This is a genomic window from Micromonospora echinospora, from assembly GCF_014203425.1.
Taxonomy (GTDB): Bacteria; Actinomycetota; Actinomycetes; order Mycobacteriales; family Micromonosporaceae; genus Micromonospora; species Micromonospora echinospora_A.
In genome coordinates, this window is sequence record NZ_JACHJC010000001.1 from 5,199,785 (window position 1) to 5,257,455 (window position 57,671).

4 protein-coding genes (2 of these 4 running past the window's edge) are annotated in these 57,671 nt (G+C 75.4%); all 4 read right to left on the reverse strand.

Features of this window, described 5'->3' with window-relative positions; genetic code table 11:
• On the reverse strand, positions 1-4,165 hold the beginning of the coding sequence (locus FHU28_RS23680) for a type I polyketide synthase (RefSeq protein WP_184686655.1). 5,933 nt of this gene lie to the left of the window's left edge; only the first 4,165 of its 10,098 coding nucleotides appear in the window; it begins with the start codon at positions 4,163-4,165; its stop codon lies beyond the left edge, outside the window.
• 349 nt (positions 4,166-4,514) lie between these two features.
• Complete coding sequence (locus FHU28_RS23685) at positions 4,515-34,352, reverse strand: type I polyketide synthase (protein WP_184686656.1); 29,838 nt, start codon at positions 34,350-34,352, stop codon at positions 4,515-4,517.
• Between the two features lie 26 nt (positions 34,353-34,378).
• Positions 34,379-56,944, reverse strand: coding sequence for a type I polyketide synthase (locus FHU28_RS23690; protein WP_184686657.1), 22,566 nt, complete (start codon positions 56,942-56,944; stop codon positions 34,379-34,381).
• A gap of 325 nt (positions 56,945-57,269) precedes the next feature.
• Positions 57,270-57,671, reverse strand: partial view of a metallophosphoesterase family protein gene (locus FHU28_RS23695; protein ID WP_184686658.1) — the end only. It continues 447 nt past the right edge of the window; 402 of the gene's 849 nt are visible here — the last part of the coding sequence; the start codon falls outside the window, past its right edge; the stop codon is at positions 57,270-57,272.

A 57,671-nucleotide genomic window follows, 5' to 3' on the forward strand; every position in this document is an offset into this window, starting at 1 on the left:
CGCCCCAGGCCGTCCAGGAGACGGCGGTGGCCGGCCGGCCCCGGTCGCGCCGGTTGACGGCCAGGGCGTCCAGCAGGGAGTTGCCGGCGCCGTACGCGCACTGCCCGGCGCTGCCCCACACGCCGGAGATGGAGGAGAACATGACGAACGCGGCGAGGTCGCGCTCGGCGAGGCAGGCGTCGAGGTGCAGGGCGCCGAGTACCTTGCCCGCGACGACGTGGGAGAACTCGTCGAGGGTGGTGTCGGTGATCGGGGTGAGCTGGTCGGTGCCGGCGGCGTGCACGACCGCCGTCAGGTCGGGCAGCGAGCCGACCAGGTCCGCCACGGACCGCCGGTCGGTGACGTCGCAGGTGGCGACGGTGACCCGCCCGTCGGCGCCGTACCGGTCGAGCAGGTCCGCCACGGCGAGGGCGGCGGCGCCCCGGCGGCTGGCCAGGACCACCCGCCCGGCGCCCCGGTCGAGCAGCCAGCGGGTGACGTGGCCGCCGAGGGCGCCGGTGCCGCCGGTGACCAGGACGGCGCCGGACCACCAGTCACCGGCCGGGTTCTCGTCGATCGGCGGCGGGGCCGGGGTGAGCCTCCGGGCCCAGGTGCCGCCGGGGCGCACGGCCACCTGGTCCTCGCCGCCGTGGCCGGCCAGCACGGCGGCGAGCCGCCGGGTGGTGGCGGCGTCGACGGTGGCCGGCACGTCGACCAGGCCGCCCCAGCGGTGCGGTTGCTCGACAGCCGCCGCGCGGCCGAGGCCCCAGACCTCGGTCTGCAGCGGGTGCGTGACCCGGTCGCCCGGGGCCGCCGCCACCGCGCCGCTGGTGACGCACCACAGCGGCGCCACCAGGTCCAGGTCGGTCATCGCCTGGACGAGGGCGAGGGTGCCGGCGGCGGCGAGGGTCACGCCGGGGTGCCCGGGCAGCAGCCGGTCCTGGCCGGCGACGACGGCGAGCACGCCGTCGACAGCGCGGCCGCCGGTCAGCACCCGGAGCCGGGCGGCGAGCGCCGCGCGGTCCAGGTCCGCGGCGCCGACGCGCAGCACCAGCGGCTCGGCGTCGCCGAAGAGCCCGGCCAGGCCGTCGGCCCACGCCGGCGCGTCCTCGGCGGGCAGCACGACCAGCCACCGGCCCGCCGGGGCGTCGCCGTCCCCGACCGGCACGGGCTGCCAGCTCACCTGGTACGACCAGCCGTCCACGAGGGAGCGTTCCCGTCGGGACCGGCGCCAGGAGGACAGCACGGGCAGGGCCGGCAGCAGCGCCCGCACCTGCTCGTCGTCGTCGCCCAGCTCGCCGCGCAGCGTGTCGACGTCCGCCTGCTCCAGGGCGGCCCAGAACTCCTCGTCGCCGTCGGCGGAGGCGGTGTCGGGGCCGGCGGGCGGCGGCTCGGGCCAGAAGCGCTGGCGGCGGAAGGCGTACCCGGGCAGCGGCACCCGCGCGGTCTCGGCGCCCGCGTACAGCCGCGTCCAGGCGACCTCCACCCCGCCGACGTGCAGCTCGGCGAGGGCGGTGAGCGCCGACGTGGGCTCAGGGCGGTCGCGGCGCAGCAGCGCCACGGCGGCGGTCTCGTCGTCGGCCAGGACGTCGCGGGCCAGCGCGGTGAGCACCCCGCTGGGGCCGACCTCCAGGAACGTACGCACGCCCAGGGCCCGCAGCTGCTCGACGCCGTCGGCGAAGCGGACCGCCTCCCGCACGTGCCGCACCCAGTACTCGGCGGTGCGGATCTCGTCGGCGTCGGCGACGGCGCCGGTCAGGTTCGACACGATCGGCAGCGCCGGCGGTTGCAGCTCCAGCCGGCGCACCACGGCGGCGAACTCGGCGAGCATCGGTTCCATCAGCGGGCTGTGGAAGGCGTGGCTGACCCGCAGCGGCCTGGTACGTACGCCCTGGTCGGCCCAGCGGCGTTCGAGTTCCTCGACGACGACTGCGGTGCCGGAGACGACGACGGCGGTGGGCCCGTTGACGGCGGCGACGGCGACGGCGTCCTCGACGCCGGCCAGCGCGGCTCGGACGGCGTCGGCGGGGAGCTGGACGGCCAGCATCGCGCCGCCGGCCGGCAGGGCCTGCATCAGCCGGCCCCTGGCAGCCACCAGCGTGGCGGCGTCGGGAAGCGACAGCACACCGGCCGCGTGCGCGGCGGAGAGCTCGCCGATCGAGTGGCCGAGCAGCATGTCCGGGACGATCCCCCAGCTCTCCAGGAGCCGGAACAGCGCGACCTCGACGGCGAACAGGCCGGCCTGGGTGTAGAGGGTCTGGTTGAGCAGCCCGCCGGCCTCGTCGCCTTCGGGCGCGAAGAGCACCGGGGCGAGCGGGCGGGGCAGGTGCCGGTCCAGCTCGGCGCAGACCTCGGCCAGCGCCCGGTCGAAGACGGGGAACGCGGCGGCCAGCTCGCGGCCCATGCCGCTGCGCTGCGCGCCCTGGCCGGAGAAGAGGAACGCGAGCTTGCCGCCGCGCGGGCCCGCACCGGTGACCAGGCCCGGGGCGTCGCCGCCCGCGGCCAGCGCGCGCAGGGCGGCGGTCAGGTCGGCGCGGTCGCCGGCGAGCAGCACGGCGCGGTGCTCGAGGCTGGCCCGGGTGCTCGCCGACGACCAGCCGACATCGGTCAGTCGCGGCTCGGGGCGCTCGTCGAGCCAGTCGGCCCAGCGGGTGGCCTGCGCGGTCAGGGACGCGGCGTCGCGGGCGGAGACCAGCACCGGCACCAGGCCGGCACCGTCGACCGGGGCGGTGACGGGCACGGTGACCGGATCGGTCGTGGCGGCGGGGCCGTCCGGGGCGTCCGCCGGGGCCGGGTCGGCGGCGGGCGCCTCCTCGATGATCACGTGGGCGTTGGTGCCGCTCATGCCGAAAGAGGAGATGCCCGCGCGGCGGGGCTGTTCCCCGGCGGGCCACGGCTGCGGCTCGGTCGCCAGCGACACCGCGCCGGCCGTCCAGTCCACGTTGGGCGTCGGCTCGTCGACGTGCAGGGTGGCGGGCACGGTGTCGTGCCGCAACGCCATCACCATCTTGATCACGCCGGCCACGCCGGCGGCGGCCTGGGTGTGGCCGATGTTCGACTTCACCGAGCCGAGCCAGAGCGGCCGGTCGGCCGGCCGGCCCTGCCCGTACGTCGACAGCAGCGCCTGCGCCTCGATCGGGTCGCCGAGGGTGGTGCCGGTGCCGTGCGCCTCCACCACGTCGACCTGCTCGGGCGCGAGCCGGGCGCTGGCCAGCGCCTGGAGCACGACCCGCTGCTGGGACGGGCCGTTGGGGGCGGTCAGACCGTTGCTCGCGCCGTCCTGGTTGACCGCGCTGCCGCGTACGACCGCGAGGACGGGGTGGCCGTTGCGGCGGGCGTCGGAGAGCCGCTCGACGAGCAAAAGGCCGGCCCCCTCGCCCCAGGCGGTGCCGTCGGCGGCGGCTGCGAACGACTTGACCCGGCCGTCCATGGCCAGGCCACGCTGGCGGCTGAAGCCGATGAAGGCGGACGGGGTGGACATGACGGTGGCCCCACCGGCCAGTGCCAGGGTGCACTCGCCCTGCCGCAGCGCCTGGCAGGCCAGGTGCAGCGCGACCAGCGACGACGAGCAGGCGGTGTCGACGGTGACGGCGGGGCCCTCGAGGCCGAGCGCGTACGAGATCCGGCCGGACACGACGCTGGCCGCGGTGCCGGTGAGGATGTAGCCCTCGGTGCCGGGCGGCGGCTGCTGGAGCAGCCCCACATAGTCCTGGCCGGTGGTGCTGGCGAACACCCCGACCTGGTGGCCGCGCAGCGTCGAGGGGTCGATGCCGGCGTGCTCGAACGCCTCCCACGACGTCTCCAGCAGCAGCCGCTGCTGGGGGTCCATGGCCAGCGCCTCGCGCGGCGAGATGCCGAAGAACGCGGCGTCGAACTCGGTGGCGGAGTCGACGAAGCCGCCCTCGGCCACGTACGACGTGCCGGGGTGGTCGGGGTCCGGGTGGAACAGCCGTGCCAGGTCCCAGCCGCGGTCGGCGGGGAACGCGGAGCAGGCGTCGCGGCGGGAGTCGACGAGCTCCCACAGTTCCTCGGGCGAGGCCACCCCGCCCGGGAAGCGGCAGGCCATGCCGACGATGGCGATCGGCTCGCGGTTGGCCGCCTCAAGCTCGCCGAGCTTCCTCCGGGTCTGGTGAAGGTCCGCCGTCACCCATTTCAGGTACTCCCGGAGCGTATCTTCAGTCGCCATTGACGCCACCTCTTCGGGTCGGAGAGAAACAGCGACCCAATACCGTCCACGGACGCCACAAGCCGCGAAGATCCAAACCCATTCAGCCGACCACGAATTGCCAGACAAAATGGCGTTTCAGCCCCCCACCAGGTCTTACGCGCCGGACGAAAGGTAATTGTCGCCGGACGGCGGTCACAACCCCTAGCGTGCCCCTACGGGTGCCCCTAGGTGGCGGGGGCGCAGGCTGGGCCGACCCGCCCCGCGAGCGGTGTGGCGCACCGCCCTCGCGGGGTGCGGCCGGGCGGGTGCGCGGACCCGCCCGGCCCAGCGTGTCACGACCGTCGACAACGGTCGTACGACACCATTCCTAGATCCCCGGAAAATTGCCGCCGGGGCCACCCAGCTCGCGGTGGATGAAATCGAAGATCTCGGCATCGGTGGCGTCGTCGAGGGTGTGCGTGGCCGATTTCTCCTCGACGGGACCACGGTCGTCGCCCCACCGGGCGACGAACGCCTGCAGCTGCACCAGCAGCTTCTGCCGGGTCAGCCGGTCCGGCGCGTCGGCCGCGAAGACACCGTCGAGCCGTTCCAGCTCGGCGAGCAGCGGGGCCGCCGCGGCGGCGCCGTCCTCCGCGAGCCGGTCGCGCAGGTGCCGGGCGAGGGCCGCCGGCGTGGGGTAGTCGAACACCACGGCGGCGGGCAGTTGGACGCCGGTGGCGGCGCGGAGCCGGTTGCGCAGCTCCACGGCCGTCATCGAGTCGAACCCGACCTCGCGGAACGCCCGGTCGGGCTCCAGCCCCGCGTCCCCGCCGTGGCCGAGCACGGTCGCCGCCAGGCCGCCCACGAGGTCGACGAGGACGCCTTCGCGTTCGGCGGGGCTCAGCGGCCGCAGCCGCTCCCGCAGCGCGGTCGCCGCCTCGTCGTCCGCCGGCTGGCGCTCGTCGTCGGCGGGCATCGCCGCGCCCGCCTCCGGGACCCCCGTCAGCAGCGGGCACGGCCGCATCGACGCGAACGTCGGCACGAACCGGTCCCAGCGCACGTCGGCGACGATCAGCCCCGTCTCCGCCCGCAGCGCCTGGCCGAACGCCTCGAGGGCCAGCTCCGGGGGCAGCCCCGGCAGGCCCCGCCGACGCAGCTGCGCCTGCTCGGGCGACTCGGGGTCGTCGCTCCACGGGCCCCACGCCACGGCGGTGGCCGCCAGTCCCCCGTGCCGCCGGTTCGCCGCGAGCGCGTGCAGCAGCGCATCGCCGGCGGACTGGCCGGCCCGGCCGCCCGCGCCCCACACCCCCGTGGTCGAGGTGCACAGCACGAACGCGTCGAGTGGGCGGTGTGCCAGCTCGTCGGCGTACCTGGGGACGTCGCCGACGGTGGCGGCCAGGTCGGCGGCCAGGCCGGCGAGGGTCAGCTCGGCGAGCGGCACCGAGCCGGTCTCGGCCGGGACGTGCACGAGCGCGGTCACCGACCGTTCCTCGGCGGCGAGCTGCTCCATCAGGTCGCCGAGCTTGGCCGTGGCTGGCTCGGCCAGCGGGAGCACCTCGGCGCCGTGGCGTCCCAGCCAGTCGGTGGTGTGCCGGGCGAGGGCGCCGGTCCCGCCGGTGAGCAGGACGGTTCCGTTCGGCCGGTAGCCGTCGCCCGCCGCCGGCAGCCCGGTGTCGCGGACCAGCCGCCGGGTGTGCACGCCGGCCTCCCGGACGGCGAGCTGGTCCTCACCGTCGACGTTGACCAGCGCCCCGACCAGGGCCGCGTACGCCGCCTCGGCCGGGCCCGCCGGTAGGTCGACGACTCCGCCGACGTGCCGGGGGTGCTCCAGCGCGGCGACGAGGCCGAGGCCCCACGTGGTGGCCTGCGCCGGGTGCGCGACCGCTTCCCCGTCGACGGCGACGGCGCCGGTGGTGGCCAGCCACAGCGGTACGGCCGGGCCGGAGCGGCCGGTGTGCGCCTGCACCAGCAGCAGGTTCGCCGCCAGGCCGGTCGGCAGTGCGGTCTGCTCCGGGTGCGGCGCCTCTTCCAACGCCAGCAGGGACAGCAGCGCCGTCGGCTGGTGCGCGGCGGCGAGCCGGTCGAGGTCGGCGGCCAGACCGTCGCGGGTGGCGGTGGCCGGGTCGACGGTCAGCAGGTGCACCGCCGCGGCACCGGCCGTGAGGGTGGCGAGCACCCGGTCGGTGACCTGGTGCGGCGGGGCCACCACCAGCCACGTGCCCGGGTCGGCGCCGGTCAGCGCCCGGCGTTCCCAGGTGACCCGGTACCGCCAGCCGGCCAGGGTGCCGTCGAGCTGCTGGCGACGCCGCCACGACTCCAGTTCCGGCAGCAGCTCGCGCATCGGCTGGTCCGGGTCGAGGCCGAGGCGGCCCAGGTCGCCGTCGGTGACGGCCCGCCAGAACGCGTCGTCGACCGGGTCGGCGGCCGGTGCCGGCAACGTGTCGAGGGTCGGCCAGTAGCGCTGCGGCCGGAACGCGTACGTCGGCAGCTCGGGCAGCAGGCGGGGATCCGGGCGGGGGCCGGCCAGCGCGGCGAGCACCGCCGCCCAGTCGACGTCCCGCCCGGTGCCGTCCACGACGGCCAGCGCGGCGAGCAGGGCGGCCGGCTCGTCGGCGCCGGCGCGCAGCGCCGCCACGGCAGTGCCGTCCTCGTCGCCGGGCAGCAGGCCGGCGGCCATCGCCGTCAGCACCGCCTGCGGTCCGAGCTCCAGGAAGGTGTCCACGCCCGCGTCGCGCAGCGCGGCGATCCCGTCGGCGTACCGGACGGCCTCGCGGACGTGGCGCACCCAGTAGTCGGGCGTACGGATCTCGTCGGGCTCGGCGAGCCGCCCGGTCAGGTTCGACACGATCGGCAGCAGCGGCGCGGCGAACGCCAGTCCGTCGAGGACGGCCCGGAACTCGGCCAGCATCGGCTCCATCAGCGGGCTGTGGAACGCGTGGCTGACCCGCAGCCGGCGGGTGCGCACCCCGCGTTCCCGCCAGAGCCGCTCCAGCCCGTCGAGGGAGTCGACGGCCCCGGCGAGCACCACGGCGGTGGGGCCGTTGACGGCGGCGACGCCGACCCGGTCACCCAGCCCGGCCAGGGACTCGACGACGGCCGCCTCCTCGGCGGCGACGGCGAGCATTCCGCCCCCGGCGGGCAGGGCCTGCATGAGCCTTCCCCGGGCGGCCACCAGCGTGGCGGCGTCGGCGAGGGACAGCACGCCGGCGACGTGCGCGGCGGTGATCTCGCCGATGGAGTGCCCGGCGACGTGCCCGGGCACCACCCCGAACGACTCGACCAGCCGGAACAGGGCCACCTCCAGCGCGAACAGCCCCGCCTGGGTGAAGACCGTCTCGTCGAGCAGCGCCGCCTCGGCGCTGCCTTCGGCCGCGAACAGCACCGGCTTCAGCGGCTGCGGCAGCTGGTGGTCCAGGGCCGCGCAGACCTCGTCGAGGGCCGCCGCGAAGACGGGGAACGTGTCGTACAGCTGGCGGCCGGCGCCGGGGCGCTGGGCGCCCTGGCCGGAGAACTGGACGGCGAGGCCGCCGGCGCGTCGCCGGGCGGTGACCACCGCTGGATGCTCCTCCCCGGCGGCCAGGGCGCGCAGCGCGGCCAGCCGGGTCTCCCGGTCGGCGGCGATCACGGTGGCCCGCCGGCCGAGGTGGGCGCGGCCGTCGGCGAGCGCCCAGGCGACCAGGCCGGCCGGGTCGTCGCCGATCGCGACGCGGTCAGCCAGCCTCCCGGCCTGCTCGCGCAGGGCGGGCAGATCGGCGGCGGAGAACGGCCACGGCAGGGCCACGGCGCGGTGGTCGCGTCGCGCTTCGCCGTGACCCGCGGTCACTTCGAACGCTGCGGTGTCGGCGGCGGCGACCGGCTCCGGGGCCTCCTCGATGATCACGTGGGCGTTGGTGCCGCTGATGCCGAACGAGGAGACGCCGGCCCGGCGGGGTCCGTCCGTGGCGGCCCACGGTCGTGCTTCGGTGAGCAGCGCCAGCGTGCCGGAGGACCAGTCGACGTGCGGGGTCGGCGCGTCGACGTGCAGGGTCTTCGGCAGCACCTCGTGTTGCAGGGCCAGCACCATCTTGATCAGGCTCGCCGCGCCCGCCGCGGCCTGGGTGTGGCCGATGTTCGACTTCACCGACCCGAGCCACAGCGGCCGCTCGGCGGTTCGGTCCCTGCCGTACGTGGCCAGCAGCGCCTGCGCCTCGATTGGGTCGCCGAGGGTGGTGCCGGTGCCGTGTGCCTCGACGACGTCCACGTCTGCGGGGGTGAGGCCGGCGTTGTCCAGCGCGTGCCGGATGACCCGCTGCTGGGCGGGCCCGTTCGGGGCGGTGAGGCCGTTGCTCGCGCCGTCGGAGTTGACGGCGCTGCCCCGTACGACGGCGAGGATCCGGTTGCCGTCGCGCTGGGCGTCGGAGAGCCGCTGGAGCAGCAGGACGCCGACGCCCTCGCCCCAGCCTGTGCCGTCGGCGGCCTCGGCGAACGCCTTGACCCGCCCGTCGGCCGCGAGGCCGCGCTGCCGGGAGAACTCCAGGAACGCGCCCGGGGTCGACATCACCGTCACGCCGCCGGCGAGGGCGAGGTCGCACTCGCCGCTGCGCAGCGCCTGCGCGGCCAGGTGCAGCGCCACCAGCGACGACGAGCAGGCCGTGTCGACGGTGACCGCCGGGCCGTGCAGCCCGAACGAGTACGCCAGGCGGCCCGAGACCACCGACGCGCCGTTGCCGGTCGCCTGGTAGCCCTCCACCTGCGAGCGGGCGCCCAGCAGCAGCGTGGCGTAGTCCTGCCCGTTGGTGCCCATGAAGACGCCGGTGGCGGAGCCGCGTACCCGGTGCGGGTCGATGCCGGCGCGTTCGAAGACCTCCCAGGTGGTGTGCAGCAGCAGCCGCTGCTGCGGGTCCATGGCGAGGGCCTCGCGCGGGTTGATCCCGAAGAACGCGGCGTCGAACCCGACGACGTCGTGCAGGAAGCCGCCGCTGCGGGTGTAGCTGGTGCCGACCCGCTCCGGGTCGCTGTCGAACAGGCCGTCGAGGTCCCAGCCCCGGTCGGTCGGCATCGGCGTGACCGCGTCCACCCCCTCGGCCAGCAGGCGCCACAGCTCCTGCGGCGACGACACGCCGCCCGGGAAGCGGCAGGCCATGGAGACGATCGCGATCGGCTCGTCGGCCGCCGGCCGGGCAGAGGCCACGCCGCCGGTGACCAGGCCGCCGTCCGCGCCGATGACGATTTCGGTACGCAGGAAGCGGGCCAGTTCCGCCGCCGACGGGTGGTCGAAGACCACTGTCGACGGCAGGGTCAGGCCGGTGACCCGGCCCAGCCGGTCCCGCAGTTGCACGGCGGCGAGGGAGTCGAAGCCCAACTCCCGGAACGCCCGGCCGGCGGGCACCTGGTCGGTGGTGGGGTGGCCGAGCACGACCGCCGCCTCCGCGCGGACGAGGTCGACCAGCAGCGCCTCCTGGCCGGTCGTCGGCAGCGTGGCGAGCCGGTTGCGCAGCCCGTCGGTGGCGGCGGCGCTCTCCGGCCGCTGCGGCTCCCCGGCGACGGCGGGGGCGACCCGGTCGAAGAGGTGGCTCGGCCGTGCGGCGGTGAACGCCGTGACGAACCGGGACCAGTCGACGTCCACGATCACCGGGGCCGCCTCGGGGGCGTTCACCCAGCGGCCGAGCGCCGCGACGGCGGCGTCGGGCGCGAGCGGGCTGAACCCGCGGCGGCGCAGGCCGTCGGCGGTCTCCCCGGCGGCCATGCCGTCCTCCGCCCACGGGCCGTACGCCAGCGCGGTGGCGGGCAGGCCCTTCGCCCGGCGGGCTGCGACGAGGGTGTCGAGCAGGGCGTTGCCGGCCGCGTAGCCGGCCTGCCCGCCGCCGCCCCAGACACCGGCGACCGAGGAGAACACCACGAACGCGTCGAGGTCGCGACCCCGGCAGGCGGCGTCGAGGTGCAGGGCGCCGAGCACCTTGCCGGCCAGGGTCTCCGACAGCTCACCGTCGGTCATCTCGTACGCCGGGGTGGTGCCGCCGGACGCCCCGGCGGCGTGCACGACGGCGGTCAGCTCCGGCAGCCCGGAGACCAGAGCCTCGACGGCGGCCCGGTCGGTGACGTCACACCCCACCACCCGCACCGCACCCAACTCGGCCACCAACTCCGCCACACCCGGCACCCCCGGACCCCGCCGCGAAGCCAGCACCACCTCACCGGCCCCGTTCGCCAGCAACCAGCGCGCCACATGCCGACCCAACGCACCCGTACCACCGGTCACCAGCACCGTCCCGGCAGGCCGCCAACCCACACCCACCGGCGGCACGGCCGGCACCAGCCGCCGGCCGAAGATGCCGCTGCGCCGGACGGCCACCTGGTCCAGGGTGCCGTCAGCGAGGACCGCGACGAGCCCGGCGCGGGCGCCGCGGTCGGCGCGGGCGGGCAGGTCGACCAGGCCGCCCCAGCGGTCCGGCTGTTCGAGGGCGACGACCCGGCCCAGGCCCCAGGCCAGGGCCGCCCAGACGTCGTCGACCCGTTCGCCGGCCGTGACGGGCATCGCGGTCCGACTGAGCGCCCACACCCGTCCGGCCAGGCCGGTGTCGGTGAGCGCCCGGACGAGGGTGAGCAGGGCGACCGTGCCAGCGGGCAACGCCGGCGTGTGCGCCGAGGGCCGGTCCTGGCGGGGCAGGACGCAGAGCACCCCGGCCCAGCCGTCCCCGCTGATCCGGCGCAGCCGCTCGCCCAGGTCGGCGCGGTCGAGGGTGGACGACACGGTGAGCGTGTCCACTCGGGCGCCGGCCTGGGTGAGGGTCTTCGCCACGCCCGCGTCGGCGCCGCTGTCGACGGTGACGATCAGCCACCGCCCGGACAGCCTGGTCTTCGGGTTCGGCCGGACCGGCTCCCACCCGATCCGGTACGACCACCCGTCCAGCGCGGTGTCCCGGGACCGGTGACGACGCCAGCGCGAGAGGACCGGCAGGGCCGGGCCGAGCGTGTCCAGGACGTCGGGGTCGTCGCCGAGTTCGGCGGCGAGGGCGGCCAGGTCGCCACGCTCGACGGCGGTCCAGAACTCGACGTCGCCGCCGTCCGGGGCGGCCCGCTTCTCGGCCGTGCCCTCGGGCCAGTAGCGCTGGTGCTGGAAGGCGTACGTCGGCAGGTCGACGCGGCGCGCGCCGGTGTCCGCGAACCACGACTGCCAGGTCACCGGCATCCCGTGCACGTACAGCTCCGCCACGGCGTGCAGCAGCGCGTGCGCCTCCGGACGGTCCCGGCGCTGCACCGCGACGGCCAGCACGGCGTCGTCGCCGGGCAGCACGTCGGCGGCCATCGCGGTCAGCACACTCTGTGGGCCGACCTCCAGGAACGTGTCCACCCCCGCCTCGCGCAGGGCGGTGATCCCGTCGGCGTACCGGACGGCCTCCCGCACGTGCCGCACCCAGTAGTCGGCCGTGCGGATCTCGTCGCCGGCCAGGGCCCCGGTCACGTTCGACACGACCGGCAGCAGCGGCGCGGAGAACGTCAACCCGTCCAGGACCGTGCGGAACTCGTCGAGCATCGCCTCCATCAGCGGACTGTGGAACGCGTGGCTCACCGTCAGCCGGCGCGTCCGCACACCCCGCTCCCGCCAGACCCGCTCCACCTCGTCGAGAGCCTCGACGGCACCGGACACCACCACTGCGGCCGGACCGTTGACCGCCGCGATACCCAGCCGATCGGTCATCCCGGCGAGAGACTCCGCCACCGCAGCCTCGTCGGCCGCCACGGCCAGCATGCCGCCGCCCAAGGGCAACGCCTGCATCAACCGACCCCGCGCGGCCACGAGGACGCACGCGTCGGCCAGGGACAACACCCCGGCCACGTACGCCGCCGTCACCTCACCGATCGAGTGACCAGCCAGCATGTCCGGCACGATCCCGAACGACTCCACCAGGCGGAACAGCGCCACCTCGACCGCGAACAACCCGGCCTGCGTGAACACCGTCTGATCCAGCAACTCCGCCTCGGCGGTGCCCGCCTCGGCGAACAGCACCTCCCGCAACGGGCGCAGCAGCAGCGGGTCGAGGTGTCCGCACACCTCGTCCAGCGCGGCGGCGAACACCGGGAACCCGGCGTACAACTCCCGGCCCATCCCGGCGCGCTGCGCGCCCTGGCCCGAGAAGAGCAGCGCGAGCTGGCCGCGTACGGCGGTGGAGCCGGTCACGACGGTCCCGGAGGGCTCGCCCGCATCGAGGGCCCGAAGCGCGCTGAGCAGGTCGTTGCCGTCGGCCACCACGGCGACGGCACGCTGTTCCAGCGCGGGCCGGGTGGTGACGGAGGACCAGGCCACGTCCAGCGGACGCGGGGCCTCCTCGACGCTCAGCCACCGCGCCCACCGGCCCGCCTGGCCGGCGAGTGCGGCGGCGTCGCGGGCCGACAGCAGCACCGGCACGACCGGCGGCACGTCGCCGGCGACGATCTCGCCCTCGATCGTCTCAGCCGGCGGCTGCTCGATGATCACATGCGCGTTCGTGCCGGAGATCCCGAACGACGACACCGCCGCCCGACGCGGCCGGTCCACCCGCGGCCACGGAGTCGCCTCCGTAGCCAGGGCCACCGCCCCCGCCGACCAGTCCACATGCGGCGACGCCTCGTCCACATGCAACGTCGCCGGCACCAGACCGTGCCGCATCGCCAACACCATCTTGATCACACCGGCCACACCGGCAGCCGCCTGCGTGTGCCCGATGTTCGACTTCACCGACCCGAGCCACAACGGCTCCCGCCCCTGCCGGTCCTGCCCGTACGTGGCCAGGACAGCCTGCGCCTCGATCGGATCACCCAGCGTCGTACCCGTGCCGTGCGCCTCCACCACGTCCACGTCGGACGGCGACAGCCGCGCCGACGCCAGCGCCTGCCGGATCACCCGCTGCTGCGACGGACCGTTCGGCGCCGTCAGACCGTTCGACGCACCGTCCTGATTCACCGCCGTGCCCCGCACCACGGCGTAGATCTTCCGGCCCTCGCGCTGGGCGTCGGAGAGCCGCTGCACCAGCAGCACGCCGACGCCCTCGGACCAGCCGGTGCCGTCGGCGGACGCCGCGAACGACTTGCACCGGCCGTCGGCCGACAGGCCGCGCTGACGGGAGAACTCGATGAACGTCCCCGGCGTCGCCATCACCGTCACACCACCGGCCAACGCCAGGTCGCACTCACCGGAACGCAACGCCTGCGCGGCGAGGTGCAGCGCCACCAGCGACGACGAGCACGCCGTGTCCACCGTGACCGCCGGCCCCTCCAACCCGAAGGTGTAGGCGACCCGACCGGACAGCACGCTGCCGGAGGTGCCGGTCCCGACGTAGCCCTCCACCTCGGTCGGCAGGTCCATGAGCCGGGAGGCGTAGTCGTGGTACATGACACCGGCGAAGACACCCGTCCGGCTGCCCCGCAACCGCTGCGGGTCCAGCCCAGCCGACTCGAACGACTCCCACGACGCCTCCAACAGCAACCGCTGCTGCGGATCCATCGCCAGGGCCTCACGCGGCGAGATCCCGAAGAAGCCCGGGTCGAACTCCGCCGCCTCGTACAGGAAACCACCATGGCGCGTGTACGACGTACCGCTGCGGTTTGGGTCCGGGTCAAACAACGACTCCAGGTCCCAGCCCCGGTCCGCCGGGAACTCGGAGATCCCGTCCCCACCGGCGGCCAGCAACGCCCACAGTTCGTCGGGGGATTCCACCCCGCCCGGGTAGCGGCAGGCCATGCCCACGATCGCGATGGGCTCGTCGGTGCCGACGACCGTGCCGGCGACCGGTGCGGTGGCCGACGCGCGAACGCCGGCCAGCTCCGACCACAGGTGCTCGGCGAGCACGGCCGGGGTCGGGTAGTCGAACACCAGCGTCGAGGCCAGCCGCAGCCCGGTGGCCGCGTTCAACCGGTTACGCAGGTCCACCGCCATGAGCGAGTCGAAGCCCAACTCCCGGAACGCCCGGTCCGCCGGCACCGACTCCGCACCACCGTGCCCCAACACCTGCGCAACGAGGCCCCGTACCAGCACGTCGATATGGGCGCGGCCCTCGTCCTCGGTGAGCCCGGCGAGCCGCTCGGCCCAGCCGCCACCGCCCTGCCCCACCTGGCGGCGGGTGCTGCTCACGCCGATCAGGGTGCGCAGCACGGCCGGCACGGTGCCGCCGGAGGTCGCCGCCCGCAGTGCGGGAACGTCGATCACGGCCGGTACGAGGGCCGGACGGTCGGCGCCCAGCGCGGCGTCGAACAGCTCCAGCCCGACCTCGGCGCTCATCGGCGTCAAGCCCGCCCGCGCGGACCGCGCCCGGTCCGCCTCGTCGATCGAGGCGGCCATGCCGGCGGTGTCCCACATCCCCCACGCCAGACTCACCGCAGGCAACCCGAGCTGCCGCCGGTGGACCGCAAGCCCGTCCAGGAACGCGTTGCCCGCCGCATACGCCGACTGACCCGGCGAACCCAACACACCCGCCACCGACGAGAACACCACGAACAAATCGAGACCAAGACCCGCCGTCGCCTCGTGCAACAGCCAACCCGCCGACACCTTCGGCGCCAACACCCCCGCCAACCGCTCCGCCGTCAGCCCCTCCACCACACCGTCATCCAACACACCAGCCGTGTGCACCACACCCGCCAGCCGACCCCCGGCAACGACCTCCGCCACCAGACCGAACACCTGGTCCCGGTCCGTCACGTCACAGGCCACCACCCGCACCGACGCACCCAACGCGGACAACCGCTCCGACAACTCACCCGCACCCGCAGCCTCCGGACCACGCCGCGACACCAACACCAGCGACCGCACACCATGCGCCGACACCAGATGCTCCGCCACCAACGCACCCAACGCACCCGTACCACCGGTCACCAGCACCGCACCGTCACCCACGACCGGCGTCTCCGCCGCCGTGACGCCGGCCCGGACCAGGCGCGGCGAGTACACCGCACCCCCTCGGACGGCCAACTGGCCGCCGGTCGCGGCCGGTTCCCGCAGGACGCCGTCCAGCAGGGCAACCAGCGCGGCGTCCAGGTCGCCGTCGACGTCCGCGAGGACCATACGGCCCGGGTGCTCCGACTGCGCCGAACGCAGCAGACCCCACACCGCCGCGCTCGCCAGGTCGGTCACCCGGTCGCCGTCGCCGATCGACACCGCGCCCCGGGTCACGACCACGAGCCGCGAGTCCGCCAGGGCATCCGCCGCGAGCCAGGACTGCACCGTCGCCAGCACGTCGGAGGTCACCGCCCGGACCGATTCCGGCGTCGCCGCGCCGGGCGCGGGGAACACCGGCAGCAGCAGCGTCCGGGGGACGGACTCCTCCCCCGCGGCCGTCGCCACGTCGGCGTACGTGGGCATTCCGACGGGTGCCGGCAGCTCCAGGCCGCCGGTCACCAGCGCCCATCCGGAAAGCTCCCCGGCGAGTGCGGCCTGCACGGCCGGCCATCGCAGCTCGAACAGCGACCGCGTGGCCACGCCCGGCGCGGCCACGCCGGTCAGCTCCCGCAGGGCAAGGGAGTCCACCGACACGACCGGCGCGCCCACCTCGTCGTACGCGGCCAGCCGCAGCCCGGAGCCGTCGCGGGTCAGGCGTACCCGCAGCGCCCCCGCTCCCGAGGCGTGCACCTGCACGCCCTCGAACGCGAACGGCACCCGTGGCCCGCCCGGCTCCTCGCCGCCCAGCAGCAGCCCGATCGGGTGCAGGGCGGCGTCCAGCAGCGCCGGGTGCACGCCGAACCCGGCGGCCTCCGTCGCGTCGTCCGGCAGGACCACCTCGGCGTACACCTCGTCGCCGCCGGTCCAGGCACGCCGGAGCCCCTGGAAGGCCGGCCCGTACGTCAGGCCGTGTTCCGCCAGCGTCGGGTACCAGTTCGCCAGGTCCACCTCCGCCGCGCCGGCGGGGGGCCAGGTGACCGGGTCCGGCTCGTCGGCGGTGGAAGGCTCCAGCACGCCCTCCGCGTGCCGGGTCCAGCCCGCCTCGGGATCGTCGTCGGGGCGGGAGTAGACGGCGACGGGACGCTGCGAGGACTCCGACGTGGACACCCGCACCTGGATCCGTACGCCTCCCGTTCCGGGGAGGGCCAGCGGGGCGGCCATGGTCAGCTCCCGCAGCCGGGAGAGGCCCACCTCGTCGCCGGCCCGCACCGCCAGCTCGACCAGGGCGGTGCCCGGCACCAGCGTCAGCCCGGAGACCGTGTGGTCGGCCAGCCACGGGTGCGTGGTCAGGGAGAGCCGGCCGGTCAGCACCATCTCGTCGTCGCCGGCCAGGTCCACCGTCGCGCCCAGCAGCGGGTGCCCGGTGCGGCCGAGCCCGGCCCCGGACACGTCGCCCGTACGCGCCCGGCCGGCGGTGGGCCAGTAGCGCTGGTGCTGGAAGGCGTACGTGGGCAGGTCGACGCGGCGCGCGCCGGTGTCGGTGAACCACTGCGTCCAGGTCACCGGCACGCCGTGTACGTGCAGCTCCGCCAGGGCGTACAGCAGCGCGTGCGCCTCCGGACGGTCCCGGCGCTGCACGGCCACCGCCAGCACGGCCTCGTCATCGGGCAGCACATCGCCGGCCATCGCGGTCAGGACGCTCTGCGGCCCGACCTCCAGGAACGTGTCGATACCGGCGGCCCTCAGGGCGGTGATCCCGTCGGCGAAGCGCACGGCGTCGCGGACGTGCCGCACCCAGTAGTCGGCCGTGCGGATCTCGTCGCCGGCCAGGGCCCCGGTCACGTTCGACACGACCGGCAGCAGCGGCGTGGCAAAGGTGAGGCCGTGCAGGATCGTGCGGAACTCGTCGAGCATCGGCTCCATCAGCGGACTGTGGAACGCGTGGCTCACCGTCAGGCGGCGAGTGCGCACGCCCCGGTCGCGCCAGTGCCGCTCCACCTCGTCGAGGGCCTCGACGGCACCGGACACCACCACTGCGGTGGGTCCGTTGACCGCAGCGACGCCCACCCGGTCGGTGAGCCCGGCGATCGACTCGACCACTGCGGCCTCGTCGGCCGCCACGGCCAGCATGCCGCCGCCCAAGGGCAACGCCTGCATCAACCGACCCCGCGCGGCCACGAGGACGCACGCGTCGGCCAGGGACAACACCCCGGCCACGTACGCCGCCGTCACCTCACCGATCGAGTGACCAGCCACCACGTCGGGCACGATCCCGAACGACTCCACCAGGCGGAACAGCGCCACCTCGACCGCGAACAACCCGGCCTGCGTGAACACCGTCTGATCCAGCAACTCCGCCTCGGCGGTGCCCGCCTCGGCGAACAGCACCTCCCGCAACGGACGCGGCAGCAACGGATCGAGGTGTCCGCACACCTCGTCCAGCGCGGCGGCGAACACCGGGAACCCGGCCGACAGCTCCCGGCCCATCCCGGCGCGCTGCGCGCCCTGGCCGGAGAAGAGCAGGGCGAGCTGGCCGCGCTGGCCGGTGGCGCCGGAGACGACCGTACCGGTGGGTTCGCCGTCGGCGAGGGCGGTCAACGCCGCGACCAGGTCGTCCCGGTCGGCGGCGGTGACGACCGCCCGGTGTTCCAGCGCGGGCCGGGTGGTGACTGAGGACCAGGCCACGTCCAGCGGACGCGGGGCCTCGTCGGCGGTCAGCCAGCGCGCCCACCGGCCCGCCTGGCCGGCCAGGGCCGCGTCGGAGCGCGCGGAGAGCAGCACCGGCACGACCGGCGGCACGTCGCCGGCGACGATCTCGCCCTCAACCACCTCAGCGGGCGGCTGCTCGATGATCACATGCGCGTTCGTGCCGGAGATCCCGAACGACGACACCGCCGCCCGACGCGGCCGGCCCACCCGCGGCCACGGAGTCGCCTCCGTAGCCAGGGCCACCGCCCCCGCCGACCAGTCGACGTGCGGCGACGCCTCGTCCACATGCAACGTCGCCGGCACCAGACCGTGCCGCATCGCCATGACCATCTTGATCACACCGGCCACACCGGCAGCCGCCTGCGTGTGCCCGATGTTCGACTTCACCGACCCCAATAGCAACGGCCGATCCTGCGGACGCTCCTGCCCGTACGTCGCCAACAACGCCTGCGCCTCAATCGGGTCACCCAGCGTCGTGCCCGTGCCGTGCGCCTCCACGGCATCCACGTCCGCCGGGGACAGGCGCGCGTTCGCCAGCGCCTGCCGGATCACCCGCTGCTGCGACGGACCGTTCGGCGCGGTCAGCCCGTTCGACGCGCCGTCCTGGTTCACGGCCGTGCCACGTACCACCGCCAGCACGCGGTGCCCGTTGCGCCGCGCGTCCGACAGCCGCTCCACGAGCAGCACGCCGACGCCCTCGGACCAGCCCGTGCCATCGGCGGACGCCGCGAACGACTTACACCGGCCGTCGGCCGACAGACCACGCTGCCGCGAGAACTCGATGAACGTCCCCGGCGTCGCCATCACCGTCACACCACCGGCCAACGCCAGGTCGCACTCGCCGGAACGCAACGCCTGCGCGGCGAGGTGCAGCGCGACGAGGCTGGAAGAACAAGCGGTGTCGACGGTGACCGCCGGGCCCTCGAGCCCGAAGGTGTAGGCGACCCGACCGGACAGCACGCTGCCCGACGTGCCCGTGCCGACGAAGCCCTCGGCGTCCGGCGGCAGGTCCATCAGGCGGGAGGCGTAGTCGTGGTACATGACGCCGGCGAAGACACCGGTCCGGCTGCCCCGCAGCCGCTGCGGGTCCAGCCCCGCCGACTCGAACGACTCCCACGACGCCTCCAGCAGCAACCGCTGCTGCGGATCCATCGCCAGGGCCTCGCGCGGCGAGATCCCGAAGAAGCCCGGGTCGAACTCGGCCGCCCCGTACAGGAAACCACCATGGCGCGTGTACGACGTACCGCTGTGCTCCGGGTCCGGGTCGAACAGGCTCTCCAGGTCCCAGCCGCGATCGGTGGGGAACTCCGAGATCCCGTCGCCGCCGCCGGCCAGCAACGCCCACAGCTGGTCCGGACTATCGACGCCACCGGGGTAGCGGCAGGCCATGCCCACGATCGCGATCGGCTCGTCGGTGCCGGCGGTGAGCACCGCCGTCTGGCGGGCGGTGATCTGCCCGGAGACCTGCTCGTGCAGGTGGTCGGCGAGCACGGCCGGGGTCGGGTAGTCGAACACCAGCGTCGAGGCCAGCCGCAGCCCGGTGGCCGCGTTCAACCGGTTACGCAGGTCCACCGCCGTCAGCGAGTCGAAGCCCAACTCCCGGAACGCCCGGTCCGCCGGCACCGACTCCGCACCACCGTGCCCCAACACCTGCGCGACCAGACCTCGCACCAGCACGTCGACCTGGGCGCGCGCCTCGTCGGGCGCCAGGCCCGCGAGCTGGTTGGCCCAGTCGCCGCTCCGCGCGGCCCGTCGCCGGGCCGCCGTCGACCCGATCAGGGTACGCAGCACGGCCGGCACCGGGCCGGCGCCGAGCGCTGCGCGCATCGCCGGCACGTCGATCACGGCCGGCACCAACGCCGGCCGCTCCGCCACCAGGGCGGCGTCGAACAGCTCCAACCCGATCTCGGCGCTCATCGGCGTCAGACCCGCCCGCGCGGACCGCGCCCGGTCCGCCTCGTCGATCGAGGCGGCCATGCCTGCCGTGTCCCACATCCCCCACGCCAGACTCACCGCAGGCAACCCGAGCTGCCGCCGGTAGACCGCAAGCCCGTCCAGGAACGCGTTGCCCGCCGCATACGCCGACTGACCCGGCGAACCCAACACACCCGCCACCGACGAGAACACCACGAACAGATCCAGATCAAGACCCGCCGTCGCCTCGTGCAACAGCCAACCCGCCGACACCTTCGGCGCCAACACCCCCGCCAACCGCTCCGCCGTCAGCCCCTCCACCACACCGTCATCCAACACACCAGCCGTGTGCACCACACCCGCCAGCCGACCCCCGGCAACGACCTCCGCCACCAGACCGAACACCTGGTCCCGGTCCGTCACATCACAGGCCACCACCCGCACCGACGCACCCAACGCCGACAACCGCTCCGACAACTCACCCGCACCCACAGCCTCCGGACCACGCCGCGACACCAACACCAGCGACCGCACACCATGCACCGACACCAGATGCTCCGCCACCAACGCACCCAACGCACCCGTACCACCGGTCACCAGCACCGCACCGTCACCCACGACCGGCGTCTCCACCGACACCGGGGCGACCGCGCGCACCAGACGCGGCACGAACACCGCACCCGCACGCACCGCGACCTGACCGCCGTGCGTCGACGGCTCGTCGGCCACCGTGGTCAGCACACCCAGCAGCCCGGCATCCACGTCACCGTCCACGTCCGCCAGCACGATGCGACCCGGGTGCTCCGACTGCGCCGACCGCAGCAGACCCCACACCGCCGTACCGGCCAGGTCCGACACCCGGTCGTCCGCCGCCACCGACACCGCGCCCCGCGTCACCACCACGAGCCGCGACTCCGCCAGCGCATCGGCTGCCAGCCAGGACCGGACGGTCGCCAGCACCTCCGAGGTCGCCGCGCGTACCGCGTCGGGGACGGCCGTCTCCGGCCCGTCGAGCGGCAGCAGCAGCGCCCTCGGTGCGACCGTCCGGCCGGCGTCGACCGCCGCGACGAGCGCCTCGACGTCGCCGTACGCCGGCAGGTCGGCGGTTGCCGGCGAGCCGACCAGCGCCCACCCGGAGAGGTCCCCGGTGGCGGCGATCTCCTCGGCCTGCCAGGTGAGTTCGAACATCGCGCGGGCCGCCGCGCCCGCCGCGGTCACGCCGGTCAGCTCGCGCAGGGCGAGGGAGTCGACCGAGACCACGGCCGCGCCCGACTCGTCGCACGCGACCAGACGCACCGCCGAGCCCGTACGCGACAGCCGCACCCGCAGCACCCGCGCGCCCGAGGCATACACCTGCACACCCTCGAACGCGAACGGCACCCGCGGCCCACCCGAACCCTCCGCACCCACCAGCAGCCCGATCGGATGCAGCGCCGCATCCAGCAGCGCCGGGTGCACACCGAAGCGCGCCGCCTCCGTCGCCACCTCATCCGGCAACGCCACCTCGGCGAACACCTCGTCGCCGCCCGTCCACACCCGGCGCAGCCCCCGGAACACCGGCCCGTACGCCAGGCCACGCTCCGCAAGCACCGGATACCAGCCCGCCACGTCCACCTCGGACGCACCGACCGGCGGCCACTCCCCCACGCCCGGCTCGTCGGCCGACACCGGCTCCAGCACACCCTCCGCATGCCGCACCCAGTCAGCCTCCGGATCACCCTCGGACTGCGAGTGCACCGCCACGACCCGGGTGCCGGTCTCGTCGGCCGCACCGACGCGCACCTGCACCCGCACCGCGCCGGACTCCGGCAGCACCAGCGGCGCGGCCACGGTCAGCTCCCGCACCCGCGACGCGCCCACCTCGTCGCCCGCCCGGACCGCCAACTCCACCAGAGCGGCACCGGGAACGACCACCACACCGGACACGACGTGGTCGGCGAGCCACACGTGGGTGGTGAGGGACAGCCGGCCTGTCAACACCACCATGTCCTCGCCCGCCACGGAGACCGCCGCGCCGAGCAGCGGGTGCCCGGCCACGCCGAGGCCCGCCCCGGACACGTCGGCGGTACGCGTCTGGCCCGCGCCGAGCCAGTACCGCTGGTGCTGGAAGGCGTACGTCGGCAGGTCGACCCGGGCGGCGCCGGCGTCGGTGAACCACTGCGTCCAGGTCACCGGGACGCCGTGGACGTGCAGGTCGGCGAGGGCGTGCAGGAGTGCCTGCGCGGCGGGCCGGTCCCGGCGCTGGACGGCCACCGCGAGCGCGTCCTCGGCGAGCAGGTCGGCGTTCATCGCGGTCAGGACGCTCTGCGGGCCGATCTCCAGGAAGGTGTCGACCCCGGTGGCCCGCAGGGCGGCGATGCCGTCGGCGTAGCGGACGGCCTCCCGCACGTGCCGCACCCAGTACTCGGCGCGGGTGATCTCCTGCGGGTCGGCGAGCGCGCCGGTCAGGTTCGACACCACCGGCAGCAGCGGCGCCCGGAACGTCAGCCCCGCCAGGACGGCGCGGAACTCGTCGAGCATCGGTGCCACCAGCGGGCTGTGGAACGCGTGGCTGACGGTGAGCCGGCGCGTACGCACACCCCGGTCCCGCCAGACCCGCTCCACCTCGTCCAGGGCCTCGACGGCACCGGACACCACCACTGCGGCCGGACCGTTGACCGCCGCGATACCCAGCCGATCGGTCATCCCGGCGAGAGACTCCGCCACCGCAGCCTCGTCGGCGGCCACGGCCAGCATGCCGCCGCCCGTAGGCAACGCCTGCATCAACCGACCCCGCGCGGCCACGAGGACGCACGCGTCGGCCAGGGACAACACCCCGGCCACGTACGCCGCCGTCACCTCACCGATCGAGTGACCAGCCACCACGTCGGGCACGACCCCGAACGACTCCACCAGACGGAACAGCGCCACCTCGACCGCGAACAACCCGGCCTGCGTGAACACCGTCTGATCCAGCAACTCCGCCTCGGCGGAACCCGACGACGCGAACAGCACCTCCCGCAACGGACGCGGCAGCAACGGATCGAGGTGTCCGCACACCTCGTCCAGCGCGGTCGCGAACACCGGGAACCCGGCCGACAGCTCCCGGCCCATCCCGGCGCGCTGCGCGCCCTGGCCGGAGAAGAGCACGGCCAGCTGCGTACGCGTCGCGCCCGTGCCGGTGACCAGGGTGGCGGCCGGCTCACCGTCGGCGAGGGCGCGCAGCCCGGCCAGCAGTTCGTCCCGGTCCGTCGCGGTGACCACCGCGCGGTGCTCCATGACGGCCCGGCTGACGGTCGACGACCAGCCGACGTCGAGGGGGCGCAGTTCCTCGTCGCCGGCGATCCAGCGGGCCCAGCGCTCCGCCTGGGCCGCGACGGCGGCCTCGGAGCGGGCCGACAGCAGCACCGGCGACGGCAGCTGCCCGGCGGTGGGCGTCGGCGCGCCCTCGCCCCGGGTCGGCTCCGCCTCGGCGGGCGGCTGCTCGATGATCACATGCGCGTTCGTGCCGCTGACGCCGAACGACGAGATCGCGGCGCGACGGGGGCGGCCCGCCGCGGGCCAGTCGCGGGCCTCGGTGAGCAGGGAGACCGCCCCGGCGCTCCACTCGATGTGCGGGGACGGCTCGTCGACGTGCAGCGTCGACGGCAGCTCGCCGTGCCGCATCGCCATGATCATCTTGATGATGCCGGCCGCCCCGGCGGCGGCCTGGGTGTGGCCGATGTTCGACTTGACCGAGCCCAGCCAGAGCGGCCGGTCGGCGGGCCGGTCCTGCCCGTACGTCGCCAGCAGGGCCTGCGCCTCGATCGGGTCGCCCAGGGTCGTGCCGGTGCCGTGCGCCTCGACGGCGTCCACGTCGGCGGTGGTGAGCCGGGCGTTCGCGAGGGCCTGCCGGATGACCCGCTGCTGCGACGGGCCGTTGGGGGCCGTCAGCCCGTTCGACGCGCCGTCCTGGTTCACGGCGCTGCCCCGTACCACCGCCAGGATCCGCCGGCCCTCCCGCTGCGCGTCGGAGAGTCGTTGCACGAGCAGCACGCCTACGCCCTCGGACCAGCCCGTGCCGTCCGCCGACGCCGCAAAGGACTTGCACCGGCCGTCGGCCGACAGGCCCCGCTGCCGGGAGAACTCGATGAACGTCCCCGGCGTCGCCATGACGGTCACGCCGCCGGCCAGGGCGAGGTCGCACTCGCCGCCGCGCAGTGCCTGCACCGCGAGGTGCAGCGCGACCAGCGACGACGAGCACGCCGTGTCGACAGTGACGGCCGGGCCTTCGAAGCCGAAGGTGTACGCCACCCGGCCGGACAGCACGCTGCCGGAGGTGCCGGTGCCGAGGTAGCCGCCCACGCCCTCGGGCAGGTCCTGCACGCCGGAGGCGTAGTCGTGGTACATCAGGCCGGCGAAGACGCCGGTCCGGCTGCCGCGCAGCCGCGACGGGTCGAGGCCGGCCGACTCGAACGTCTCCCAGGACGCCTCCAGCAGCAGCCGCTGCTGCGGGTCCATGGCGATCGCCTCGCGCGGCGAGATGCCGAAGAAGTCCGGGTCGAACTCGGCGGCCCCGTACAGGAAGCCACCGTGGCGGGTGTACGACGTCCCGGGGTTGTCCGGGTCGGGGTGGAAGAGCCGGTCGAGGTCCCAGCCCCGGTCGGTGGGGAACTCGCCGATGCCGTCGGCGCCGGCGGCGACCAGGTCCCACAGCTGCTGCGGGTTCGTCACGCCGCCCGGGTAGCGGCAGGCCATGCCCACGATGGCGATCGGCTCGTCGACGTTTGTCGCCCGCACGGCCTGCTGCTGCGCGGCGACCTGGCCGGACAGCTGCTCGTACAGGTGCTCCGACAGGGCAGCGGGGGTCGGGTAGTCGAAGACGAGCGTCGACGTGAGCCGCAGTCCGCTCGCGCTGTTGATCCGGTTGCGCAGCTCGACAGCGGTCAGCGAGTCGAAGCCCAGTTCCCGGAACGCCCGGTCCGCCGGCACCGCCTCGGCGCCGCCGTGGCCGAGGACCTGCGCGATCATTCCGCGCACCAGCAGCGCCACCTGCGTACGCGCCTCCTGCGGGTCGAGGCCGGCCAGCCGGTCGGCCCACGCGCCGGTGCCGGAGCGGCGGCGCTTCGCGGCCGGTCCCACCAGGCCCCGCAGCATCACCGGCACCCGGCCGGCGGCGGTCTGCGCCCGCATGGCGGGTAGGTCGACCACGGCCGGCACCAGCGCCGCGCCGCCGTGGGTCAGGGCGGCGTCCCACAGCCCGAGCCCGACGGGGGCGGTCATCGGGACCAGGCCGGCCCGGGTCACGCGGGCCCGGTCGGTGTCGTTGATCGACGCCGCCATGCCGTCGGTGTCCCACATGCCCCACGCGAGGCTGACGGCGGGCAGCCCGCGCTGCGCCCGCAGCACGGCGAGGGCGTCCAGGAAGGCGTTGCCGGCCGCGTACGCGGCCTGGCCGGGAGAGCCGAGCACCCCGGCGACGGAGGAGAAGAGCACGAACAGGTCGAGGTCCAGCTCGGCGGTCGCCTCGTGCAGCCACCAGCCCGCCGTGACCTTCGGGGCCAGCACGTCCGCCAGCCGGTCGGCGGTGATCCCGCTGACGATGCCGTCGTCGAGGACGCCGGCGGTGTGGACCACCCCGGCCAGGCGGTCGTCGGCGGTGATGGACCGGACCAGCTCGCCGACGCGCTCGCGGTCGGTCACGTCCGTGGCGACCACGCGGGCGGTCGCGCCCAGCGCGGCCAGCCGCCGCACCAGTTCGTCGGCGCCGGGGGCGGCCGGCCCCTGCCGGGACACCAGCACCAGCGAACGCACGCCGTACGCGGTGACGAGGTGTTCGGACACCAGGGCGCCCAGCGATCCGGTGCCGCCGGTCACCAGGACGGTTCCCCCGTCGAGGGTCGCCGGGGTCCGCGCGGCGCCCGTGGCGCGGACCAGCCGCGGCAGGTACGCCGTTCCCGAACGCACCGCGACCTGCCCGCCGAGGGCGGGGTCGTCGGCGGCTGCGGCGAGCAGGGCCAGCAGGTCGGCGTCCAGGTCGGCGCCGGGTTCCAGGTCGGCCAGCACGAGCCGGCCGGGGTGCTCCGACTGGGCCGAGCGCAGCAGGCCCCAGACCGCCGCCCCCGCCAGGTCGCTGACGCGGTCGTCGGCGCCGGTGGCCACGGCGCCGCGGGTCACGACGACCAGCCTCGAGTCCGCCAGCGGCTCGGCCGCCAGCCACGCCTGCACCGCGCCGAGGACGTCCGTCGTGACGGAGCGCACCGCGTCGGGCACGTCCGTCCCGGAGGTCGCCGGGGTGACGGGTAGCAGCAGCGCCGCCGGGGCGGTGCCGTCCGTCGCCGCCGTGGTCAGAGCGGCGACGTCGGCGTACGCCGGGAGCTGCGGCGCGCCGTCGAGCGGGCGGTCACCGAGCACGGCCCAGCCGTACGCGCCGTCGGGCGCGGCGATCTGCTCGGGCTGCCAGGAGACCTCGAACAGGGATCGGTACGCCTCGTCCGGCGCGGCCGCCAGGCCGGTCATCTCGCGCAGTGCCAGCGAGTCCACCGACACCACGGGCACGCCCGTCTCGTCGGCGGCGACCAGCCGCACCGAGTTGCCGGAGGCGGTGAGGCGGACCCGGAGCGTCCGGGCGCCGACGGCGTGGACCTGCACACCCTCGAACGCGAACGGCACCTGGGGCCCGCCGCCCGACTGGTCGGCGGGCAGCAGCCCGACGGGGTGCAGGGCGGCGTCCAGCAGCGCCGGGTGCACCCCGAAGCCCGCCGGGTCACCGGTGACCTCGTCGGGGAGGGCGACCTCGGCGAACACCTCGCCGTCGGCGGTCCACGCCCGGCGCAGGCCCCGGAAGACCGGCCCGTACGCGAGCCCGTGCTCGGCGACCGTCGCGTACCAGCCGGTGACGTCCACCTCGGACGCGCCGGGTGGCGGCCAGGCGCCCAGGGTGGGCTCGTCGGCAGTGGGGGCGCCGACGAGGCCGTCGGCGTGCCGGGTCCAGCCCGACTCGGAGTCGTCCTCGGGCTGGGAGTGCACGGTCACCGAGCGGCTGCCGGTCCCGTCGACGGGACCGACCCGGACCTGGACCCGTACCCCGCCGCCGGTGGCGGGCAGCACGAGCGGGGCGAGGACGGTCAGCTCACGGACACGGGAGGCACCGACCTCGTCGCCCGCCCGGACGACGAGGTCCACCAGGGCGGTGCCCGGCACGACCACGGCGCCGGAGACGACGTGGTCGGCGAGCCACGGGTGCGTCGACACCGACAGCCGGCCGGTCAGCACCACCATGTCCTCGCCGGCGACCGACACCGCCGCGCCGAGCAGCGGGTGCCGCGCCACGCCGAGGCCGGCCCCGGAGACGTCGGCGGACTGGCCGGTGGGCGGCAGCCAGTACCGCTCCCGCTGGAAGGCGTACGTGGGCAGGTCGACCCGCCGCGCGCCGGTCTCGGCGAACCACGACTGCCAGGTCACCGGCACGCCGTGCACGTGCAACTCGGCCAGGGCGTGCAGCAACGCCTGCGCCTCCGAACGGTCACGGCGCTGCACAGCCACCGCCAGCACGGCCTCGTCATCGGCGAGCAGGTCGGCGTTCATAGCGGTCAGCACGCTCTGCGGGCCGACCTCCAGGAAGGTGTCAACCCCGGCAGCCCGCAGGGCGGCGACCCCGTCGGCGTACCGCACAGCCTCGCGCACGTGCCGCACCCAATACTCCGGCGTGCAGATCTCATCGCCAGCCAGGGCACCGGTCACGTTCGACACGACCGGCAACAACGGCGCCGCAAACGCCAACCCACCCAGAACCGCACGGAACTCATCAAGCATCGGCGCCATCAACGGACTGTGGAACGCGTGGCTGACGGTGAGCCGGCGGGTACGCACCCCCCGATCCCGCCAAACCCGCTCCACCTCGTCCAACACCTCAACCGCACCCGACACCACCACGGCGGCAGGCCCGTTGACAGCGGCGATGCCGGCGCGGTCGGTCAGCCCCGCGATCGACTCCACCACCGCCGCCTCATCAGCGGCCACCGCCAGCATCCCGCCACCGGTCGGCAACGCCTGCATCAACCGACCCCGCGCCGCCACGAGGGCGCACGCATCCGCCAGGGACAGCACACCCGCGACATGCGCCGCCGTCACCTCACCGATCGAATGACCGGCCAGCATGTCGGGAACAATCCCGAACGACTCCACCAGGCGGAACAACGCCACCTCGACCGCGAACAACCCGGCCTGCGTGAACACCGTCTGATCCAGCAACCCCGCCTCAGCGGAACCCTCCGACGCGAACAGCACCTCCTTGAGCGGACGCGGCAACAACGGATCCAACTGCCCACACACCTCGTCCAACGCGGCGGCAAACACCGGGAACAGGGCGGACAACTCCCGGCCCATCCCGGCACGCTGCGCACCCTGACCCGAGAACAGCAGCGCCAGCTGGCCGCGCTGGCCGCCCGGGCCGGTGAGCACGCCGGCCGAGAGCTCGCCCGCCGACACGGCTTCGAGGCCCGCCAGCAGTTCGTCCCGGCTCGCCCCGGACACGACGGCCCGGTGCTCCAGTACGGAGCGCGACGCCACCGACGACCACGCCACGTCGAGCGGGCGCGGGGCCCCGGTGCCGCCGAGCCACTGCGCCCAGCGGCCGGCCTGCGCCGACAGCCCGGCCGCGTCGCGGGCCGACAGCAGCAGCGGCAGCACCGCCGGCACGCGGGACGGCTCGTCACCGGTGACCGGCTCGTCGCCGTCGGCCGGCTCGTCCGCGTCGGTCGGCGTGGGCGGCTGCTCCAGGATCAGGTGCACGTTCGTACCGCTGATGCCGAACGACGACACGGCGGCCCGGCGCGGCCGGTCCACCGCCGGCCAGGGGCGCGCCTCGGTGAGCAGGGAGACCGCGCCGGCGGACCAGTCCACGTGGGGGGTCGGCTCGTCGAGGTGCAGGGTCCGTGGGAGCAGGCCGTACCGCATCGCCTGCACCATTTTGATCATGCCGGCGACGCCGGCGGCGGCCTGGCTGTGGCCGATGTTCGACTTGATCGAGCCGAGCAGCAGCGGCCGGTCGGCGGGGCGGCCCTGACCGTACGTGGCCAGCAGGGCCTGCGCCTCGATCGGGTCGCCGAGCGTCGTTCCCGTGCCGTGCGCCTCGACCGCGTCCACGTCGGCCGTGGTCAACCGGGCGTTCGCGAGGGCCTGCCGGATCACCCGCTGCTGGGCGGGGCCGTTGGGGGCGGTGAGGCCGTTGGACGCGCCGTCCTGGTTGACGGCGCTGCCGGCGAGCACGGCGAGCACCTGGCGGCCCTGCCGCCGGGCGTCGGAGAGCCGCTGGACCAGCAGCACGCCGACGCCCTCCGACCAGCCGGTGCCGTCGGCGTCGGCGGCGAAGGACTTGCAGCGCCCGTCCGGGGCGAGGCCGCCCTGGCGGGAGAACTCGACGAAGGCACCGGGGGTCACCATGACGGTGACGCCGCCGGCCAGCGCCATGTCGCACTCGCCGCCGCGCAGCGCCTGAGCGGCCAGGTGCACCGCCACGAGGGAGGACGAGCAGGCGGTGTCGACCGTCACCGCCGGGCCCTCCAGCCCGAAGGTGTACGACACGCGGCCGGAGATGACGCTGTGCGCGCCGCCGGTGAGCTGGTAGCCGGCCAGCTCGGCCGGTGTGTCGGTGGTGCCGTAGCCCGACGGGGAGGCGCCGACGAAGACGCCGGTACGGCTGCCGCGCAGCTCCTCCGGGTCGATGCCGGCCTGCTCCATGGCCTCCCAGGACGCCTCCAGCAGCAGCCGCTGCTGCGGGTCCATGGCGACGGCCTCGCGCGGCGAGATGCCGAAGAAGCCCGGGTCGAACGTAGTGGCGCCGTCGACGAAGCCGCCCTCGCGGGTGTGTGAGACGGGTTGCCCGTCGGCGTCGACGGCCAGCAGCCGGCCCATGTCCCAGTGGCGGTCGTCGGGGAAGCCGCTGATGCCGTCGCGCCCGGTGGCGACCAGCTCCCACAGGTCGTCCGGGTTGGCCACGCCGCCCGGGTAGCGGCAGCTCATACCGACGATGACGATCGGGTCGCCGTCCACCGGCCCGGCGGGGCCCCAGGCGGTCACGGTCTCGACCTCGTGCAGGCGCAGCGTCGCCGACAGGTGGTCGGCGAGGGCGGCCGGGTTCGGGTAGTCGAAGACCAGGGTGGTGGGCAGGGTGAGGCCGGTGGCGGCGCCGAGCCGGTTGCGCAGCTCGACGGCGGTCAGCGAGTCGAAGCCGAGTTCCTTGAACGCCCGGCCGGCCTTGACCAGGTCCGTGCCGGAGTGGCCGAGCACGGCGGCGGTGTGCGTGCGTACGAGCTCGGTCAGGTGGCGGTCCTGCTCGGCGCGGGGCAGCGTCAGCAGGTGCTGCCGCAGCCCGCCGCCGACGGTGCCCTCCGGTTCCGCGTCGACCACGCGCAGGGCGTCGCGCGCCTCGGCGACGTCGTCGAGCAGGGGGCGGGCGCGGGCGGCGGCGAACGCCGGGGTGAACAGGGACCAGTCGACGTCCGCCACGGTCACCGACGGCACGGCCCGGCCGACGGCGCTGCGCAGCGCGTACACGGCCTGGGCCGGCGACATCGGGCTGAGGCCGCGGCGGGCCAGCAGTTCCTGCCCCTCGCCGCTGGCCATGCCGCCGTCGGCCCAGGGGCCCCACGCCACGGCGGTGGCGGCCAGGCCGCGGGCGCGGCGCCGCTCGGCGAGGGCGTCGAGGAAGGCGTTGCCGGCGGCGTACGCGGCCTGGCCGCCGCTGCCCCAGATGCCGGCGATCGAGGAGAACAGCACGAACGCGTCGAGCGGTCGGTCGCCCAGCAGCTCGTCCAGGTGCACGGCGCCGGCGATCTTGCCGTCGAGCACCCCGGCCAGGCCGGCGAGGTCGGTGTCGACGAGCATGGTCAGCTGGCCCACCCCGGCGGCGTGCACCACCGCGGTCAGCGGCGCCGGGTCGGCCTCGACGTCGCGCAGCAGCGCCTCGACGCGGGCGCGGTCGGCCATGTCGGCGGCGACCAGGGTCACCCGGGCGCCGAGCGCGGTCAGTTCGTCGCGCAGCTCGGCCGCCCCGGGGGCGTGCTCGCCGCGGCGGCTGGTCAGCACGAGGTGCTCGGCGCCGTTGGCCGCCGCCCAGCGGGCCACGTGCGCGCCCAGCGCGCCGGTGCCGCCAGTGACGAGGACGGTGCCGGACGGCTGCCAGCGGTCGACGGCGCCGACGGCCGCCGGCGTGGCGCGCACCAGGCGCCGCACGAAGACGCCAGAGGGCCGCACGGCAACCTGGTCCTCGGGGCCGCCCCTGGTCAGGACGCCCACCGCGTGGTCCCAGTCGTCGCGCCCGGGCGCGTCCGGCAGGTCGACCAGGCCGCCCCAGAGCTGCGGGTGTTCCAGCCCGGCGACCCGGGCCAGGCCCCACAGCCCGCCCTGGGCGACGCTGCGCACCGGGTCGGTGTCGCCGGTGCCGACCCCGCCCCGCGTGAGCATCCACAGTGGTGCCGCGACGTCGGCGGCGTGCAGGGCCTGCACCAGCGTCATCGTGGCGGCCGTGCCGAGCGGCACCGCCGGCTGGCCGGGGTGGGGTCGCTCCAGCAGGCCCAGCAGGGAGACGATCCCGGTGAACGGGGGGTCCCCCACGGCGCCGGCCAGCCGCGACGTCACCTGGTCGCGCTCGGCGAGCGGGTCCACCGCCAGCCGGGACACCTCGCCGCCGGCGGCGCTCAGCGCCCCCGCGAGCGCCCCGGCCCACTCGGTCGTGGCGGCGTCGTCGGCGGGCTCCACGAGCAGCCAGCGTCCCGGCGGGGTGAGCGGTGCGGGGACGGTGGTCCGCTTCCACACCACCCGGTACGACCAGCCGTCGACGACGGCGTCCCGCAGCCGCGCCCTGCGCCAGGACGACAGGACCGGCAGGGCCGGGGCCAGGACGCCCGCCCCGTCGGTGCCGAACTGCGCGGCGAGGGCCGCCACGTCGGAGCGCTCGACGGCCGACCAGAACTCGACGTCCACCACGTCCGGGCTGACCGGGCCGGTGGCCGAGGCCGGCATCTGCTCGGGCCAGTAGCGCTGCCGCTGGAACGCGTACGTGGGCAGGGCGACCGGGGTCGCTCCGGTGCCGGCGTAGAGGGCCGCCCAGTCGACGGGTGTTCCGTTGACGTGCAGTTCGGACAGGGCGGCGAGCAGGGCCCGCGACTCGGGGCGGTCGGCGCGCAGGGCGGGTACGGCGACGACCGGGGTGTCGTCGTCGGCGTCCGCCGGCTCCCGCCCGCTCAGCACGTCCCGGGTCATGGCGGTCAGGACGCTGCGCGGGCCGATCTCCAGGAACGTGTCCACCCCGGCGGCGCGCAGCGCGGCGACCCCGTCGGCGAAACGCACAGCCTCCCGCACGTGCCGCACCCAGTAGTCGGGACTACGGATCTCGTCGACGTCAGCCAGCGCACCGGTCACGTTCGACACGACCGGCAACGCCGGCGCCTCGAACGTCAACCCGTCCAGGACCACCCGGAACTCATCCAGCATCGGCTCCATCAACGGACTGTGGAACGCATGACTCACCGACAACCGGCGCGTACGCACACCCCGCCCACGCCAGACCCGCTCCACCTCGTCGAGCGCCTCCACCGCACCGGAGACCACCACCGACGTCGGCCCGTTGACAGCCGCGACCCCCACACCGGTCAAGCCGTCCAGCGTCGCCAGCACATCGGCCTCAGCCGCCGCAACGGCCAACATCCCACCACCGGCCGGCAACGCCTGCATCAACCGGCCCCGCGCCGCCACCAACACACACGCATCCGCCAGCGACAACACCCCCGCCACATGCGCGGCCGTGACCTCGCCGATCGAATGACCGCCGACCAGGTCGGGGGCGACGCCGAACGACTCCACCAGGCGGAACAACGCCACCTCGACCGCGAACAGACCCGCCTGCGTGAACACCGTCCGGTCCAGCAGCTCCGCCTCGGCGGAACCCTCGGGTGCGAACAGCACCTCCTTGAGCGGGCGCGGCAACAGCGCGTCGAGCTGTGCGCACACCTCGTCCAGCGCGGCGGCGAAGACCGGGAACTCCGCGTACAACTCCCGGCCCATGCCGGCACGCTGCGCGCCCTGACCGGAGAAGAGCACCGCGAGCGGACCCCGGTCGGCGGCCTGCCCGGCGACCAGCGCGCCGGACGGCTGGCCGGCGGCGAGGGCGCGCAGCCCGGCCAGCAGCTCCTCGCGGTCGGTGGCGGTGAGCACCGCGCGGTGTTCCAGCGCGGAGCGCGACACGACCGACGACCAGCCGACGTCCACGGTGCGGAGGGCCTCGTCGTCCTCCAGCCACCGGGCCCAGCGGCCCGCCTGCGCGCCGAGCGCGGCCTCGGAGCGGGCGGAGAGCAGCACGGGCACCGCCGGCAGGGCGACGGTGGGTGCCGGTCCGGCGTCGGCGGGCTCGGCGGCATCCGGGGTCGGTGGCTCCTCGATGATGGTGTGCGCGTTCGTGCCGGAGATGCCGAACGACGACACGGCCGCCCGGCGGGGACGGTCGGTCGCCGGCCACGGCGTCGCCTCGGTCACCAGCGACACCTCGCCGGCCGACCAGTCCACCTTCGGCGTCGGCTCGTCGACGTGCAGGGTGGACGGCACGAGCCCGTGCCGCATCGCCATCACCATCTTGATCACACCGGCCACGCCTGCGGCGGACTGGCTGTGGCCGATGTTCGACTTGATCGAGCCGAGCAGCAGCGGCCGGTCGGCGGGGCGGTCCCGCCCGTACGTGGCCAGCAGGGCCTGCGCCTCGATCGGATCGCCGAGGACGGTGCCGGTGCCGTGCGCCTCGACGGCGTCCACGTCGGCCGTGGTCAGCCGGGCGTTCGCGAGGGCCTGCCGGATCACCCGCTGCTGGGCGGGGCCGTTGGGGGCGGTGAGGCCGTTGGACGCGCCGTCCTGGTTGACGGCGCTGCCCCGGATCACGGCGAGGATCGGGTGTCCCTTGCGCTGCGCGTCCGACAGCCGCTCCACCAGCAGGATGCCGACGCCCTCGGACCAGCCCGTGCCGTCGGCAGCGGCGGCGAACGACTTGCAGCGGCCGTCCGGGGCGAGCCCCCGCTGCCGGGAGAAACCCACGAACGGGCCGGGGGTGGCCATGACGCACACGCCGCCGGCCAGGGCCAGGTCGAAGTCGCCCTGCCGCAGCGCCTGGCACGCCAGGTGCAGGGCGACCAGCGACGACGAGCAGGCGGTGTCCACGGTGACCGCGGGGCCCTCCAGGCCGAGGGCGTACGCGATCCGCCCGGAGACGACACTGGTGGCCGTACCGGTCAGCAGGTAGCCCTCGTCGGCGCCCTCGGCCTCGCTCTGCGGGCCCATGCCGTAGCCGTTGGCGGCGGTGCCGACGAAGACGCCGACCTTCTGCCCCCGCATCGAGGCGGGCGCGACGCCGGCGTGCTCGAACGCCTCCCACGACGTCTCCAGCAGCAGCCGCTGCTGGGGGTCCATCGCCACGGCCTCGCGCGGCGAGATGCCGAAGAACTCCGCGTCGAAGTCGGCCGCGTCGTAGAGGAAGCCGCCCTCGCGGGTGGTGGAGCGGCCGGCCCGGTCGGCGTCCGGGTCGTACAGGTTGTCCAGGTCCCAGCCCCGGTCCGTCGGGAAGCCGCCGATCGCGTCGCCGCCGGAGGCCACCAGGTCCCAGAGCTGCTCGGGGCTGGCGACGCCACCTGGATAGCGGCAGGACATCGCGACGATCGCGATCGGTTCCCGGGCGGCGGCGGTCAGCTGCTGGTTGAGCTGACGGAGGCGGCCCGTCTCCTTGAGCGACGCGCGAAGCGCCTCGACGACCTTGTCTGCGGACGTAGACATCATGAGCTCCGTACTGGGGACAACGGTCAGGAATCGGTTCCGTCAAGCGCCAGCCTGACGAGGGCGTCGGTGTCGAGGTCGTCGAGGTCCAGGTCCTCGTCGGTGGACTCGTCACCGTCGTCGCCGTCGGTGTCGGCGAGGTTGAGCAGCAGGTCCAGCAGCCCGGCCTCACGGAGGCGGGCCAGCGGGATCGCCGCGAGCGTCTGCCGGACGGCCGCCTCCGCCGGGTCGCCGTCGTCCGCCTGCGCCGCCTCGGGCAGCAGGCCGTCGAGCAGGTTCTCGGCGAGCACGGCCGGGTTCGGGTAGTCGAAGACGAGGGTCGCGGGCAGCGACAGGCCGGTGACGCCGGTCAGTCGGTTGCGCAGCTCGACCGCCGTCAGCGAGTCGAATCCGAGCTCCTTGAACGCCCGCTGCGGCTTGACCCGGTCCGTGCCCGCGTGGCCGAGCACGGCCGAGGCGTGGGTACGGACCAGGTCGACCATGTGCCGGACCCGCTCGGGGCGGGGCAGGGTTAGCAGGTGCTCCCGCAGGGCGTCGGCGGCACCGCCGGGCTGCTGCTCCACGGCGTGGGCGTGCAGCGCCTCCCGGGCCTCGGCGATGTCGTCGAGCAGCGGCCGGGGGCGGGCCGAGGCGTACGCCGGGGCGAAGACCGCCCAGTCGACGTCCGCCACGGTCAGCGCCGCCCTGGGCAGGCCGGCGGCGTACCGCATGGCGTGCACGGCGTCGGCCGGCGCCATGGCGGTCAGGCCGCGCCGGGCCAGCATCTGCCGGGCTTCGCCGGTGGCCATGCCGCCGTCGGCCCACGGTCCCCAGGCCACGGACGTCGCCGCCAGGCCCCGGCCGCGCCGCTGCTCGGCGAGCGCGTCGAGGAAGGCGTTGCCGGCGGCGTACGCGGACTGCCCGCCGCTGCCCCACACCCCGGCGATGGAGGAGAAGAGCACGAACGCGTCCAGCGGCCGGTCGCCGAGCAGGGCGTCCAGGTGCAGCGCGCCGGCCACCTTGCCGTCGAGCACGCCCGCGAACGCGGCCAGGTCGGTGTCGGCGATCAGCCCGGACTCGCCGGCGCCCGCCGCGTGGACCACGGCCGTCAGCGGCGCGGGATCCTCGTCGAGGCGGGCCAGCAGCTCCGCCACCTGGTCGCGATCGGCGACGTCGCAGGCCACGACCGACGCCCGTACGCCCTGGGCGGTGAGCTCCTCGCACAGCTCGGCCGCCCCGGGGGCGCGCTCGCCGCGGCGGCTGGTCAGCACGACGTGCTCCGCCCCGTCGGCCGCCGCCCAGCGGGCCACGTGCGCGCCCAGCGCGCCCGTGCCGCCGGTGACCAGCACGGTGCCGGACGGCCGCCACCGCTGCGCCGTGTCGGGGGCGGCGGGCGCCGAGCGGACCAGGCGACGGACGAACACCCCGGAGGGGCGTACGGCAAGCTGGTCCTCGTCGCCGGCGCCGGTCACCACCCGCGCCAGCCGGTCCCAGGCCGTCGCGTCGGCCTGCTCGGGCAGATCCACCAGCCCGCCCCACAGGTGGGGGTGTTCCAGGCCCGCCACGAGCCCCAGGCCCCAGAGCCCGCTCTGGACGGCAGCGTGCACGGTGTCCCCGTCGCCGGTGCTGACCGCGCCCTGCGTCAGGCACCACAGCCGGGTCGTCGCCCCGGTGTCGTGCAGCGCCTGGAGCAGCAGCAGCGTGGCGGCCGTCCCGACCGGCACGGCCGGGTGGGCGGGGTGCGGCTGGTCGCGGAGGCCGAGCAGGGAGAGCACGCCGGTGACGGGACCGTCGGCCAGCGCGTCGCCCAGCCGCCGGGCGAGGCCCGCCCGGTCGGTGCCGGCCGGGTCGACGGTGAGCCGGACCACGTCGGCGCCGACCTCGGCGAGGGCCTTGGTGACCGCCTCCGCCCGGGTGCCGTCCGCCAGGTCGTCCTGCGCCGTCACGAGCAGCCACGCGCCGGGCCGCGCCGGGCCGGCGGTGATGTCGGCGCGCTTCCATCCGACGCGGTACGACCATGCGTCCAGGACGGCCCGCTGCGTGCGCGCCCGGTGCCAGGTCGACAGGACCGGCAGGGCCGGGGTGAGGGCGTCCAGGGCGGCGCCGTCGTCGCCGAACTGGGCGGCGAGGGCGCTCAGGTCGCCGCGTTCGACGGCGTTCCAGAAGTCGGCGTCGCCGCCGTGGGTCGCCGTCTGCCGCGGCCGGCTCGCCGGCTCGGGCCAGTACCGCTGGTGCTGGAAGGCGTACGTGGGCAGGTCGACCCGGGCGGCACCGGTGTCGGTGAACCACTGCGTCCAGGACACCGGCACCCCGTGGACGTGCAGCTCGGCCAGGGCATGCAGCAACGCCTGCGTCTCGGACCGGTCCCGGCGCTGCACAGCCACCGCGAGCGCGTCCTCGGCGAGCACGTCGGCGTTCATCGCGGTCAGCACACTCTGCGGGCCGACCTCCAGGAACGTATCCACCCCAGCAGCCCGCAGGGCAGCGACACCGTCGGCATAGCGCACAGCCTCCCGCACATGCCGCACCCAGTACTCCGGGCTGCGGATCTCCTCGGCGTCAGCCAGCGCACCGGTCACATTCGACACCACCGGCAACAACGGCGCCGCGAAAGCCAGCCCCTCCAGCACCGCCCGGAACTCCGCCAGCATCGGCTCCATCAACGGACTGTGGAACGCATGACTCACCGACAACCGGCGCGTACGCACACCCCGACCCCGCCAGACCCGCTCCACCTCATCCAACGCCTCCACCGCACCCGACACCACCACAGCAGCCGGACCGTTGACCGCCGCAACACCGACGTCCGCCAACCCCGCGATCGACTCCCCCACCGAAGCCTCGTCCGCCGCCACCGCCAACATCCCGCCACCCGCCGGCAACGCCTGCATCAACCGACCCCGCGCCGCCACCAACACACACGCATCCGCCAGGGACAACACACCCGCGACATGCGCCGCCGTCACCTCACCGATCGAATGACCGGCCAGCATGTCGGGAACAATCCCGAACGACTCCACCAGGCGGAACAACGCCACCTCGACCGCGAACAACCCCGCCTGCGTGAACACCGTCTGATCCAGCAACCCCGCCTCAGCACTACCCGCCTCAGCGAACAGCACCTCCCGCAACAGACGCGGCAACAACGGATCGAGGTGTGCACACACCTCGTCCAGCGCGGCGGCGAACACCGGGAACAGGGCGGACAACTCCCGGCCCATCCCCGCACGCTGCGCACCCTGACCCGAGAACAGCAGCGCCAGCTGGCCGCGTGCGGCGGCGGAACCGGTCACGACAGCCCCCGACGGCTCGCCGGCCGCCACTGCCGCGAGGCCCGCCAGCAGTTCGTCCCGGCTCGCCCCGGACACCACCGCCCGGTGCTCCAACGCCGACCGGGACGCCACCGACGACCAGGCCACATCCACGCCACGTCGGGCCTCGTCGACGCTCAGCCACCGCGCCCACCGGCCCGCCTGGCCGGCGAGTGCCGCGTCGGAGCGCGCGGACAGCAGCACCGGCACCACCGGCGGCACGTCGCCGGCGACAACCTCCCCCTCAACCACCTCAGCAGGCGGCTGCTCGATGATCACATGCGCGTTCGTGCCGGAGATCCCGAACGACGACACCGCCGCCCGACGCGGCCGGTCCACCCGCGGCCACGGGGTCGCCTCCGTAGCCAGGGCCACCGCCCCCGCCGACCAGTCCACATGCGGCGACGGCTCGTCCACATGCAACGTCGCCGGCACCAGACCGTGCCGCATCGCCAACACCATCTTGATCACACCGGCCACACCGGCAGCCGCCTGTGCGTGCCCGATGTTCGACTTCACCGACCCGAGCCACAACGGCTCCCGCCCCTGCCGGTCCTGCCCGTACGTGGCCAGGACAGCCTGCGCCTCGATCGGATCACCCAGCGTCGTACCCGTGCCGTGCGCCTCCACCACGTCCACGTCGGACGGCGACAGCCGCGCCGACGCCAGCGCCTGCCGGATCACCCGCTGCTGCGACGGACCGTTCGGCGCCGTCAGACCGTTCGACGCACCGTCCTGATTCACCGCCGTGCCCCGCACCACGGCGTAGATCTTCCGGCCCTCACGCTGGGCGTCGGAGAGCCGCTGCACCAGCAGCACACCGACGCCCTCGGACCAGCCCGTGCCATCCGCCGACGCCGCGAACGACTTACACCGACCGTCGGCCGACAGACCACGCTGCCGGGAGAACTCGATGAACGTCCCCGGCGTCGCCATCACCGTCACACCACCGGCCAACGCCAGATCACACTCGCCACTGCGCAACGCCTGCACCGCGAGATGCAACGCCACCAGGCTGGACGAGCAGGCCGTGTCCACGGTCACCGCCGGGCCCTCCAGCCCGAAGGTGTACGCCACCCGGCCCGACAGCACGCTGCCCGAGTTGCCGGTGCCGATGTAGCCCTCGACCTCGGGCGTCTCCATCAGGCGCGTCGAGTAGTCGTGGTAGATGACGCCCGCGAAGACACCGGTCCGGCTGCCCCGCAGGCCCGACGGGTCCAGGCCCGCCGACTCGAACGTCTCCCAGGACGCCTCCAGCAGCAGCCGGTGCTGCGGGTCCATGGCGAGGGCCTCGCGCGGCGAGATGCCGAAGAAGCCGGGGTCGAACTCCGCCGCGCCGTACAGGAAGCCGCCGTGGCGGGTGTACGAGGTGCCGGCGTGGTCGGGGTCCGGGTCGTACAGGGACTCCAGGTCCCAGCCCCGGTCGGCCGGGAACTCCCCGATGCCCTCCCCACCGGTGCTGACCAGCTTCCACAGCTCGTCGGGAGACTCCACCCCGCCGGGGTAGCGGCAGGCCATGCCGACGATCGCGATCGCCTCGTCGGCGTCGCCGGTCGCCGCCTCGTCGGTCGTGACGGCGCCGGGCCGGGTGCCGGCGAGTTCCGCGTACACGTGGGCCGCCAGGACCTGCGGGGACGGGTGGTCGAACACCAGGGTCGAGGTGAGGCGCAGGCCGGTCGCGCCGTTCACCCGGTTGCGCAGCTCGACGGCGGTCAGCGAGTCGAAGCCCAGGTCCTTGAACGCCCGGTCGGCCGGCACCGCCTCGGCGCCGCCGTGCCCGAGAACCTGCGCGACCAGGCCCCGGATCAGCTGGTCGACCTGCGCGAGGCCGTCCTCTGCGCTGAGGCCGGTGAGGCGGTCGGCCCATCCGCCGGGGGCGCCCTGGCCGGCGCGGCGGCGGGTCGTCGCCACGTCGACCAGGTTGCGCAGCATCGGCGGTACGACCGCGCCGGCGGCTGCCGCCCGCAGCGCGGGTACGTCGATCGCGGCCGGCACCAGCGCCGCCCGCTGTGCCCCCACGGCGGCGTCGAAGAGTTCCAGGCCGGTGTGGGCGTTCATCGGTCGGAGTCCGGCGCGTGCCGTACGGGCCCGGTCGTTGCCGCCGATCGAGGCGGCCATGCCGGCGGTGTCCCACATCCCCCACGCCAGACTCACCGCAGGCAACCCGAGCTGCCGCCGATGGACCGCAAGCCCGTCCAGGAACGCGTTGCCCGCCGCATACGCCGACTGACCCGGCGAACCCAACACACCCGCCACCGACGAGAACACCACGAACAGATCCAGATCAAGACCCGCCGTCGCCTCGTGCAACAGCCAACCCGCCGACACCTTCGGCGCCAACACCCCCGCCAACCGCTCCGCCGTCAGCCCCTCCACCACACCGTCATCCAACACACCAGCCGTGTGCACCACACCCGCCAGCCGACCCCCGGCAACGACCTCCGCCACCAGACCGAACACCTGGTCCCGGTCCGTCACGTCACAGGCCACCACCCGCACCGACGCACCCAACGCGGACAACCGCTCCGACAACTCACCCGCACCCGCAGCCTCCGGACCACGACGCGACACCAACACCAGCGACCGCACACCATGCACCGACACCAGATGCTCCGCCACCAACGCCCCGAGCGCACCCGTACCACCGGTCACCAGCACCGCACCGTCACCCACGACCGGCGTCTCCACCGACACCGGGGCGACCGCGCGCACCAGACGCGGCACGAACACCGCACCCGCACGCACCGCGACCTGACCGCCGGCCGGGTCCGCGGCGAAGCGGGCCAGGACGCCCAGCGTGCCGGGGTTGATCGCGTCGTCGACGTCGGCCAGGACGATGCGACCGGGGTGCTCGGACTGCACGGAGCGCAGCAGGCCCCACACGGCCGCGGCGGCCAGGTCGCTCACCCGGTCCCCGGCGCGGACGGCCAGCGCGCCCCGGGTCACCACCACGAGCTTCGAGTCGGCCAGCGCGTCGACGGCCAGCCACTCCTGCACCAGGCCCAGCACGTCGGCGGTGACCGTGCGTACGGCCTCCGCCGGGTCGCCGTCGTCGGCGGGCGACGCGGCCGGCGTGAAGAGCAGCAGGCGCGGCGGGGCGATGCCGGCGTCGATGGCGGCGCGCAGCTGCCGGATCGTCTCGGCGGAGGGGCCACCGGGGACGCCCGGCAGGGCCGGCCCGCCCAGCACCGCCCAGCCCGACGCGTCGTCGACCGGGTCGGCCTCCTCGGCCTGCCAGGCCACCTCGAACAGGGAACGCGACGCCGCGTTCGGGGCGGCCACGCCGGTCAGCTCCCGCAGGACGAGGGAGTCCACCGACACCACCGGCGCGCCCGCCTCGTCGCGGGCGGTCAGCCGCACCGCGGAGCCGTTGCGGGTCAACCGCACCCGCAGCAGCCTCGCGCCGGAGGCGTGCACCTGCACGCCCTCGAAGGCGAACGGTACGCGCGGCCCGCCCGTCTCCTCGGCGCCGGGCAACAGCCCGATCGGGTGCAGGGCGGCGTCCAGCAGCGCCGGGTGCACGCCGAAGCGAGCCGCCTCCGCCGCCGCGTCGTCCGGCAGGACCACCTCGGCGAAGACGTCGTCCTCGCCGGTCCACACCCGGCGCAGCCCCTGGAACGCCGGCCCGTACGACAGGCCGTGTTCAAGGAGCGCCGGGTACCAGCCGGTCAGGTCCACCTCGGTGGCGCCGGCGGGCGGCCAGGCGGCCGGCTGCGGTTCGTCGGCCGTGGCCGGTTCCAGCACGCCCTCCGCGTGCCGGGTCCAGCCCGCCTCGGGGTCGTCGTCGGGGCGGGAGTAGACGGCGACGGGGCGCTGCAGCGAATCCGACGCGGACACCCGCACCTGGATCCGTACGGCGCCGGACTCGGGGAGCACCAGCGGCACGAGCACCGTCAGGTCCCGCAGCCGCGGCAGGTCCGCCTCGTCGCCGGCGCGGACGGCCAGCTCCACGAGGGCCGTGCCCGGGACCAGCGGCACGCCGGAGACGACGTGGTCGGCCAGCCAGGGGTGGGTGGTCGGGGAGATCCGGCCGGTCAGCACGATCTCGTCGTCGCCGGCCAGGTCCACGGCAGCGCCGAGCAGCCCGTGCTCGGCCACGCCGAGGCCGGCGCCGCTGACGTCGCCGGCGCGCAGCCGGCCCACGGCCGGCCAGAAGCGCTGCCGCTGGAACGGGTACGTCGGCAGGTCGACGGGGCGGGTTCCGGCCGGCAGGAGGGCGGTCCAGGTGACCGGCGTGCCGTGCGCGTACAGCTCCGCAAGCGCGTGGACCAGCGACGCCGGCTCGGGTCGGCCGGGGCGCAGGGTCGCCACGACCGCCGCCGCGTCGTCGTCCGGCAGGCAGGCGCCCACCATGCCGGCGAGCACCGCGTCGGGGCCCAGTTCGAGGAAGGTACGGACGTTGCGCTCGCGCAGGCTCGCGATCCCGTCGGCGAACCGGACGGTCTCGCGTACGTGGCGGACCCAGTAGTCGGGGGTGCCGATCTCGTCGGGGTCGGCGACCTGCCCGGTCAGGTTCGACACGATCGGCAGGACGGGCCAGTGGAACGTCAGCCCGTCGAGCGTCTGCCGGAACTCGGCCAGCATCGGCTCCATGAGCGGGCTGTGGAACGCGTGGCTGACGGTGAGCCGGCGGGTACGCACACCCCGGTCCGTCCAGGCCCGCTGCACCTCGTCGAGGGCCTCGGCGGCGCCGGAGACCACCACGGCGGTGGGGCCGTTGACGGCGGCGACGCCGACCCGGTCGGCGAGCGGGACGATCGACTCGGCCACCGCGGCCTCGTCGGCGGCGACGGCGAGCATGCCGCCACCAGCCGGCAGGGCCTGCATCAGCCGACCCCGCGCCGCGACCAGCGCACACGCGTCGGCCAGGGAGAGCACGCCCGCCACGTGCGCCGCCGCGATCTCACCGATGGAGTGCCCGGCCACCAGGTCCGGCACGACACCCAACGACTCGACCAGCCGGAACAACGCCACCTCGACCGCGAACAGCCCCGCCTGCGTGAACACCGTCTGATCCAGCAACCCCGCCCCGGGCATATCCACCCCGGCGAACAACACCTCCCGCAGCGCACGCGGCAGCAGCGGATCCAGGTGAGCACACACCTCGTCCAGGGCCGCGGCGAACACCGGGAACGCCCCGTACAGCTCACGACCCATACCGGCGCGCTGCGCGCCCTGGCCGGAGAAGAGGACGGCGGTGCGGCCGCTGCGGGCGATTCCCCGCACGACGGCGGCCGAGGGCTCGTCGTCGGCCAGCGCGCCGAGGGCGGCGAGCAGTCCGGCGCGGTCGCCGGGCAGCAGCACGGCGCGGTGCTCGAAGGCGCTGCGGGCGGTGGCGAGCGCCCGGCCGACGTCGGCGATGGTCAGGTCCGGCTCGCCGTCGACGAGGGTCCGCAGCCGGCGTGCCTGCTCGTGCAGGGCGGCGGCGTCGCGGGCCGACAGGACGCAGGCGACGAGGTCGCCCGGGACGCCCGTGGCGGGTGCGGCCTGCGCCGGGGCGGGCTCGGGGGCCTGCTCGACGATGGTGTGGGCGTTGGTGCCGCTGATGCCGAACGACGACACCGCCGCGCGGCGGGGCCGGTCGACGGCCGGCCACGGCCGCGCCTCGGTGAGAAGGGCGACCGACCCGGCCGTCCAGTCGATGTGCGGGGACGGCTTCTCGGCGTGCAGGGTCGGCGGCAGGATGCCGTGCCGCATCGCCAGCACCATCTTGATCACACCGGCGACACCGGCCGCCGCCTGGGCGTGGCCGATGTTCGACTTGACCGACCCCAGCCACAGTGGATGGTCCTGCGGTCGGCCCTGCCCGTACGTGGCCAGCAGCGCCTGCGCCTCGATCGGGTCGCCGAGGGCGGTGCCGGTGCCGTGCGCCTCGACGGCGTCGACGTCGGTGGTGGCGAGCCGGGCGTTGGCGAGCGCCTGCCGGATCACCCGCTGCTGAGCGGGGCCGTTCGGCGCGGTCAGGCCGCTGCTGGCGCCGTCCTGGTTGACGGCGCTGCCCCGGACGACGGCGAGCACCCGGTGGCCGTTGCGCTGCGCGTCGGAGAGGCGCTCCAGCAGGAGCATGCCGACGCCCTCGGCGAAGCCGGTGCCGTCGGCGCCTGCGCCGAACGCCTTGCACCGCCCGTCGGGCGACAGGCCGCGCTGCCGGGAGAACTCGGTGAGCATGCCGGGGGTGGACATGACGCTCACCCCGCCGGCGAGGGCGAGGCGGCACTCGTCCTGCCGCAGCGCCTGGGTGGCCAGGTGCAGCGCCACCAGCGACGACGAGCAGGCGGTGTCGACGGTGACGGCGGGGCCCTCCAGGCCGAACAGGTACGAGATGCGGCCGGAGGCGACGCTGCCGGCGCTGCCGTTGCCGACGTGGCCGTCCAGGTCGTCGGTGCCGCCGGCGGCCTGGGAGGCGTAGTCGTGGTAGATGAGCCCGACGTAGACGCCGGTGCTGCTGCCCCGCGCCGAGTGGGGGTCGATCCCGGCCCGCTCGAATGCCTCCCAGGAGGTCTCCAGCAGCAGCCGCTGCTGCGGGTCCATGGCCAGGGCCTCGCGGGGGGAGATCCCGAAGAAGGCGGCGTCGAACTGGGCGGCGTCGTGGAGGAAGCCGCCCTGCCGCGGTACGGCGTCCGGGTCCTGGCCGCCGGCGCGCAGGTCGTCGAGGTTCCAGCCCCGGTCGGTGGGGAAGGGCGAGATGACGTCGGTGCCGGCGGTGACCACGTCCCACAGCTGCTCGGGGGTCTGCACGTCGCCGGGGAACCGGCAGGCCATGCCGATGATGGCGATCGGTTCGTCGAGGGCGGCGGCGGTGCCGACCGCGGCGGGCCGGTCCACGACTGCCGCGCCGCCGAGCTCCCGGTCCAGGAACTCGGCGAGCACCACCGGGGTCGGGTAGTCGAACGCCACGGTGGCGGGCAGCCGCAGGCCGGTAGCGGCGGAGAGCCGGTTGCGCAGCTCCACCGAGGTGAGCGAGTCGAAGCCCAGCTCCTTGAAGGCGCGCTGGGCGTCGACGGTCTCCGCCGAGCGGTGCCCGAGCACTGCCGCCACGCTGGCGGCCACCAGGTCGAGCAGGTGGGAGCGCCGCTCGGCCGGGCCGAGCGTCGCCAGCCGGTCGCGTACGGAGGCGGTGTCCGCGAGGCCGCGACCCACCGCGCGCCGGGCCGGTCCGCCCGCGCGGACCAGGTCCCGCAGCAGGCTGGGCACGTTCTGGCCGGTCGCCCGCGACGCCGGCGGCAGGTTCATGAGGACGAGGTGCGCCGCGCCGCGTTGTCGCGCCAGCTCGTACAGCGCCATGCCCTGCCGGTCGGTCAACGGGGCGCTGGTGGCGCGGATCGCCTTGCGGTGCTCGTTGCCGCCCAGGTGGGCGGTCATGGCGCTGCTGGTCGCCCACAGCCCCCAGGCGAGGCTGGTGGCGGGCAGCCCCTGCTCACGCCGGTGCCGGGCGAGGGCGTCGAGGAACGCGTTCGCGGCCGCGTAGTTGCCCTGCCCCGGCGAGCCGAGGGTGGCCGCCACCGACGAGAACAGCACGAACGCCGACAGGTCCAGGTGCCGCGTGGCCTCGTGCAACGCCCACCCGGCGTCCACCTTCGGCGCCAGCACCGTACGCAGGGCGGAATCGTCCAGCGAACCGATGGTCGCGTCGGCGATCACGCCGGCGGTGTGCACCACAGCCGTCAGCGGGTGCGCCGGGTCCACCAGTTCCAGCAGCCGGGTCACCTGCGCGGGGTCGGTCACGTCGGCGGTGCCGGCGGTGACCCGGGCGCCCGCGCGGGTCAGCTCGTCGACCAGCTCCCGGTAGTGCTCGGGGCCACGGCGGGAGGCCAGCAGCAGGTGCCGGGCCTGGCCGGTGGCGACGAGGTGCCGGGCGAACACGCCGGCGAGGGCGCCCCCGGCGCCGGTGACGAGCACGGTGCCGTCCGGGTCGGCGGGGGCGGGCACCCGCAGGACGACCTTGCCGATGTGGCGGGCCTGACTCATGTGGCGCAGTGCCTGCCGGGCCTGGCGCACGTCCCACGCCCGCAGGGGTAGCGGGCGCAGCGCGCCGCGCGCGAACAGGTCGAGCAGCTCGGTGAGCATCTCCCCGATGCGCCCGTGCCCGGCCTCGTTGAGGTCGAACGCGCGGTAGGTGACGCCCGGATGCCCGGCGGCGACCGTTTCGGGGTCGCGTACGTCGGCCTTGCCCATCTCCACGAACCGGCCACCGCGCGGCAGCAGCCGCAACGACGCGTCCACGAACTCACCGGCGAGGGCGTCGAGCACCACGTCGACGCCGGCACCGCCGGTGGCCGCGCCGAAGACCTGCTCGAACTCGGTGGTCCGCGACGACGCGATCCGCTCCTCGGCCACCCCGAGTTCCCGCAGCACGCCCCACTTGCCGGGGCTGGCGGTGGCGTGGACCGTCGCGCCCCAGTGCCGGGCGAGCTGGATGGCGGCCATGCCTACGCCACCGGCGCCGTTGTGGATCAGCACCGACTCGCCGGACCGCAGCCCGGCGAGGTCCCGCAGCGCGTAGTACGCGGTCAGGAACACCACCGGCACGGAGGCGGCCTGCGCGAACGACCAGCCGGCGGGGATCTTCGCCACGAGGTCGCGGGTGGCGATCACCTCGGGGGCGAAGGCCGGCTCGAACATGCCGAGCACGCGGTCGCCGGGCGCCAGGTCGGTCACGCCGGGGCCGACCTCGACCACGACGCCCGCGCCCTCGCTGCCCATCACGGCCGCCGGATCCGGGTACATGCCCAGGCCGATCAGCACGTCGCGGAAGTTCACGCCGGCCGCGCGCACCGCGATGCGCACCTGGCCCGCGTCCAGGGCGGCGGAGGTGGCGGGCACCATGCCGACCCCGTCGAGGGTGCCGGGGCTGACCGCCCCGACCCGCCACAGTCCGTCCGGCGGGACTAGTTCGTCGGCGGCCTGGCCGGCGGGCCGGCCCAGGCGGGGCGTGCGCACCTCGTTGCCGCGTACGGCCACCTGGCCGCCGGTCGGCGACGGGTCCTGGGCCACGGTGGCCAGCACGGCGAGGGTGGCCGGGGTGAGTTCCCCGTCGACGTCGGCGAGGACGATCCGCCCCGGGTGCTCGGACTGGGCCGAGCGCAGCAGGCCCCAGACCGCCGCGCCGGGCAGGTCCCGCACCGCGTCCGCCGGGGTGGCGGCCACCGCCGCGCGGGTCAGCACCACGAGCGTGGTGTCGGCCAGCGCCTCACTGTCCAGCCAGGAGTGCAGCACGGCCAGGACTCGGGCGGTGGCCGTACGGACTTCGTCGGGCAGGTCGCCCTCCGGGGTGCCGGCGGGCACGGGGACCACGAGCGCGCGGGGCGCCTCGACCGTACCGGCCGAGACCGCCGCGGTCAGCTCGCCGACGGTCGGGAACACCGGCGTGACGAGGTCCGCCGGGGCGGGTCCGTCGCCGAGCAGCACCCAGCCGGAGACGTCCCGCGCCGGGGTTACCGTCTCGGCCTGCCACGTCACCTCGAACATCGACCGCTCCGCGGCCTCCGCGCCGGTGGCGTCGGTCATCTCCCGCAGGGCGAGCGACTCGACTGACACCACGGGCACGCCGGACTCGTCCCCGGCCACCAGCCGCACGCGCGAGCCCGCCCGGGTCAGCCGCACCCGCAGCGTCCGGGCGCCGGAGGCGTGCACCTGTACGCCCTCGAACGCGAACGGCACGCGCGGTCCGCCGGAGCGCTCGGCCAGCAGCAGCCCGACGGGGTGCAGGGCGGCGTCCAGCAGCGCCGGGTGCACGGCGAAGCCGTCGGCGTCGCCGGCCGCCTCGTCCGGCAGGGTCACCTCGGCGTACACCTCGTCGCCGGCGGTCCACAGCCGCCGCAGGCCCCGGAACGCCGGTCCGTAGGCCAGGCCGCGCTCCGCGAGCGCCGGGTACCAGCCGGCGAGGTCCACCTCGGTGCCTCCGGCCGGCGGCCAGGAGCCCAACGCCGGCTCGTCGGTGGCCTGCTCCAGCAGACCGTCGGCGTGCCGCGTCCAGGGGTCCTCGGGGTCGCCGTCGGGCTGCGAGTGCACCGCCACGCTCCGGGTTCCGGAGCCGTCGGCCGCGCCGACGCGCACCTGCACGCGGATCGCGCCCGGGTTCGGCAGCACCAGCGGCGCGGCGACGGTCAGTTCCCGCACCCGGGAGGCGCCGACCTCGTCGCCGGCGCGCACCGCGAGCTCGACGAGGGCCGTGCCCGGCAGCACCATGGCGCCGCCGACCACGTGGTCGGCGAGCCACGGGTGCGTGGACGCCGACAGCCGGCCGGTCAGCACGACCTCGTCGTCGCCGGCGAGGCGCACCGCCGCGCCGAGCAGCCCGTGCCCGGCCGCGCCCAGCCCCGCGCCCGACACGTCGCCGGTGGCGGAGCGGTCGAGCACCGGCCAGAACCGGTCCCGCTGGAAGGCGTACGTGGGCAGGTCGACAGGGGTGGCGCCGGAGCCGGCGAAGACGCGCGACCAGTCGACGGGCACGCCGGCGACGTGCAGCTCGCCGAGGTTGGCCAGTAGCTGACGGGGCCCGTGCCCGTCGCGGCGCAGCGAGCCCACCACCACGCCGCCGTCGGTCTTCCGGTCGAGCGCGTCCTGCACGGCGATCTTGAGTACGGGGTGCGGGCTGACCTCGACGAACGTCCGGAAGCCCTGCTCGATCAGCTGGTCCACGACCGGCGCGAGCCGGACCGGCTCCCGCAGGTTGCGGTACCAGTAGTCGGCGTCGAGCCCGGCGGTGTCGATCGGCTCGCCGGTGACTGTGGAGTGGAAGGGCACGGTGCTGGAGCGGGGGTCCACAGTGCCGAACCGGGCGGTCACCTCGTCGCGGATCGGGTCGACGTGGCCGCTGTGCGCCGCGAAGTCGACGGCGATCTGCCGGGCGCGGACGTCGCGCTCGGCACAGTGCGCGAGCAGTTCGGCGACCGACGCCGAGTCGCCGGCGACCACTGTCACGGCGGCGCCGTTGAGGGCGGCGACGGAGAGGCTGCCCCGCCACGGCGCGATGAGCCGCTCGGTGTCGGCGGCCGGGAGCGGCACGGAGACCATGCCGCCGCGACCCGCGATCGACAGCAGGCCGCGGCTGCGCGCCACGACGAGCCGCGCGGCTTCGGCGAGGGTCAACGCGCCGGCGACGCAGGCCGCGGCGAGTTCCCCCTGCGAATGCCCGATGACGGCGGCCGGTTCGACGCCGCACGCGCGCCAGAGCTGCGCGAGGGACACCATGACGGAGAAGAGCGCGGGCTGGACCACGTCCACCCGGTCCAGGGGCGGCGCGCCGGGCGCCTGCCGCAGCACGTCCCCCAGGTTCCAGTCGACCAGCCGGGACAGCTCCTCGGCGCACTCGTCCATCCGCTGCCGGAAGACCGGCGAGGTCTCCATCAGGTCCAGCGCCATCGAAGTCCACTGGGAGCCCTGGCCGGGGAAGACGAAGGCGACCTTCGACGCGGCGTCCACGCCCGCCGGGGAGGTGTCGCCGTCGGCGAGGGCGGCCAGCCGGGCGAGCGCGTCGTCCCGGCCGGTGGCCACGACGACCGCGCGGTACGGGTGATGCGCCCGCTGGGTGGCCAGGGAGAAGCCGAGGTCCCGCGGGTCGAGGTCGGCGTCGCCGGCGAGCCGTTCGCCGAGGCGGGCAGCCTGCGCCCGGAGCGCGCGGGGGCTTCTGCCGGAGACCGGCAGGGGTACGGCGGCGGGCCCGACAAGGCCGGGAACGTGCCCCGCCGGCACGGGCGTCGGGGCCGGCTCGCCGGGCGCCTGCTCGATGATGGTGTGCGCGTTGGTGCCACTGATGCCGAACGACGACACGGCGGCCCGGCGGGGCCGGTCGACGGCGGGCCACGGCCGGGCCTCGGTGAGCAGGGCGACGGCTCCGGCACTCCAGTCGACGTGGGGCGAGGGCTCGTCCACGTGCAGGGTCGGCGGCAGCACGCCGTGCCGCATCGCCAGCACCATCTTGATCACGCCGGCCACCCCGGCGGCCGCCTGGGAGTGGCCGATGTTCGACTTGATCGAGCCGAGCCAGAGCGGCTCGCCGGCGGCACGGTCCTGGCCGTAGGTGGCCAGCACCGCCTGCGCCTCGATCGGGTCGCCGAGGACGGTGCCGGTGCCGTGCGCCTCGACCGCGTCCACGTCGGTCGGGGCGAGCCGCGCGTTCTCCAGGGCCTGGCGGATGACCCGCTGCTGCGACGGGCCGTTCGGCGCGGTCAGCCCGTTGGACGCGCCGTCCTGGTTCACGGCGGAGCCACGCAGCACGGCGAGCACCCGGTGCCCGTTGCGCCGGGCGTCGGAGAGGCGCTCCACGAGCAGCATGCCGACGCCCTCGGACCAGCCGGTGCCGTCCGCGCCGGCGGCGAATGCCTTGCACCGCCCGTCCGGGGCGAGGCCGCCCTGCCGGGAGAACTCGGAGAACATGCCGGGCTGCGCCATCAGCGCCACCCCGCCGGCCAGGGCCATGTCGCACTCGCCGCCGCGCAGCGCCTGGGCGGCGAGGTGCAGCGCCACCAGCGACGAGGAGCAGGCGGTGTCGACGGTGACCGCCGGGCCTTCGAGGCCGAACATGTAGGCGACCCGCCCGGAGGCGACGCTGCCCGCCGTGCCGGTCAGCAGGTGCCCCTCGAGGCCGTCCAGGTCGTCGCGTCCGCTGGTGGCGTAGCCGGATGAGGCGGCGCCGACGAAGACGCCGGTGGCGGTGCCGCTGAGGGCGGCGGGGTCGATGCGGGCGTACTCGAAGCTCTCCCAGGCGGTCTCCAGCAGCAGCCGCTGCTGCGGGTCCATGGCGAGGGCCTCACGGGGGCTGATGTTGAAGAAGCCGGCGTCGAAGTCGGCCGCGTCGTAGAGGAAGCCGCCCTGGTGGGTGACGGTGCCGCCGGCCTGGTCGCCGTCCGTGCCGTACAGCCGGTCGAGGTCCCAGCCGCGGTCCGCCGGGAACTCGCCGATGGCGTCGGCCCCGGAGGTGACGAGCTGCCACAGCTGCTCGGGGGTGGCGACGCCGCCGGGGTAGCGGCAGGCCATGCCGATGATGGCGATCGGCTCGTCGGCGTCGGCGGTGACGACCGTACGGACGGTGGCGCCGGCTCCCGTGGCCGGGCCGAGCTGCGCGAACAGGTGCTCGGCCAGCCGGGCCGGGGTGGGATGGTCGAAGGCCAGCGTGGCGGTCAGCCGCAGCCCGGTGGCCGCACCGAGGCGGTTGCGCAGTTCCACCGAGGTCAGCGAGTCGAAGCCCAGGTCCTTGAAGGCGCGGGCGGCGGGGACCGCCTGTGGCGAGGCGTGCCCCAGCACCGTGGCGGCCTGGCCGCAGACCAGGTCGACGAGCGCCTGCCGGGCGTCCGCCTCGGACAGGCCGTCGAGCCGCTCCCGCCACGACGCCCCGGCACTCGGCCGATCGGTGGCGGTGCGGCGCCGGCCGCCGCCGCGCAGCAGGTGCCGCATCAGCGGCGGCACACCGCTCGCCTCGCCGGTGACGTGGAGGCGGGCCGCGACGAGCACCGGTCGGGCCGCCGGCAGGGCGGCGTCGAAGAGTTCGGCGCCCTCGGCCGGGGAGAGCCGGCTCATCCCGACGCGCCGCAGCCGCTGCTGGTCGTCGCCGTCGAGGTGGGCGGTCATCGTGCTGTCGGTGGCCCACATGCCCCAGGCGATGCTGGTGGCGGGCAGCCCCTGCTGCCGGCGGTGCTGCGCGAGGGCGTCGAGGAACGCGTTCGCCGCCGCGTAGTTGCCCTGCCCCGGCGAGCCGAGGGTGGCCGCCACCGACGAGAACAGCACGAACGCCGACAGGTCCAGGTGCCGCGTGGCCTCGTGCAACGCCCACCCGGCGTCCACCTTCGGCGCCAGCACCGCACGCAGGGCGGAATCGTCCAGCGAACCGATGGTCGCGTCGGCGATCACCCCGGCGGTGTGCACCACAGCCGTCAGCGGGTGCGCCGGGTCGATCCCGGCGACCAGCTCGGCGACCTGGGCGGGGTCGCTGACGTCGACGGCCGCGGCGGTGACGTCGGCGCCCGCGGCGGTCAGTTCCCGGACCAGGGTGGCGTACGCGTCGTCCCGGCCGGGTGCGCGGCGGGAGGCCAGCAGCAGGCGGCGGGCCTGGCCGGTGGCGACGAGGTGCCGCGCGAGCACGCCGGCCAGGGTTCCGGCCGCGCCGGTGAGCAGCACGGTGCCGTCGGGGTCGGCGGGCGCGGGGATGCGCAGCACCACCTTGCCGACGTGGCGGGCCTGGCTGACGTGCCGCAGCGCTTGCCGGGCCTGACGCACGTCCCACGCCCGTACGGGCAGCGGACGCAGCGCGCCCCGCGCGAAGAGGTCGAGGATCTCGGTGAGCATCTCGCCGATGCGGGTGCTGCCCGCCTCGTTCAGGTCGAACGCGCGGTACGCCACGCCCGGGTGGTCGGCGGCGACCGCCTCCGGGTCGCGTACGTCGGCCTTGCCCATCTCCACGAACCGGCCACCGCGCGGCAGCAGCCGCAGCGACGCGTCCACGAAATCGCCGGCGAGGGCGTCGAGCACCACGTCCACGCCGGCACCGCCGGTGGCCGCGCCGAAGACCTGCTCGAACTCGGTGGTCCGCGACGACGCGATCCGCTCCTCGGCCACCCCGAGTTCCCGCAGCACACCCCACTTGCCGGGGCTCGCCGTCGCGTGGACGGTGGCGCCGAGGTGGTGGGCGAGCTGGATGGCGGCCATGCCTACGCCACCGGCGCCGTTGTGGATCAGCACCGACTCGCCGGACCGCAGCCCGGCGAGGTCCCGCAGCGCGTAGTACGCCGTCAGGAAGACCAGGGGGACGGACGCCGCCTGGGTGAAGGACCAGCCGACGGGCATCCTGGCGATGCGCCGGCGATGGGCGACGGCCTGCGGGCTGAACCCGAGTTCGAACATGCCCATCACCCGGTCGCCGGGCGCCAGGTCGGTCACGCCGGGGCCGACCTCGACCACGACGCCCGCGCCCTCGCTGCCCATCACGGCCGCCGGATCCGGGTACATGCCCAGGCCGATCAGCACGTCGCGGAAGTTCACGCCGGCCGCGCGCACCGCGATGCGCACCTGGTCCTCGCCCAGTTCCGCGGGCGTGGCCGGCACCGGCGCGATCCCGTCCAGGGTGCCGCCGGTGACGGGGGCGAGGTGCCACGGGCCGGGCGGCGGGGTCAGTTCGTCGCCCACCGGCCGCGCCAGCCTCGGCACGAGGGTGCGCTCGCCGCGCACCGCGAGCTGGCCGCCGGAGACCGACGGGTCGACGGCGGCCCCGGCCAGCACGGCGAGGGTCGCGGGGGTCAGTTCGCCCTCGACGTCGGCGAGGACGATCCGCCCCGGGTGCTCCGACTGCGCCGAGCGCAGCAGGCCCCAGACGGCGGCGGCAGCGAGGTCGGTGACCTGGTCGTCGTCCCCGCTGGCCACCGCGCCCCGGGTCACCACCACGAGCTTCGTGTCGGCCAGCGGCTCGGCGGCGAGCCAGGACCGCAGCACGTCCAGCACACCGCTGGTGACCGCCCGCACGGCCTCCGGCACGGCGACGCCCGGAACGCCGGCGGGCACCGTCAGCAGCACCTGCCGGGCCGTGGCCCCGTCCGCCGCCAGGGTCGCCACGTCCGCGAAGACCGGTACCTCCGGCAGCGCGTCCGGTGCCGGCCGGCCCAGCACCGCCCACCCCGGAAGGTCGTCGACGCTCTCGATCTGCTCGGCCTGCCAGGTCACCTCGTACAGCGACCGGGCGGCGCCGCCCCGGGTCGCCGTCGCGATCATCTCCCGTAGCACCAGCGAGTCCACCGACACCACCGGCGCGCCCGAGCCGTCGCAGGCGACCAGCCGCACCCCGGAGCCGTCCCGGGTCAGCCGCACCCGCAGCGTGCGGGCGCCCGAGGCGTGCACCTGCACGCCCTCGAACGCGAACGGCACGCGCGGCCCGCCCGTGGCCTCGGCCTCGAGCAGCAGCGCCACCGGGTGCAGCGCGGCGTCCAGCAGCGCCGGGTGCACCCCGAACGCGCCCGCCTCGCCGGCCGCCCCGTCCGGCAGCGCCACCTCGGCGTACGCCCCACCGTCGGCCGTCCAGGCCCGCCGTACGCCCTGGAACACCGGCCCGTACGACAGGCCGTGCTCGGCCAGCGCCGGATACCAGCCGGTCAGGTCCACCTCGGTCGCGCCCGCCGGCGGCCACTCACCGAGCCCCGGCTCGTCGGACGACACCGGTTCGAGCAGGCCGTCGGCGTGCCGCACCCAGTCGGTGTCGTCGTCATCCTCGGGCTGGGAGTACACGGACACCGTCCGCACGGCGGAGTCGTCGGCAGCGCCGACGCGCACCTGCACGCGTACCGCCCCGGACTCGGGCAGCACCAGCGGCGCCGCCACGGTCAGCTCCCGTACCCGCGACGCGCCCACCTCGTCGCCGGCGCGGACCGCCAGCTCCACCAGGGCGGTGCCCGGCACCACCACGTTGCCGCCGACCACGTGGTCGGCCAGCCACGGGTGCGTCGACGTCGACAGCCGGCCGGTCAGCACCACCTCGTCGTCGCCGGCGAGCCGCACCGCCGCGCCGAGCAGCGGGTGCCCCGCGACGCCGAGGCCGGCGCCCGACACGTCGCCGACCCGCCACGGCAGCACCTCGGGCCAGAACCGCTCCCGCTGGAAGGCGTACGTGGGCAGGCCGACCCGGGCGGCGCCGGTGTCGGCGAACCACTCCCGCCAGGACACCGGCGACCCGTGCACGTGCAGCTCGGCGAGGGCGTGCAGCAGCGCCTGCGCCTCGGGCCGGTCCCGGCGCTGGGCTGCGACGGCGAGCACGTCGTCGTCGGGCAGCACGTCGGTCGTCATCGCGGTCAGTACGCTCTGCGGGCCGACCTCCAGGAAGGTGTCGACCCCGGCGTCGCGCAGCGCGGCGAGCCCGTCGGCGTAGCGGACCGCCTCGCGGACGTGCCGTACCCAGTAGCCGGCGGTGCGGATCTCGTCGGCGTCGGCGAGCGCACCTGTCACGTTCGACACGATCGGCAGCGTGGGGGCGGCGAGGTCCAGCCGCTCGACGATGCCGCGGAAGCGCTCCAGCACCGGCTCCATCAGCGGGCTGTGGAACGCGTGGCTGACGGCCAACCGGCGGGTACGCGCGCCCCGGTCGCGCCAGACGCGGTCCACCTCGTCGAGGGCGTCGACGGCGCCGGAGACCACGACGGAGGCCGGGCCGTTGACGGCCGCGATGCCGATTCGGTCGGTCAGCCCGGCGATCGACTCCGTCACGGCCGCCTCGTCGGCGGCCACGGCGAGCATGCCGCCGCCGTCGGGCAGCGACTGCATGAGCCGGCCCCGCGCCGCCACCAGCAGGCAGGCGTCCTGGAGGGACAGCACCCCGGCCACGTGCGCGGCGGCGATCTCACCGATCGAGTGCCCGCCCACGAAGTCCGGCACCACGCCGAACGACTCCACGAGGCGGAACAGGGCCACCTCGACGGCGAAGAGCCCGGCCTGGGTGAACGCGGTCTGGTCCAGCAGCTCCGCCTCGGCGGAGCCCTCCGGCGCGAACAGCACCTCCTTGAGCGGGCGCGGCAGCACCCGGTCGAGATGCCCGCACGCCTCGTCGAGGGCGGCGGCGAAGACGGGGAACTCGGCGTACAGCTCGCGGCCCATGCCGGCGCGCTGCGCGCCCTGGCCGGAGAAGAGCACCGCCAGCGGACCCCGGTCCCCGGCCTGGCCCGTGACCACCGTGCCCGACGGCGCGCCCGCCGCCAGGGACTCCAGGCCCGTCAGCAGGCCCGCACGGTCCCCGGCGAGCACCACCGCACGCCGGTCGAGCGTCGAGCGGGACACCACCGACGACCAGGCCACATCGAGCGGGCGCGGCTCCTCGTCGTCGCTAAGCCAACGGGCCAGCCGGTCCGCCTGCGCGGCTAGCGCGGCCGGCTGCGCGGCGGAGAGCAGCATGGGCACGACGGCGGGACGGCGGGACGGGGTGGCGTGGTCGCCGGCCGGGTCGGGGGCCGGCGCCTGCTCCAGGATCAGGTGGGCGTTCGTGCCGCTCATGCCGAAGGACGACACACCCGCCCTGCGGACGTGCTCACCGCCGGCCCACGGGCGCGCCTCGTCGAGCAGGGCCACGGCGCCGGTCGACCAGTCGACGTGCGGTGAGGGCCGGTCCACGTGCAGAGTGGGCGGCAGCACGCCGTGCCGCATCGCCATCACCATCTTGATGACGCCGCCGGCGCCGGCCGCGGCCTGCGGGTGGCCGATGTTCGACTTCAGCGAGCCCAGCCACAGCGGGCGGTCGGCGGTGCGGCCCTGCCCGTACGTGGCCAGCAGCGCCTGCGCCTCGATCGGGTCGCCGAGCCGGGTGCCCGTGCCGTGCGCCTCGACGGCGTCCACGTCGGACGGACTGAGCCGGGCGTTCTCCAGCGCCTGCCGGATCACCCGCTGCTGCGCGGGGCCGTTGGGGGCGGTCAGCCCGCTGCTCGCGCCGTCCTGGTTGACGGCGCTGCCCCGGATCACCGCCAGGACGGGGTGCCCGTTGCGCCGGGCGTCGGAGAGCTTCTCGACGAGCAACATGGCGACGCCCTCGGACCAGCCGGTCCCGTCGGCGTCGGCGGAGAACGCCTTGCACCGCCCGTCGGAGGCGAGCCCCCGCTGGCGGGAGAACTCGACGAAGGCGCCCGGCGTGGCCAGCACTGTGACGCCGCCGGCCACGGCGAGGGAGCACTCACCGTCGCGCAGGGCCTGGCCGGCGAGGTGCAGGGCGACCAGCGACGAGGAGCAGGCGGTGTCGATGGTGACGGCTGGCCCCTCCAGTCCGAAGGAGTAGGCCAGCCGGCCGGACATGACGCTCGCGGCGGTGCCGGTGAGGACGTAGCCCTCCGTGCCCTCGGGCAGTTGCCGCAGCACGGACGTGTAGTCCTGCCCCGCGGTGCCGACGAACACCCCCGTACGGCTGCCCCGCACCGACGCGGCGTCGATGCCGGCCCGCTCGAAGACCTCCCAGGTCACCTCGAGCAGGAGCCGCTGCTGCGGGTCCATGGCCAGCGCCTCGCGCGGCGAGATCCCGAACAGGGCCGGGTCGAACAGGCCGGCGTCGCGCAGGAAGCCACCCCGGTTGCTGTACGTGGTGCCGGGGTGGTCGGGGTCGGGGTCGTAGAGCCGGTCGAGGTCCCAGCCCCGGTCGTCGGGGAACGCGCCGGTGGCGTCCACCCCGCCGGCGACGACGTCCCAGAGGTCCTCCGGTGAGGCGACGCCACCGGGGAAACGGCAGGCCATGCCGACGATCGCGATCGGCTCGGCGTCCTCGTCCTCCAGCTCGGTCAGGCGCCGACGCGCCAGGCGGAGCTCGGAGGTCACCCACTTCAGGTGTTCGAGGAGCTTGTCTTCGTCCGCCATGACCCACCCGCCCAGAGCTTGCTATCGATCGGAATCTGCCGATTCGTTGACCACACCACCGCCGGCGGGCCGGCTTCGTGCACAGGTGGGTGCAGACGCGGCCGTTCGGCTCACGAACCCCACACCTGTTCCTGATTCCGGTCGTCGTGCCTGCTCAGGCGCCCGTCCCGCCGGACAGTCCCGCCGACACACGCCCGCCACCGTGACTGGACGGTACTGAGCGCCCAACACCCGCCCAACCCCTAGAGAACCCCTGATCGACCGGCCCGCGGGCGGCGTCACGGCAGGCTCCGGGAGCGGCGGTGACCAGCGCCACGAGGGCCATTCAGGCGGCCGACGGCAGGATGCGGCGCAGCCGGCCGGGGGGCGTCGACCGGCGGCGCCACTCCCGCGGGTAGCCGACCGAGACCTCTTCGAACCGGACCCCGTCGTACCAGGTGGTGCGCGGGATGTGCAGGTGACCGTAGACGGCGACGCGGGCGTCGAAGCGGACGTGCCAGTCGGCCGTGGTCTCGGTGCCGCACCACTGGGCGAACTCCGGGTACCGCAGGATCCGGGTGGGCTCGCGCACGAGCGGGAAGTGGTTGACCAGGACGGTGGGCAGCCCGCTGCGCTCGGCGGTGAGCCGGCGCTCCGTCAGGGCCAGCCGCGCCCGGCACCAGGCGTCCCGCGTCGGGTACGGGTCCGGGTGCAGCAGGATCTCGTCGGTGCAGACCACGCCGACCTC

Excerpts from the sequence above, each read along its gene's own strand:
- FHU28_RS23690 (WP_184686657.1), bottom strand. The coding sequence starts at position 56,944 with ATGGCGGACGAAGACAAGCTCCTCGAACACCTGAAGTGGGTGACCTCC.
- FHU28_RS23685 (WP_184686656.1), bottom strand. The coding sequence starts at position 34,352 with ATGTCTACGTCCGCAGACAAGGTCGTCGAGGCGCTTCGCGCGTCGCTC.